Genomic DNA, 43,607 nt, shown 5'->3' with positions numbered 1-43,607 from the left:
TTCTTACTGTTTTTGGGTGTCTTAAAGGTCTTCTCTCGAAGCTTTAAAACTTGTTCTCTGAATTTTCTTTTTTAGAATTTTCAGGGTTGCATTACTGTTTATTTGTCAAGGTTCTGTGTGCTGCTTTCTCAGCCGCAACAGTTGATATCTTATCACATGTTGTTCTGTCAGTCAAGCACTTTTTTAACTTTTTTTATTTCTTTTAAATCTCTGTTCCATCGCCATTCGCGGTGGACTTTCATTATAGCACCATATTTTGTCAAATGTCAACAACTTTTTTAACCTATATTTTCCATAAGTTTTACTCGTTCTTTTCATCCGGCAAAAGTGCGAAAAAAAAGAAATCTCAATCTCTTAAGATTCTTTTCCCGCGAAGCTATAATCAAGCTCCCCTTTATATCGGTAAAGGGAACGGAGAAAGAGGGATTTGAACCCTCGCGCCGCTATAAACGACCTACACCCTTAGCAGGGGCGCCTCTTCAGCCTCTTGAGTATTTCTCCACAAAACTGAACTATCCTCTACCAATATGAAGTGCGCGTCCCATTCGGTAGCGCAAATGTTATTATACATAAGGCGTAACTGTTTGTCAATTCTTTTTGGTAAGTTTTTACCAAGTTTTTTCATATACCCGGGAACTTCTTATGCGAGAGGCTCTTTCTGAGTATATCCGGCAATTGTTTCATCTATACGTCTTTTTACTTCTTCTGCTATTTGTGTTGTTTTCATATTCTTATATTCTTCATAATACATGGGCTTCAGATAGAATATCTTTACGGTAACCCTCCTGATGCTGTTTTCATCAAAGGGGATGAAAGAATCTATCAGGGCGCAGGGTACTATGGGACATTTGGCTTTCATGGCCGCCTTAAAGCTGCCTCCCTTAAATTCAAGGGTATGGTTTCCCTGTCTGCTCCTGGTGCCTTCCGGGAAAATAATAAAGTTGCGGCCTTTTTTTACTTCTTCTGCCATTGCCTGGATTATCTTCATGGACTGTCTCAGATCTTCCCGATCAATAACGAGGGCTCCCAGCGCCTTGCGCACCTGTTTGAGAAGAATGACATTGGCGGCTTCCTTTTTCATTACAAAGGAAAAGACCTTCGGACAGGATTCCAGGAATACGAGGCCGTCAAAAAGGCCCTGATGGTTGGGAAACATAATGAACCCGTCTTTTTCAGGCAGGTTTTCCACGCCATGGGCTTCAATTGTCACGCGGCCTGCCTTATTGGCGGCGAGGGTTGTCTTTTTACACCACCTGAAGCCTTCCTCATAGCTGATGCTTTCATGGATACTGCACCACCAGATGTGGCTGAAATAATAAATGGCTTTAAAGAAAAGCCGGAAGACCATCAAGGCTATTCTACGCATATTTGATTCTCTTTTCCTTTTTATTCATTACAATATTGCTTTATGGCGGTTTCGTAAAGATTATTTCCCTGGCTGTCCATTACCACAACAACAGGAAAATCCTTTACGGAAAGCTTTCTTACCGCTTCCGTTCCCAAATTATCATAAGCGATGACCTCCGAGCTGAGGATGGATTTGGAAAGAAGGGCGCCGGCGCCTCCTACCGCTGCAAAATATACGGCGCCATTGCGGATCATGGCTTCTCTGACTTCTTCCGTACGTTTTCCTTTTCCTATCATTCCCTGCATCCCCAAATCCAGAAGGGCAGGGGTATATTTATCCATACGGCTTGCGGTGGTGGGGCCTGCGGAACCAATAGGCCGCCCTTCTCTTGCGGGCGACGGCCCCATATAGTATATTACATTTCCTCTGATATCAAACGGAAGGGCTTCCTTTTTCATAAGGGCTTCATACATTCTTTTATGGGCGGCATCCCTGGCCGTGTATATGGTCCCTGTAAGATAGACGTAATCTCCCGATTTCAGGGTGGCCGCTTCCTGTCTGGTAAAGGGCACTCTCATATGTTTTTCCATTCTGTTCTTCCTCCGGTCAAACGGCTTTCTTCTTATTATATATGATACTTTATCTGCAGATATGGTATTACTTAGATTAAGAACTACCATATAAAGGGTTCTACAGGGTTCTTACGGAATGTCTGTTCACATGACAGCAGATATTTACAGCAACGGGCAGGCCTGCAATATGTGTGGGATAGGTATTGATATTTACTCCCAGCGCGGTGGTGGTTCCTCCCAGTCCTCCGGGACCGATCCCTGATTGATTTATCCTTTCCAGAAGCTCCTCTTCCATTTCCTTTATATAGGGAATTTCGGAATGTTCATTTAAAGGCCTGGTCAATGCCTGTTTCGCCATAAGAGCGCATTTTTCAAAAGTTCCTCCGATTCCCACTCCCACAACCATGGGCGGGCACGCGTTAGGGCCGGCTTCTTTCACCGCAGTGAGCACCGCATTTTTAACCCCTTCCATTCCGTCTGCAGGCTTCAGCATGAAAACACGGCTCATGTTTTCGCTTCCGAAGCCTTTGGGCGCTACCGTAATCTTTATCTTTTCTCCCGGCACAATGGTATAGTGTATGATTCCGGGGGTGTTATCTCCGGTATTTTCACGGAGCAGAGGATCGCCTACCACGGATTTGCGGAGGTAGCCTTCCTTATATCCCCGGCGGATTCCTTCATTTACCGCATCCTCAAGCGCCCCGCCTTCGAAATGGACATCCTGGCCTATTTCCATAAAAACCACTGCCATTCCGGTATCCTGGCAAATGGGGATTGTGTCCTCTCTGGCTATGCGCAGATTCTCCTGGAGCTGTCCCAAAACCTGCTTTCCTAAAGCCGCCTGTTCTTTGGTGACCGCATGGTTCAGGGCCTGTTCCATATCTTCTGTGAGAGTATGGTTGGCTTCTATGCACATTTCCTTTATATTTTCAGTTATCTCGGATACCTGCACTGTTCTCATTTGCTTTTCATCCTTTCCCGTAACGTCACTGCTCTGATTCTCTTAATTATAGTATAGTTTCTTTTCTTTGTCACCAGCGATTTCCCCTGTTGGGGCGGGATAAACCGATGATATTTCCGGATGCCGGACAGGATGGCGCACGGACGGATGCGGAGCGAAGGATAATAGGAGCATAAGGTCACAGCGCAGACGATGAATAGCCTGACGAAAGAATGAACCTTTTTGGCTGCAGTCTGATATCTTTTTCATTTTCCCTTGTATACCGGCTTTTCCTATCATAAAATATACAGGACAGTATGTGTGGATTTCTATAAGAAAGGATGGTTATTTTATGGATAGAAATGTGCTTCTGCTAAAAGAAATGATACGCTATTATGCCAGGGATCCCAAAAGGATTCAGCATTTTATCAAGGTTCATGATTTTGCAGGCATGATAGGAAAATTGGAGGGGCTTGAGGATGATGAGCAGAATATTCTGGAAATTGCCGCTATTGTCCATGACATCGGCATTAAAGTGAGTGAAGAAAAGTATGGGGACTGCAGCGGAAAGCATCAGGAGCTGGAAGGTCCGGTTATCGCAAGAACGATGCTGGAACCCCTGGGCTTTGAGGACTCTGTTATTGACAGAGTATGTTACCTGGTTGCCCATCATCATACTTATCAGGATATTAACGGGCTTGATTATCAGATTCTTGTGGAGGCTGATTTTCTTGTGAATTTATATGAAGACAATGCATCCCGTGAAGCCGCGGAACACGCCCTGCAGCGTATCTTCCGCACAGAAAGCGGAAAAAGCATATGCAGGGACATGTTCGGGCTTACGGAAGGAACGGCGGATCAGGCCGGTACGATTTCAATCCAGTAACCGTCGGGATCCTGAATGAAATAAATTCCCATGGCTTCATTTTCAAAACAGATGCATCCCATTTCTTTATGACGGGAATGGGCTGCCTCCATATCATCTACGGTAAAGGCCAGATGGAATTCATTATCGCCTAAATCATAGGTGGCTTTTTCCCAGTCTCTCAGCCAGGTTAATTCCAGCTGGTGAGGTGTGGTTCCATCGGAAAGAAACGCAAGCGTGAAGCTTCCGTCCGGAGCCTCTTTGGTGCGCACGGGCTTCAAATCAAGGGCCTCCTCGTAGAAACGAAGCGATTTTTGAAGATCCTTTACATTAAAATTATTATGGGCAAACTTAAATTTCATAGGTACCTCCTGTGAATCGGTATTATTTACTGTTATGTGCATTTTATATGGAGTGTATGCGGAATGCAATAGTTTTTTTATGAATGACAATTCAGAGAAACCGCTATATACTAGGAATATGACAGAAGAAATATTCAGGCAAAAGAAAAAGGAGATTGTTCCATGAAAGCACTTCTTGTATTAATCATTATTTTGTTACTCTTATTCTTACTTTATATGGTATTAATTATGCCTCGGTTCCGTAAGCCGGATTGTAAGGCTCTTCTACATCATTATTATGCGCACAGGGGACTTCATGATCTATCTGCGGGAATACCGGAAAACTCCATGAAGGCCTTTCAGAGAGCTATCGACAAAGGCTTCGGCATGGAAATGGATGTCCAGCTTTCCAGTGACGGATATCCTGTGGTTTTCCACGATTCCACACTGACACGGATGTGCGGGGTTGATAAACGGGTAAACGAGCTGACATTAAGGGAACTGAAGGAGCTGACACTGGCGGATACCCAGGAACAGATTCCTACCTTTCAGGAATTTCTCGATCTCGTAAGGGGACAGGTTCCTCTGATTATTGAGATTAAAATGGATAAAAGGGATGACCGGATTCCGGAAGCTGTGAACCGTCTGCTAAAGGACTATAAGGGAGTTTACTGCATTGAATCCTTCCACCCTTCGGCTCTTATCTGGTATAAGAAAAACCGGCCGGATGTATTCCGCGGACAGCTGTGTACCAATTTTAACAAAGAGAATAAAAACTGCAGCCTTCCTTTTTTTCTGTTGGGAAAAATGCTTTCCAACATTGCTGCAAGGCCGGATTTCATAGCCTACAACTGGGTTTACCGGAATGATTTGTCCAGAAAAATATGCTGTAATTTTTATCATGCCCTGTCTGTGGGATGGACAATCCGTTCCCAGGAGGAAATGGATATGTGTCGGAAAGATTTTAAACTGTTTATTTTTGAGAACTTTATACCGAAGGGGGATGCCTGATGGATAAACGCCATTTTATCTTTGATATCGACGGGACCTTAATAAATACGGAAAAGGCTATCATAAAGGGGCTTCAGGAGCTTCTTTTGGAGGTTAAGGGAGTTCCTTATGAACCGGAGCAGCTCTATTTCTGCCTGGGGATCCCCGGCCCCATTACTCTTAAGCAGCTGGGGGTGGAAGGCGATCTCACTGCAGTCCTCAAAAAGTGGGATGCCTATTATTGCAAGCATGGCGGGGATGTTACCATTTACCCGGATATTCCTGAGGTTCTGAAGAAACTGAAGGAAAATGGGATTTCACTCGGAGTAATAACCTCTAAAAACCAGGAAGAATACGATTATGATATGATACGGCTGGGGCTCGCGGATTATTTTTCGATTACGGTTACTGCCACGGACACCTCAGAGCATAAGCCTGACCCGGCGCCCATGCTTTTTTATCTGGAGAAAGCGGGGATTCTTCCTGAGCAGGCTGTGTATATCGGGGACAGTATTTATGATATGAAATGTGCGGAGGGCGCGGGTGTTCCGCGGGCGCTGGCGTTGTGGGGATGCAAAAATCCGGAGGAAATCACTGCGGATTACAGGCTTTCCCGGCCGATTGACATTCTGGGGCTTGTTTAAATATCCCTGAGATTAATGAAAAGAACTTATCATACATTTGCAAAAAAGGAACGCCGGTAAGCGGCGTTCCTTTTTGTTGTATAAAAGCTTTAGGGTAAAGGGAGGGTATTTTATCCGTTTATAACGGCTTTCATCTATATAAAACCGGCCATACCGGCAGAATCAGGAAATAAAACATGATCCGGGCAATAAATCTCAGCCCTCTATAGGAATGATGGTCTTCTCTTCTTCGATTTTCTTAGGCTGCGGCTTGTCAATCATGATCCGAAGAATACCATCCCTGAATGCCGCATGGATTTCGTTCTCTGTAATCTCTTCTCCTAAATAGAAGGTTCTCTTCATGGTTCCGTAATATCTTTCTTTCCTTACATATTTGGTTCTCTCATCCGCATTTTCCACAGGCTCTTTCCTGTCGGCGGTAATGGTGAGGTAGCCGTCCTTTAATTCTGCCTTTACATCTTCCTTTGTAAAACCGGGAACCTCAATCTCCAGAAGGTACTGGCCATCCTTTTCACGGATGTCAGTCTTCATCAGCTGGGTCTGGGGCGCATAGCCTCTGTTGAAAAACGGGTCATCAAACATATCTCCGAAAAAGTCGTTGAAAAAATTATTTCTGATTAACATAGTTCATTCCTCCTGATTTTATATTGAATTCTTCCGGCTTAACTGCCGTTCCTTTGTTGTTCTATAACATTTATAACACTAGTTGTTAGCACTGTCAAGAGGTGAGTGCTAATTAATTTATAAAAAAAGTGTGAACTTAATTTTAACCGGGAATCAGGAGTACGAAAGTGTTCTTTTAACGCAATAAAATATTTATAGTATAGAAATATAGTAAATTATATGCTATAGTATTTATTGTTAAGTGTGTCAAAATTGGTAAAACACCGGAAAGGAAACTTCATCATGTTAAAAACAATTGATTTCCTGGATCAGAATATTCTTTGCCGTCATGTTTCAGATTTGGCAATCCATCCTTATTACCATCGGCACAACGGGTGCGAAATATACCTTTTCCTGAATGGAAAGGTCAACTATTATATTGAAGAACACTGCTATCCTCTGGTAAGGGGAGATATTCTTGTAATACAGCCGGAGGAGTACCATCGGGTGGAGCTGGTGGATAAAAAGCATTATGAACGGATTACCATAAATCTGGAGCAATTCTTTTTTCAGTCGCTTTCCAGCCATGAAACGGATCTGACCACTTGCTTTTTCAACAGGCCGGCCGGCCAAAACAATCTGTCTTTTCTTAATGAACAGCAAATCGGGGAGTTTATCATGCTCTTCAACCATCTGAAGGAAGCGAACAGCAGTCCGGAATATGGGCATGATCTGCTTTCCTTATCTTATCTTTTTCAAATTCTTGTAATGGTAAATCAGGCCTTCCGGGCGGGCGGAAACCAGGGCTGCCGCAGTATCATGCCGCCGCTGATCAGGGATATCATGCTTTATATCGATGGACATCTTCTGGACAGCTTTACGCTGGAGGATCTTTCCAGGCAGTTTTTCCACAATCCTTCCTATATAAGCAGGCGTTTCAAAATGGTTACGGGACTGACTATTCAGCAGTATCTGCTCAATAAAAGAATCGGGCTTGCCCAGAAATATCTGAAGGAAGGCAGGTTTCTGACGGATGTATGCTGGATGTCCGGCTTCAATAATTACTCTCATTTCGCACGGACTTTTTCCCAGCAGGTGGGTGTTTCACCCAAAAAGTATCAGAACTATATTATGTCCCTGCCGGAAAACGCAGATTTTCAGGAATCTCTTTCCGTATGTGAATCAGAATAGGCCCGGGATAATATATCCGCGGGCCTGTTGTTATTAATATCCGTATACTTCTGTAAAATAAGCTGTACGTTCTTCAATTATTGTTTTTATACCGGCGTCCTCACTGGCTTTCATAAAGGCATCGTAGTTGGCGTCAAATTCCGATTCCGGACAGGTTATGCACTGTACCATGTATTCGCTGCGGACAAGGGCCAAATCCGTCTGAAGATCGGGTGTGGAGGGCGAGGTATAGAAGGTGGCGGGAATGCAGGTCCCTGCCATGGAGTTCTCATAGTTTTCTATCACGTGATCTTCATAGCCGGGGGCTTCTTTGGATGTGCATGCATTAAAGTCATCCACGGTTTCAAAATATCCCTGATTTCCCACCAGGAAAATATCTGTCCGTATCCAGTCTTTGTCTGCGCTGTTGTATGCGGCATCCTTGACTACCGGTATTCCGGCATCATCAAAGTCATAGTGTTCCCCTTCAAAACCATGATAGAGTACAAAACCGCCTTCCTGGGTGCACTGCCAGTCAAGATAGGTCATGCAGGCTTCCACGATTTCGGCATCAGCTGTTTTGGGACAGAAGGCGATCAGTCCTCCTTCGGAATAGGTCGCGCTGTACTGTACCCCATCGTTTACGTTCTTCAATGCGGGGATGGAGATAATATCCGCATCCGGATCATTTTCCTGCAGTGTTTTCAGAAGGGATCCTCTGAGCACATCCACGCTGTAGTTTACATTGGATTCAAAACCGCCCATGGAGCCGGTAACAATATCGCTGTTAAAGGTATCCGTAGTCATGGTGTAGTATTCTTTATCCATGAGCCCTTCGTTATAAAACTTATTGATATACCGGAAGTATTCACGCATTCCGGGGTCGTAATAATAGTCAAAGCCATGGGCTATGTCAATTTCCTTGGGATCTCCTGCCAATTGGGAAAAGGCAAGGGACATACAGTTTCTGGGGTTATCGCCGTTATTCACTCCCCAGAAGGACATTCCCACCACGCCGTTTTTGCCGTCCGGGTTGTTCCTCACCATCTGTGTGATCACATCGTAGAACTCATCCGCAGTGGTAGGAATCTCCAGTCCCAGATCGTCCAGCCAGTCTTTGCGCAGAAAAATATTGGAATTAGCCGTTGTGGCGCGTTTGGCTACTATGCCGTACAGGTTTCCTTCTGTATTTCTGCCGATATCGATAACGCTGTCGCCCAGGTATGCCTTCATATTCTGAGCCTGTCCTTCCCCGTCGATGAATTCCGACAAATCCCAGATACCGCCCTGGTTAAAGTAATCCTCGGCATAGGAATAGGTATAAGTTATGGTTATGTCAGGCGCTGTGCCGGAGGACATGAGTGTCTGCATCTTGGTTACTTCATCTGAACGGGGAACGGAAACGAATTCCACATGGATGCCCACTTTTCCCATCTGTTCATTCACATATTCCACCCATTTGTTATTCAGTATCGTGCTGCCTTCCGGGGCATTGCTCCTGTCAAAGAGCTCCACTGATATGGTAACATCATCAAACATCTTGGAGCCATAGGTTGTCTGGTACCCCTCCGCTGTTCCTTCCTCTCCTGCTGCCGCCTGGGTTCCGGATGCATCACCGGAAGAAGATGCCGCATACGGTGATGTCTGGCCTCCTGCCGGGCTGCTGCCGCAGCCTGCAAGCATGCTGGCCGTCAGGGCCAGGGCCATGAATGTAAGACTTCCTTTTTTCTTTTTCATACCTTTCCTTCCTTTCTGTTTTACTAGTTATAAGAATAATTTATTTTCTTTGTCTGATTCAGGATGCCGTAATCATCCTTTGACGGAGCCGAGCATTACCCCTTTGACAAAATATTTCTGCAGCCATGGATATACAAGCAATATGGGAATTGTTGAAACGGCGACACAGGCCATTTTCAGGGACTGGGTCATCACCTGGGTGCCGATGCCTTCCACATTGCCTCCGCCCGCATTGTTCAGCTCGTCCGCAAAAAGAAGGCTGCGCAGCCTCAGCTGCAGGGTGAATTTATCCGGGGACTGGATATAAATCAAAGCGTCAAAGTAGCTATTCCAGTATTGGACGGCATAAAACAGGCCGATAGTCGCGATAATGGGAACCGAAAGCGGAAGAACGATTTTCAGCAGCACTCCCATGTCGGAGGCTCCGTCTATTTTGGCGGCTTCTTCCAGGCTTTCCGGAAGCTGCCGGAAAAAGGTCCTCATTACAATAAAATTAAATACGTTGATTGCCTGCGGAATGTACAGGGAGGACAGAGAATCATACATTCCCAGATTTTTTACCACCAGGAAGGTGGGAATGATGCCGCCGCTGAAATACATGGTAAAAAGAATCAGTCCTGAAAGCAGCTTTTTGCCGGGAAGGTTCTTTCTTGACAGGGCATATGCCGCAAAGATTGTGAGCACAAGCCCGATAGCCGTACCCATGAGTGTGACGAAGATGGTTACCCTCATGGCAATCCATATCTGTGCTCTTCCCAGTATCTGTTTATAGGCATCCAGGGTGAATTCTATAGGATAAAAAGTCACATCTCCGGAGAGCACCGCATTGTAGCCGCTCAGGGAATATGCCAGTACGTTCAGAAACGGATAAAGGCAAATGAATACCAGAGCAGTCAAAAGAAAATAAAGCACGGCCATTCCCATCGTAAATTTATGTTTTTTCCCTGTTTTTGTTCCGGGATTTTTCATTTTCTTTTCCCCTTTCTATATAATGCCTTCTTCCCCAATCGCCTTGGCAAACCGGTCCGCGGCAAGGAGTATCAGGATATTGACCACCGACTGAAACAGGCCTATGGCGGTGGAATCACTGTACTTGGCATTTTCGATACCGATCCGGTATACATAGGTACTGATAACCTCTGAAACAGCCATGACCTTGTCATTTCCCAGAAGCAGAGGGGCGTCCAGGCCAATGGTCATCATTTTGGAGACTTGAAGGATGAGCATGGTAACCACCACCGATTTGATGGACGGAAGGGTTACATAAATCAATCTCTGGAGCTTGCTGGCGCCGTCCAGATAGGCCGCTTCATATAAGGATTCATCCACGCCGGTCAGGGCTGCCAGGTAAATGATCGTCCCCCAGCCGATCTCTTTCCAAACGCTGCAGATGACATACGTCACAATCCACCATTTCTCATCACTCAGAAAGGGGATGCTGGAAATACCCAGGGAATTCAGTACGAGATTAATCGTCCCGTCTCTTTGAGTAAACATATTGGCGGCTATTCCCGCGACTACCACCCAGGAGATAAAATGGGGTAAATACAGAATAGACTGTATCATCTTCTTAAAACGCAGATGGATGACCTCATTGAGCATCAGTGCCACAAAGATCGTCAGGGGAAAATTAACGGCCAGGGTAAGCAGGTTCAGCACAAGGGTATTTTTTACGGAATGCCAGAAATTTTTGCTGGCAAATATTTTTTCAAACACTTTAAATCCAACCCAGGGGCTTTCCAGCATTCCCTTGAAGACGTTATAATCTTTAAATGCGATTGTCACGCCATACATCGGGATGTATTTGAATATGATGTAGTACGCCACAACAGGGAGCAGCATGAGATAAATCCATTTCAGATTCCACATCAATTTTAAAGTTTTTGCTGCTTTTTCCCTCCTGTCAGCAGAATTTTTAACCATTCCCTTTCCTCCTTTTCGGTATTTTGATGTGCATATAGCATACTTAGCTTTATTATTTTGGAATATTCTGTACACATTTAATAAAACAAATTATATATTCCGCAAAGTTCATTTTCTACACTTCAAACGACCTGTTTTTTGCGTGTTTTTACCTTTTGCCCCATATATATTTCCGGCGCCGGAAAGAAGGGACATCCGGACAGAGGGGACAGCCGGAGTCTTTTTCGCGGCCGGCCGGTCAGGAAGACAATTGTTTTTGGTTACTGTGCAGCCTTAGTACCGCTGCGTGATTATCCGAGCGGGAGCGTCCCCTCTAAGGAACCTTGCAGGGTGCTGCCCCACAGGGGAGGGCAAGGTCAGGCGGGCTGGGAAAAGGAGGGCGGCAAGGGCGGCGGGGTTGGCACAGACGGAGGCTGAAGGCTGAACTGTAACTGTTTTTGGAAAAAATAAGCGGATTTGCTGGACAGATCCCCCGGAATACGAGTAAAATAGAACGCAGTAAAATATATTTCTTATGCGACAGGAGATTTAACATGAGTAAAGTGATTTTAACGGGCGACCGCCCTACCGGAAGGCTTCATGTGGGCCATTATGTAGGTTCGCTGAAACGCAGGGTGGAGCTGCAGAATTCCGGTGAATACGATAAAATTTTTATTATGATTGCAGATGCCCAGGCTCTGACTGATAATGCGGACAATCCGGAGAAGGTGCGTCAGAATATCATAGAGGTGGCGCTGGATTATCTGGCATGCGGGCTGGATCCGGAAAAATCCACGCTGTTTATCCAGTCACAGATTCCGGAGCTGTGTGAGCTTTCGTTCTATTATATGAATCTGGTGACGGTTTCCAGGCTGCAGCGTAATCCTACGGTGAAGTCGGAAATCCAGATGCGTAACTTTGAGACAAGCATACCTGTGGGCTTCTTTACCTATCCAATCAGCCAGGCGGCGGATATTACGGCTTTTAATGCCACTACCGTTCCCGTGGGCGAGGATCAGGCTCCCATGATTGAGCAGACGAAGGAGATTGTCCACAAATTCAACTCCATTTATGGGGAAACGCTTACGGATCCTAATATCCTTCTTCCGGATAATAAGGTTTGCATGCGTCTGCCGGGTATTGACGGCAAGGCTAAAATGAGCAAATCCTTAAATAACTGTATTTATTTGTCGGATACGGAGGAAGAGGTCCGTCAGAAAATTATGTCCATGTTTACCGATCCGGGCCATCTCCGGGTTCAGGATCCGGGAAAGGTGGAAGGGAATCCGGTATTTATTTATCTGGAGGCATTTTCCAATGAGGATCAGTTTGCCCGTTATCTTCCTGAGTACCAGAATATTCAGGAGATGGAGGATCATTATGCCAGAGGCGGCCTTGGGGATGTAAAGGTTAAAAAATTCCTGAATAATGTCATGCAGGAAGAACTGGAACCTATCCGGAAACGGAGAAAAGAATTTGAAAAGGATATCCCTGAAATTTATAATATTCTGAAAAAAGGCAGTGATGTGGCGGAAGCGGAAGCCGCTAATACGTTATCTAATGTAAAAAGGGCTATGAAAATCAATTATTTTGAGGACAATGCTTTGATTCAGGAGCAGGCGGAACGTTTTGCTGCCGAAAGGGAATAATACCGGTCATCAAAACGCAGGTTCCAAATTATAAATGACAATAGAAAAGAATATACGCCTCCGGGCGTACAAAAGAGAGGGAATCCCGTACGCAGGTTTCCCTCTCTTTCTATTGAATATATTGAATACTTATTTCTGTTCCTTATAATCCCAAACGTTCCAGTTCGTTGTCCAAACGAAGGATTTCCGCTTCAGACAGTTCCCATGCAAACGCGGCACAGTTCTCATCTGCATGGGCTTCACTTCTTACCCCAACCAGAGCCGTTCCCACGAAATCTTTTTGTGTACTCCAGTTTAATGCCACCTGGGATACAGGACACTTATGTTCCCCTGCTATTTCATCCATGGTCTTTAAAAGCTCCTGGATTTTGGAGAATTTGGGTTCCCTGAAATAGTCATAGAAGGTGAGGCGCAGATCTCCGGGTTCAAAATCCGGCGTGTCCCTGAATTTACCGGAAAGGATTCCCGCTCCCATGGAACCATAGGTCATGGAATCAATTCCCCGGGAAGCGCCCCAGCTCATCAGCTGTTCATACTGTCTTTCCACCATGGAAAAGGGGGGCTGCTGTACATCAACAGTAAGATATTTTTCCGCTTCTTCAATCTGTTCCTGCGTAAAATTGGATACTCCCACATAACGGATTTTACCCATGCGTTTTAGATCTGCCAGGGCGGACATGGTCTCGCAGATGGGAGTGTTTACGTCCGGCCAGTGTACGAAATAGAAATCAATGTAGTCGGTATCCAGATTCATGAGAGAGCTTTCCACCTCCCTCATGGCATTTTTATAGGTAGCCTCTTTGCGGAAATCTCCCTTAAACACATCCGGCACCAGTCCGAATTTGGTGGAAAGGAGGATTTTATCCCTGGGTATGGTACGGATGGCCTCCCCCACTATTTTTTCTGCGGTTCCGTTCCCATAGCATGGGGCCGTGTCAATCAGGTTGACTCCCAAATCCACCATTCTGCGGATTGCGCGTATGGAACCCTCCCGATCCACCGGACCGTAATTTTTTCCTCCGATCGCCCAGGTTCCCACGGCAAGACAGGATACCTTTACATCTGCGTTTTTGAAATGCTTATACCTCATAGTGAACTCCTTTCTGTTCTTTTCTGATTTATTTTCTTATCCTTTTGCTTTTTTCCATGTTTTCCATCCCTGTACTTATATTTCCTCAAACAGCTGCTCTCCTTCAAAATACCGGTCAATGGAATAAAGCGCACCGCCCAAATCTGCCGCGCGGTCAAAGTCCAGGCCGGAAAAAACGATGGAAAGCCCCTGGGGAATATGGAAAAAAGGAGACTGCTTCACCAGCTCCTGCAGACACTTCAGGAAAAAATCTCCCGCAAGCGTATAAATTCCCTGAATGACAATTATATGAGGATCATACAGCAGCATGATATTGCGGATTAATATTCCATAATAATCAATGGACTTTTCCACGGCCTTTCTCGCACATGCATCTCCTTTTGCGGCAAGGCGAAGAATCTTTTCATAGTCACAGCTGCCGCTTCTGTCAGCCGCAGGTTCTTTTTCCCGCGGAAAAGCTTCTTCCAGTTCCTGCATATAGCCGCACAGGGCATCCGGGGAAACGGCTGTTTCAAAGCAGCCCTTATTTCCGCAGGCACAGACCTTTTCCTCGGTCTCTCGCACTGTAATATGTCCCAGTTCCCCGATAAAGCCGTTGGCCCCCTGCATCAGGACTCCGTTTTCCAGGACGCAGCCGCCGGTAGAGGTTCCGGTGGATATGGTCACCACACGGCAGGAGGCATATTCCGGATGCTCCGAAAGCTCTGCGTAGCCGGCGAAGCGGCTTCCATTATTGATGGTAATTCCGGCAAACCCGGGAAGGCGGGCCTGCAGATCCTCCTTTACCGGCAGATCTCTTCCCCATGCCTGGTTATGAATGGGAAAACGGAGGATTCCCCTGGGGGCATCCACAATTCCTTCAAAGCCTATGGCTATCCCGCAGATTTCCTTTTCTTCCAGCTTTCCTGCTTCACAGGCCGCAAGGACCAGGGCAGAGATATCGTCCATGCATAACTCATAGCTGCTGCCGTCCGTATAGGGAAGGCTTCTTTTGTCAAGTACCTTACATGTCAGGTCAAGAAGTGCACACTTTATTCTTTCACTCCCGGCTGTTATGGAAATCACATAGCGATGGGCGCCGTTCAGGGCAAACAGCTCGGGCTTCTTGCCGCCCTCCTCCGTGGAATTCCCTTTCCCCATGCTTTTTACCAGCCTTCTTGCCTGGAGCTCGGCAAGTATCTTGGTTATGGTGGGTACGCTCAGATGGGCCTGCTCGGCCAGCTCTCCCGCCGTCATGACCTCCCGGCTCCGCAGAAGCGCCAGAATCAGCCTCTGGTTATGATACTTGATATTTTTGGGTTTGCGGCTTGTAAGCATGCGCTAATCTCCTTTTTTATGTCTGTTAAAGGCTGTAGATTCCCTGTTCATGGGCATTGTCGAAGTGCAGTCCCAGATATCTGGCCGCTTCCCTCAAAACAGGAAGATAATTTCCATAGCATACACCCAGATGGTGAATGTAGGGGCCGAACATCAATTTTTCTTCCCACCGCTGCCAGTTATCAGTCTCCATCCACACATAGGTGCCCGTGGTTTCCGGCCCGTCTGTGGTAGAGGCTTCTCCTGCAAAAAGATAGTACTCTCCATTCAGTTCATCAAATCTGCATACGGTCAGCTGTCCCGCCTTCAGTTCAAAGCTTTCCTGGCCTTCCACCAGGGCGGCTTTGCTTTCCTCCTTTTTCAGGGAATAAGGGAAAGGGCCGCAGTGCCACAGCAGCTCGGCATTGTCATTTTCCGGATGGCGGATGGTCAGATCCGCAAGGAACTCCACATCCTCATACAGGCTGCAGGCACGGAGTATCGCCATGGTAACCGCACCGTTCACGTCCGTTTCACAGGCAAGGGGCAGGCCCTCATCCGCCATTTCCCCCAATACCAGGCAGGGGCAGATATCCGCCAGGGCGGGAAAAGCGGACCAGCATTCGAAAGCTCCCACGGAGCAGTTATTTTCCTCCATCAGCTGCTGTACCGCCATTTTGACTGCCGCCGCCTTTCGCAGATCTTCTTCTTTTGTCTGAGCACAGTCCATACGCTGGCTGATATTTTCACAATAGCTTTGGAAAACCATGCTGTTTTCTTCCAGGATTGTCTTCATTCTCCCCACTACTGCGGATGGTGAGATGGGAACACATACCATGCCGAACCGGCTGAGCAGATCCGCTTCGTTTGCCATCACGCTCATGAAAGGAACCGGCCTGTCTCCGATCTTGGCAATGCGGAGGCCCTTCACAGCCTTTACCACTGCCGCCGTCCTGAGGAAATTTTCATAACCGGAGGCAAAGCGGGGGCTTTCCGTCTCACAGTTGAATATGTAGCTGTAGGTCACTCCATATCTTCGCATCACCTTGGTGGCTGCGAACATACCGCACTGGGTGTCCCTGCCTCTGGCCTCAAAGGTGTTGGGCCTTTCATCCCTGGCTCCCCATACCAGCACGGGCACCCGGAAGGCTGCCGCCACTGCCGCTGCCGCCTGTTCCTCCCCAAAATCGCAGAAGGGCAGGAACAGGGCATCAATTCCCGCTTTTTTTAATTTATCCACCACAGCGGGCACTTTATCCGCTTCATATAAAATTCCCTGCTCCACAATATCGTCCACGTCCACGATTTCCACCAGCTCCGGTTTTACCCGGCGGATAACGGCCATAAATTTGTTTTTCTGTCTCACGGCTTCTTCCATGCTCAGAAAGCTTCTTTTTACAGGTACTACTCCCAATATTAATTTTTGTGTATACATCCCCATCTTCCCTTCTTAACATAATCCCCGTTTATAATACTGTATCCGTTCTTCAATTTCCCGATAATCAATCCTGCCTGTTTCCATGAACTCACGCACAGTTTCCCAATCCGGTATCCCTGCCCTTCCTCCGATTCTCGTACATTTGACCGCCGATACGGCGCTGGCAAGACGGGCGGTTTCCTTTGTTGTATATCCCTGCAGGAGCCCCGCAATGAATGCTCCGTGAAAAACATCACCGGCCCCCACCGTATCGACCACCTCCACCTGATAGGCGGGAAGTGTGAAAAACCCTTCCTCTCCCACGCCCAGGCAGCCTTTGCTTCCCTGGGTGAATACCACGATATTCGGCCCCTTTTCTCTGAGGCTGCGGCAGTTCGCTTCATAATCTTCATTCCCGAACAGGGCTTTGTAGTAGAATTCCGACCCGATCATAACATCTATCAGGCCGAACGCCTCTTCATCGCCGGGAGAATAATTATCCGCATCCATCACTATGGAGGCCCCGGCGCTTTTCGCCCGCTTTATGGCTTCCAATGTGGTTTCATTTATCTGGGAAATATAAAAATATGTGGTATTCTTCAAATAGTCGTCGGGCAGCTCCTCCACCTGCATAAAACGGACCGGCGCTTCACCGGGATAATACAGGATACTGCGTCCCATGCTTTTTTTATCACTGACAACCACGTCGAAAAGTGTGGTTTCCTTTTCTCTTTTTACTAAATGGCAGGTATCGATTCCATGTGCTTCAAAGTCTCTTCTGCAGAACTCCCCATAGGAATCGTCTCCCACGGTTCCTATAAATGCCCCTTTGGCATGCAGTCTCGCCGCCGCTATCATTCCCGTAGCCACCTTGCCGCCGCCCTGCCAGCTGCTCTCCAGGACCCGCTCTCCTCCGTCTGGCGTGGGAAAATTTTCCACATTGATATTCAAGTCTACGCAGGGTGATTCCAGGCCCACTATGTCAAAATGCATATTCCGTCACCACCTTTACAGGGCATAGCCGTTGGGATTCAGAAGCCTCAGCTTTCCTGCCACAAAGGCCCTGATATCCTTCGCCGCCTCTTCCTGAAGCCGGAAAAAGGATCCTTTTTGTTCTGTTTTATCGGCTCTGGCGGCGATGGCCGTATAAAAAGCCCGGTCATATTCGGTAGCAATATTGAACTTGCTCAGGCCGAGATTTACACTTTCCTTAAGCTGGTCATCGGGTATATCGGAACAGCCGTGAAGGACCAGAGGCACTTTTACCGCGCTGCGGATCGCCCGGATCCGGTCAAAATCCAGCCGGGGTTCTCTGATATAGACTCCATGGGCGTTTCCCACGGCGATAGCAAGGGAGCCGCATCCTGTCCTCTCTGTGAAATCAACGGCATCCTCTATGGAAGTATAATTTTTTTCATTGACAATATCATCCAGGCTGGAACCGCTTCCCACGTGTCCGAGCTCCGCTTCCACGTCCACACCGAACACCTCGGCCACTCTCACCACCGCCCGGGTGAGCTCCACATTTTCTTCATAGGGCAGTACTGAACCATCCACCATGACGGAAGGAAAACCATCCCTGATCCCTCCCACAGCAATTTCATACGAAGGGGAATGATCCAGATGGACCGCCACGGGAACCCGGGCCTTCTTTGCCATATCCACCGCAAAGTCCGCGACATACTTTAACGCAATATGTTCCGCAAAGCCGGGATAAAATTGAATGATAATGGGAAGCCGTTCTTCCTCGGCGGCTTCAATAGCCCATTTAACTGTTTCATAATTAAAGACATTAATTGCCGGAACCCCGTATTTATGCCCCCATGCATGCTCCAGGATTTCCTTTACGCTTACGATTGCCATTTTCCCTCCATTCTGCTGTACTGACAGCCTCTTCCGGGCGGAATGCCCGGTGAATCCTTCTCTTTCCATCCTCATTATAGATACTTTATTTCAGTTTGTAAACTTTATTAATAAACTAAATTTATATTCTGTTTTTGGTACTTTTTACTATATCTGTTTTCTTAAAGGGAATACAAAAAACCGGAGAAGGCCTGCTGCCGGAAAACAGCAGATCCTTTCTCCGGTTTTCTTTATTTTTCCTTACAAATGCAAGAGATGTGTATACTCATCCTCTTTTATACAGGTAACCGGAAGGCCGTTGCAGGATGCCTCTTCCACAGCCTCCGCTCCATAGAGAATTATCTCCTTTACAGGCATTCCCGTGGTTATTCTCAGACACCCGTTTCTCAGCTCTGCGGTGAAATGTCCCTTATACCCATCGTCATAAAAGGTACAGGAAAGCCTGTCTTTCAAATTCATGCAGACAGTCAGGTCTTTATAAGGCTCTTCCAGACCGCGGCAGTCATCAGAAGCAAGCATGGGGACTATGGTATTGGGCCTGATATATACGGGAATCTGATCCAGCGCCGGCTGCAGAGAAATCCACCTTCCTCCTTCGTTCAGGCGGCCGGTGAAGAAATCCGCCCACGTCCCCTCCGGAAGATATACGGAAAACTCGTCCTGGTCAAAAACCGGAGCCACCAGAAGGCTGTCTCCCAGCATATATTCATGGCCTATATTCCGCACATTGCGATCCTCCTGGAATTCCAGAAGAAGGGGTCTCATCATGGGTACGGATTCCAAAGAGGCCTGCCATGCTGCGGAATACAGATACGGCGCCAGTCTGTGGCGGAGCTGATTGTAATAAGAAAAAATATTCCTGGTTTCCGGTGCAAAATTCCAGGGTTCCCTGGGTGTTTTCCCATGGCACCTGCTCAGAGGGGAAAAGAAACCGAATTGTGTGGAACGGATATATTCTTCCTCTTCAGGTACGCATTCATAGCCTTCATGATCCGTATTATAAAAGCCGCCCATATCAAAGCCCCAATAGGCAACGCCGCTCAAAGCAATACTGAGCCCTCCCTGCAGGATGCAGGCATGGTTGTTCAGATGGGTGGAGGAATCCCCGGCCCAGGCTGCCGGAATGGTATGGCTTCCCGCATAACCGCTTCTTCCCCAGAGCATGGGACGTTCTCCCAGGGGTTCCTTTACCTCCTTCATCGCCTCATATATGGTCTTCGCATACAGATAGGTCAGTTTATTGTGTCCCTGTAAGCCGTTTGAGCCGTCATAATAAACCGCATTTTCCGGAACCGCTTCGGAAAAATCCGTTTTTACCGCGCCGATTCCCATTCCAATCACTTCTTTTACCCTGGGAACATACCATTCCCTGAAACCGGGATTGGTAAAATCAAAGCATCCTACCTTGCGATCTGCAGCCGCGGTTGCATAGAAGGTCAGAGGATTCCCGTTCCCGTCCTTCACCAGCCATCCGTTCTCCCCGGCCAGGCGGAAGTATTCGGATTCTTCTCCGATATAAGGATATATCCACAGGCACAGGTGGATCCGGTTTTCCAGAAGAAACGTTATCATGCCTTCCGGATCCGGAAAACGCTTCCTGTCCCATACCCATGCGCCGCTGTCCTCCGATGCCTGCCACGCATCCAGGTTAATCACATCTATGGCAATCTCTTCTTCTTTTGCCCTCTTTACTACCTGTACCACTTCCTCCTGATCCTTGTAGACACATTTGGACATCCACAGCCCAAAGGCCCACCTGGGTATCATGGGTATGCTGCCGGTCATGTTTACATAATCCGCCAGGAGATCCTTATAATCCCTGTCGGCAAACAGGATATAATCCAGGGAACTGTCATCCACCTCCATGCCGTAGGTAACATTGGAGCCGCACCCCATGTCAAAAGTCATTCTGGTATAGCTGTTCACCAGAACGGAATACCCTCTGCTGCTCATAAAATAGGGATGGTTCTTATAGGAATCCTCCGTGTTGGTGCTCAGGGCATCTTTCTGCCAGCAGTGGATTTTCTGCCCTCTTTTATTGAATTCGGTGAACTTTTCCCCGAAGCCGTAAAAGGCCTCATCGGAATACATGTACATGCTCTCCCGGACACGGATCACCTTTCCTTCTTCGTCACAGTCAAAGCCGATGGGAAGATACTTGCACATATTGTCCACATTGGAGTCTCTGATCTGTTCCTTCGTAAGCAGTCTGCCGTCCAGATATGTGCTTACCTCCCAGGGTAGTTTTTTTATCCGGATTTCCATGCGCAGAGTACGGACGGACAGGTACTCTTCCGTCTCTTCCAGCTGATAGGGAACTGTCTGTTCCATGGAAAAAACCTCATTGGCAGCCGCTGGTTCCTTTCCATAAGGATACATCTGGAAACGGTATGCCGCTGCACTTACAGGGCGGATGATCACCTTTGCGGTTTTATTCCGGTATGTACCCGCTTCCACCTCCACCCTGTCTCCCCGGTCGGTATAGCCGAGGACACCTGTGAGGAAATCAAAATTATGGGTGAATATCGTTTTCAGATACCCCAGCTGCGGGTTATAGCTCACTTCTACTTTCTTATTCATCAGATAACCTCCCGAAATAGTTATAGTTGGTTCCGGTATTCCTCCGGAGTACAGCCGCACAGTTTCTTAAAAGACTGAATAAAATGGGACGTGTTATTATAGCCTACCTGTGCGGCGACATCATTGATTTTCATGGTTTTATCCTTCAGCAGCTCCCTGGCCTTCTTAATACGAAGCTCGATGACATATCGGGAAAACGTCTGTCCCACGGCGCTTTTGAACAGACGGCTGAGGTAAGACGAATTCATAAAATACTTTTTTTCCGCCAGCTCCTGCAGGGAAAGATCATACTGGTAATTCTGTTCCACGTAATGAAGGATATCCCGTATGATGGCATTTCCCCCGTTTTTCAGGGAATTTTGCTCCTGATCGCAGATTTCACGGATAATATCCATCAAATATTCTTCCAGCTCTTCCGGATGCTTGAAAACATATAGATCATATCTGCGTGAAAACATGATTTCCACCTTGCAGTCCATCGCCTCATTTTCATTGTATAAAGAACGATAATACCGGTTCACGCTGCGCAGAATGTTCAATATCATGTCGTAATAGGCATTCACGTCTCCGCTATCCAGCATTTCCCGCTTATTCAGCAGGCCGTGCACCAGCTCGGCCGCCTTTGCGGCATCGGAAAGCTGGAGGGCGCCGGCAAGGGCATTGTCATCCCGGGGAAGGAAATAATTGTTTCCGCCATGGGGAAGCTGGTACTCAAATATCTTATTCCAGCCTTTCATCAGACGGATATTCATGGCGTACAGGCACTCTTTATATGCATCATAAATATTCGCCGTTCCATAAAAAAGGCGGCTCATCCCTGCAACCACTCCCGTCTCAAGCTGCACATGGCAGTAATTCAGGATTCCCTCCAGATCACGGAACAGCGCGCTTCCTTCCGAATCCTCCTCTGTCCTGACCGCCGCCACATATTCATCATTCATCTGACAGAAAAAGGTACCGGCAAGCCGGCTGTCCAGCTTCTGGGCACAGATTTTGTCCAGGAGCCCTGCATCCCGGGTGTTCATTGTCCGCTCCAGCTGTATAACGAATACCCGGCAGGGTGTTTCTTCGGACATCGCCGCAGCCTGCGGCATATGGATCTGCATCAGTTCTTTTTTCGTGAGAACCTGTTTGGACGAGGTATAGCCGTTGGGAAGCTTCTTCAGCCTTTCCAGCACGCCGGCCTCCACCTCCCGGCGGAAGTTTTCCTGTTTTTCCTCCAGCTGACGGAGAACGCGCAGAAGCAGCTCCCTTTTGACCGGCTTGATAATATATTGCTTTACCTCGTATTCGATAGCCTTCCTGGCATAATCAAATTCTTCATAACCGGATACAATAACCACCTGTATATAAGGCATGTTCACATGGATATATTCCGCCAGCTCCAGGCCGTTCATCCTTGGCATGATAATGTCTGTCAGCACCACATCCACATCCGTATTCTGTTCCAGAAAATCCACCGCTTCCCTGCCGTTTTCCACAGCGGCAGCCAGCTCCGCCTCCATATCGCATTCCCTGATGATTTTTATCAGCCTCTGCCTGGCATAATATTCATCCTCGGCAATCAGTATTTTCATATTGTTTCTCCCGCCCGGCCGGTCTCAGACTCCTCATCGCGCAGCGCCTTTATCCTCAGGACAGCCCGGGTCCACCGGCCATATTCGCTATACAGGGTGATTCCGTATTCCTTGCCATAATAACCGGACACACGGGCATTTACATTAATAATACCGATCCCGTCCCCGCCGAAATCCTTTCCGGAATTCATGTTTACCCTGTATTCAAACAGCTTTTGGTTCATTTCCTCCAGCTGCTTTTTGTTAATCCCTATTCCGTTGTCCGAAACCGTAAGAAGCATGTCTCCCTCTTCTGTAAGCGCTGCGCTGATTGTTATCTGCCCTCCTTCCGGCTTATCAAACAGTCCATGGGATATACTGTTCTCCACCAGAGGCTGCAGAATGAATTTCATGACTTTCATGGAATAAATTTCTTCCGGAATTTCATAAATCATCTCAAACTGGTCAGGGAAACGGTATTTTTGAATCTGTACATAGTCCTTTACATGGCCGATTTCCTCCCGGAGCGTAACGATGGAGTCACCCTTCAGATTGTAGCGGAATATGTTGGAAATGCTGTCCGTAATTTCCACAATATTTTCCATATTTTCTATTTCCGCAATAGCGCTTATGGTATTCAGCGTATTATATAGAAAATGCGGGTTGATCTGATAGGTCAGCATTTTGATCTGCGCTTCCTTCTGCTCAATTTCATAGAGAAGGGTTTTCCTGGCATATTCATTGATACGTTCTGCCATGCTGTTATAATTTTGTATCACGTTCCGGATCTCATTATTTCCCAACAGCCACTCATCCTCCCTGGATAAATACACCTTCTGAAGGGAAGTGCCTTTATTATGCCGGATCACTTCATCCATTTTAGCCAGGGGTTCCATTATCTGTTTAATCCTGTAGTAATAGATCATAAAGACTACCGCCGTTGTGACCAGAAGCACGGTAATATCCCTGATTTTATGCTCCGTTATGGAACGGAGGGCCTCTTTCTCAGCGATGTAGCGCACCACCGTCCAGCCCGAGCTTTCGCTGCGGATAGCGGTCATCAGATAATCCAGCCCGTCGATCCGAAGAATATCCTGTTCATGGCCGTCATTTACCATCTGCTTTGCTTTTTCCTGCACCTCTGTAAGCTGTTCCCCGTATAATCCGCCTTTCCTGTTGTTGTAAATCTGCATGTCCTCAAAAAACAGCAAGGTGCCAGCGGGGTTATCCGTGGAATTGAGGAGGCGGTCAAGCTCCGAATAGCCGATATCCAGTGTCACATAGGCCAGAGGGGAGGTTCCGTTATAGCTGTACAGCACTTTGACAGCCGTTACCACCTTATAATCCACCTGACCGATGCTCCAGATCTCCGGATCCGTATAAAAAATGCTGCGGCCCAGCTTCCCGCTGTCAACAATCCCCCATATATAATCCTTATAATCCTGAAAAACGGAGCTGATATTGCTGTATACATCTCCGTTTGCCGAAAAGATACAGCAGCGTTTGATATATTTACTGTTGGAAACCACATGATTGATGGTTCCCTCCACATAAGTGGTATTCTGGAAACGGGTCACCTCATCATATTGGCTTTTGCTGTGGTTGATAATATTGCACATCCTCTGATCCTGATAGTGCAGGTTGAACAGGCTTCCCACATCCAGGATAATGGAGTCCACGGAATAGGCCAGCTGCTTGCTGCTTTCCGTAAGATGATTGATGTCAGCCTGCCGCAGTTCACTGATATTCTGGTTATAGATCATAAGGCTCACGCCCATGATGATGACGATAAAGATCAGGAATATGGTGAGTACCTCCAGACGGACGGATTTTCTTCTCCGTCCCTTCACCCATTTTTCGTAAATCCCATGTTTTCCAGCCATATCTGCTCCTTCCTGCAATTTCCCCGGACGGCAGGCCTTTCATCCAATTCTGTAAATCTGCTGTCTCAGGTTTTTACCGCCCCCTGGGTAAGCCCTGCGACAATGTATTTCTGGGCACAAATATAGGCAATGATTACCGGAAGCATTGCAACCAGATAAGAGGCGAAGGCCAGATTGTAATCAAAGGTATATTGTGATTTAAAGTTATACTGGAACAGGGGCAGGGTCCACATACCCGGCTGCTGGTTCAGAATCAGCAGGGGCATCTGGAAATCGTTCCATACCCACAGGGCATTCATGACAAAGATGGTCGCTACCATAGGCTTTATTAACGGAAGGACTACCCTCCAATAAGCGGAAAAGGTGGTACAGCCGTCAATAGAGGCCGCTTCCTCCAGATCCCGGGGAACGCTTTTCACATAATTGGCAAGGAGGAAGACTCCCTGGGAGGAAGCGAGGGAGAGGCACATACAGATCAGCCCTGTCTGGTTTAAAAGCTTCATTTTGGTCAGATACTGCACCAGCGGAACCATGATAACCTGAAAAGGCACAAAAATCCCCAGGAGCAGATAAAAATAGACCGTTTTAAAATATTTGTTTTCTTCCATTTTGCGGGCGATTGCATAAGCGCACATGGGGATGAAAACAAGAATCAGCACGACGGATATGATTGTTATTTTGGCAGAATTCCACACATATGTCCAATACCCGCTTTTCTCAAATACACTGATAAAATTCCCCAGGTAAAAGGAGGAAGGGAGGGAGAAGAAATCGGCGGCGGATTCCTGCTGTGTCTTAAGAGAGGTTATTATCGTGATATACATGGGAAACAAGATAATAACCGCGCCGATGAGCAGGACAAGCCCTGTAACTACTTTCGCAATTCTGGATGATATTGATTTTCCCATACTAATCACCTACCTGTTTATTCTTAGTCATTTTTAAGGTAACGGCAGCCACAATGGCCACAATAACAAACAAGATCATGGACTCGGCTACGGATTGGCTGTAGGCGTTCCCTTTCATCGCCTGGTTGTAAATCAAAATACCTACCGCCTGTGTGGCGCCTCCCGGCCCTCCGTTGGTCATTGCCATAATATAATCGAAAATGGTCAGCCCGGCCTTCACCTGGGTGATAATAACCATATTCAGCACCGGTATCAGAAAGGGGAAGGTTATGCTTTTGAATTTATCCCACCGGTTGGCTCCGTCAATGGTCGCCGCCTCATAAAGCTCCGATGGAACACTCTGGAGCCCTGCCAGGAAGAGGACAATGGGAATGGAGCAGCCCTGCCACAGGTTTACGATCAGAATGCCGAACATGGCGGTCGTTTTATTTCCCAGAAGGCTGTTGGAAAGCCATCCTATATTCAGCGCCTTGCCGATGACGGGCAGGGCTCTGTAGAACAGCTCATTCCATATCAGTCCTACCGTAACCATGGAAAGCACGGCAGGAAGGAAATAAATGGATCGGAATATTGTGGATGTCTTCGTGAGGTTATTCAGGCATATTGCCACCAGCAGGGAAATGACAATCAGGATCAGCACGAACAGGAAGGTGTATACAAAGTTAAACTTCAGGGCAGCCTGGAATTTACGGTCCATCAGCGCTTTTATGTAATTTCCGATGCCGATGATTTTATACGACGCACTGATGCCGTTCCAGTCGGTAAAGCTGTAATAAATGCCGATAGCCATCGTAACGGTAAAAAAAACAGTATACATCACCACAGACGGCAAAGTAAACAGGAACAGCGTTCTGGTTCTTTCGGATATTTTCTTTTTTTTCTTATCCATAGCTCTCTTCTCCTTACCTGAAAACGGACAGGATATGCGCACCCTGCCCGTTTTTCTTGGACAAAAGCCGGCCCACAGAGCGTGGGCAGCCTTTGTTTACTGCCTGTCCCCTGACAGACTATTGCAAGTTACTGCGCTTCTGCCTCTCTTGCGGTTTTCCAGTCTTCATCCAGCTGGGAAAGGAAATCAGGAACGGAGGTTCCCATGAATACATTCTGGATTTCAGAACGCTTGGTATCTTCAAATCCGGTAGGAGGTACCGCCAGATCCAGGACGCCCGCCTTGTCAATCAGATCAAGTACAAGCTTATCCTGGGGAATATCTGCCGTCACGCCTGTGATTGCGGAAGGAGAATGATCCATATCCGAATACATCTGTCCTGCTTCCGTGGAGAAAAGATAGGCCATAAATTTATCCACCGCTTCTGACTTTGCAGGATCCGCGGCTGCCTTTGCGCTGACGCAGATCGCGCAGTCAACGCCTACCGGCTGCTTCATGTCTCCGCTGTCGTTGGGCATGGGGAACATTTCCACATTGGCGTCGGGATTGGCGGCCTGGATAGAGGGAAGAGCCCAGCTGCCCTGGATAAACATGTAGGCTGCTCCGGTTGCAAAATCGTTAATCGCCTGATCATAGCCGAGGGACAGCGTATCCCCCTGGGAATACTTTTCGGTCAACAGAACCATTTTTTCCATAGAGTCATTGGCGATTGCATCTGCCGCATAAGACTGGCTGCCATCGTCCAGACCGGTGTAAAAATCAGTATATCCGCCTCTGTCTTTCCCGCCGATATTGTCCCAAAGCTGGGAAACGGTCCAGGAATCCTTATTGGGAAGGAGGAAGGGAACTTCGCCTTTTTCCACGATTTTATCACACAGCGCGATCAGCTCGTCCCAGGTCTGGGGAACGGAAAAGCCGGCTTCGGTGAATTTATCAACATTATAGTAAACACCCATAAAGTTCAGGGAAATAGGCAGACAATAAATGCCTCCGTCTTCCATTTTCAAATCCTCGATATAAGACTGTACGATATTTCCCGTATAATCTTTTCCCGATAAGTCAGCCAGAAGGCCTTCATTTGCAAACTGTACAAACTGTGCGTCTGTGGGCCAGTGCATAAGGATGTCCGGCAGTGTGTCACTGCTGGCTCTGGTCATGAGCACGCCGCTTCCGTCAGGGGTGGTATTCAGCGTTACCTTGATATCCGGGTTTTGTTCGCTGAACTTATCAATCACTGCCTGGAAGGTATCTGCAGCCTCCCTCTTCTGGTTTACAAATTCAATTTCCACAGCACCGGATGAAGCCCCTGTATCCGCAGCCTCCTTACTTTCGGAAGCCTGTGCCGCCGGTGTTTCCGCTGCAGCCCCTGTGCTGTCCGTGGCAGCCTGTTTTCCGCAGCCCATCATTCCTGCTGCGAGCATGGAAATTGCCAGCAATACTGAAACAGCTTTTTTCTTCATACCTGATTTCCTCCTTTTATTAACAGATTTTTTCTGTAGGTACATAGTAACATTTTATAGCATGCTGCCTATATAAGATTTATTTCCTAATCAATATTACTGTTTTTACTTTTTTCAGAAAATATTTGTTATATACTTTGTATATATTTTAATATGTTGTACAGATTTCTATATACAGATAGTAATATATTTGATATATCTCCAAAACGTCATATGGTAGCATGATATAGAGAATTTTATGTAACTGTGAAGGTACTGAACATTTACAAATTTATTTTTAATCGGGGAGGTTTGCATATGAATTTAGGTTGTATTTATCACAGAAGCCAGGATAATATGTGCTACGCTAAAAATGAATCGGAGCTGGTGATACAAATCCAGACCGGAAAGGAGGTGGATCGGGTTTTCCTGAATTATGAGGATCCCATGGAATCGGAAGAATTCGGCGGGCCCTGGACGTGGAAGGGGCATCCTGAGGAGATGCTGCAGGTAAGGGAACTGGAAAACCATAAATGGTGGACTATATCGGTTTTTCCTCCTTATAAACGCTGCGGTTATTTCTTTGAGCTCAGGAGCGGGAATGAAACCTGTTATTATCTGGAGGATGGAGTCCGAACAGACGGTTCCTTTATGACAGGGAATGTAAGGCTGCAGTATTTTTCTTTTCCCTGGATGAATCCTGCGGATATCAACATAACGCCGGATTGGGTGAAGGATACCATATGGTATCAGATCTTTCCGGAACGCTTCTGTAATAAAAAGGCTTCTCTGCCCAAAAAGAATATTCTGCCCTGGGCAAAGGGGAGCGTGACAAATGATGAGTTTTATGGCGGGGATATCCCGGGAATCACATCGAAAATCGGTTATCTGGCAGACCTGGGCATTACGGGCATCTATCTGACCCCTGTTTTTGAAGCTTCCACCACCCATAAATACGATACCACGGACTATCGGAGGATCGATCCTGCTTTCGGAACGGAGGAGGATTTCCGTGAATTAGTGGATACGGCCCATAAAGCGGGTATACGAATCATGCTGGACGGCGTATTCAATCATTGCGGCTATTATTTCCCCTATTGGCAGGACGTTCTGGAAAAAGGCCCGGAATCCGCTTACTGGAATTGGTTTATGGTAAATAAATGGCCCTTTGACCAAACGGATCCCTGGACCTACGACAAAAAGTATTATTCCTTCCATTTCACGGCTTTTATGCCAAAGCTGAATACCAATAATGATGAGGTTGCGGAATATCTGACGGAAACCTGCGAATATTGGATAAAGGAATTCGGTATTGACGGTCTGCGGCTGGATGTGGCCCATGAGATTTCCCATAAATTCTGCAGGACATTGCGGTCGCGTCTGAAGGCCCTGCGCCCGGACTTTTATATCCTGGGTGAAATCTGGCAGGATTCCATGCGATGGCTGAGGGGGGATGAGTTTGATTCTGTCATGAATTATCCCTTTCACAATGCCGTCATGGATTTCTTCCGGGACAAAGAAGCGGACAGCAGGAATTTCCAGTACCGGCTCAACAAATGCTACAGTATGTACATGGAGCAGACCAATCAGGTTCTTTTCAACCTTCTGGATTCCCATGATACGGCCCGCCTGAGGACCAAGCTTCCGGATGAGGATTCCTTTTTCCAGGCCCTGTGTATCCTTTATACCATGCCCGGAAGCCCCTGTATCTTTTATGGAACCGAGATTGCCATGGAGGGAGGGCCGGATCCGGACTGCCGCAGGTGCATGCCCTGGGATGCCATCGAAAGCGGGGCTTATCAGGAAACCTGCGACATGGTGAAGGCACTCATCCGACTGCGCAGGCAGGAACCGCTCTGCCGCTGTCCCGGTCTTGTTTTCTCCGATCCGGAACCGAATTCGCGGGTAATCACTTACCGCAGGCAGGAGGATAACCGGTCACTTACCGTATGCATTAACGCAGGCAGCACCTGCACAGAAGTACCGGAGGGCTGTGTTCTTTTGTCACGCAGGCTGGAAAGCAGGCAGCTCTTGCCCGGCGGCTTTGCCGTTATCAAATAAAAAATATTCTGCAGAGTAAAAAAGTTCCGGACAGGCCTATAAGCAGCCTGTCCGGAACTTTTTTGAGCGATTATGTACTGCCGTCAGATCTCGATTAATTCATACTGATCACTGCCCAGCCCGATTTTTACTCCATGCTCGATACAGGAATGCCAATTGGTATCCGGTGCGGAATCAATGAAATGATCATGATGCACATGAGGCATACGATCCAGCTGGCTTCCGTCGATAACAGGCTGCTTATTTACAGCATCCGCGCATGCCACATCCAGGGCAACGGGATCGAAGGAAGCAAACATTCCCACATCGGGTACGATAGGAATATCATTTTCAGAATGGCAGTCACAGTTAGGGGAAACATCCACCACCAGGCTGATATGGAAATGAGGACGGCCGGAAACCACCGCCTTGCTGTATTCGGCAATTTTGCGGTTCAGGATATCATTGCTTTCATCCCCGGGAGTGCATACCGCATCTTTGGGACACACACCGATACAACGTCCGCAGCCCACACATTTCTTGTGATCAATGGACGCTTTTCCATTGGTAATGGAAGGCGCGTCATGGGCGCAGATTTTAATACAGCGTCCGCAGCCGATACAGTTCTCCTGCTCCACATAGGGCTTTCCTGCATTGTGCATTTCCATCTTACCGGCACGGGAACCGCAGCCCATACCGATGTTTTTCAGCGCTCCGCCGAAACCGGTGGCTTCATGACCCTTGAAATGGCTGAGTGTGATGAAAACATCCGCATCCATAATAGCGCGTCCTATTTTCGCCTCTTTTACATATTCGCCGCCTTCTACCGGTACCAGTTCTTCATCCGTACCCTTTAATCCATCGGCAATGATTACATGACAGCCTGTGGAAAAGGGAGAAAAGCCATTCTGGTATGCCGCGTCAATATGATCCAGGGCATTTTTCCTTCCTCCCACATAAAGCGTATTGCAGTCCGTAAGGAACGGTTTTCCCCCCAGTTCCTTAATAACCTTAACCACTACGGCGGCATAATTGGGCCTTAAAAAGGCCAGATTCCCCGGCTCACCGAAGTGCATTTTGATGGCGGCATATTTATCGGTAAAATCGATATTGCCAATACCTGCCGTTTTGATGAGACGCTCCAGCTTCTGAGGAAGATTCTCAGAAAAGGAAGTCTTCATTGTTGTGAAATAAACCTTTGATTTTTCCATGTCTTTTCCCTCCATTAATTATTATCCTAATGCTACGTCTAAAATCATCATAATAAGGAAACCTCCCATAACCCCCAGGGTGCCCACATTGGAATGCTCCCCCAGATGAGCCTCAGGAATGAGCTCCTCCACTACCACATACATCATGGCGCCGGCCGCAAAACTGAGAAGCCAGGGCATAAGCGGCTGGATTCCTCCGGCAATCAGAACCACCAGAATACCGAAAATCGGTTCCACAATTCCGGAAAGGCTGCCGTAAACAAACGCTTTCCAGGAAGGCATCCCTTCCTGCTTTAAAGGCAGGGATATCGCCGCCCCTTCCGGAAAGTTCTGGATACCGATTCCCAGGGCAAGAGCGAACGCTGCCGCCGCACCGGCCTCAGCCCCCATGTTCTGCGTCGCCATGGCAAACGCCAGTCCCACAGCCATTCCTTCCGGAATATTATGGAGAGTGACCGCCATAACCAGCAGAGTCGTTCTTTTCCAGGAGGACGAAATACCCTCCGGTTCATCCGAACCCGCGTGGAGATGGGGAAGCAGCTGATCCATCAGCAAAAGAAATAAAATACCGAGGACAAATCCTCCCGCCGCAGGTATCCACCCCACGCCTCCTGCCGCCTCCGCTTCGTCAATGGCAGGAATGAGAAGGGACCATACGGAAGCGGCAATCATGACACCCGCCGCGAATCCCAGGAAAACCCTCTGTATTTTCATATTTATTTTGCCGCGGAATAAAAATACCATGGCGGCGCCTAATGTGGTCATCAGAAATGTAAAACCGGTCCCGCCGGACGCCCATATTAATGCCTGTTTCATGCATTACCTCCTTTCAAAATAAAATCTGTGCTCTGTCCGTTATCCATATTATCAGCCCGTAACGGACCCGCTATACCTCCGGCTGTCCGAAAAAGCTTTCCCGGTACATGCCTTATCCACCGCTCCCTGCTTTCAGCCGGCGTTTTAGATGCGGGGCTGATATAATTCACCTTTTTTATCCTTTTCTTCCAGAAATTCCAGAACAGCAAAAAGACTGTCACATTTCCGGTAAAGCATTTTCTCTATTTCCGGATCGGGCTTCACCAGATCCGGCACCATAACAGGCAGCATCCCTGCCGCATATGCGGATCGTATTCCGTTGGGAGAATCCTCTATGGCTGCCGCATTGCCCGGTTCCACATCAAGCAGCTGACAGGCCTTCAGGTAAATATCGGGCTGGGGCTTGCTGTGCTCCACCATGTCCCCGCCGATAACCGCCTGGAAAAATCCGGTAAAACCGGCCTGCTGCAGATGGCTTTCCACCGTTTTATGGCTTGTGGAGGAAGCCAGTGCCACCTTTAACCCTTTTTCCTGCAGCCAGGCAAGAAGCTCTCCCGCGCCTTTCATAACAGGAAGGCCGTCCTTTGCCATCTTCCGCTGAAAAACGGCGGCTGTCTGTTCTCTGAAATAATCATAGGGAAAATCCTGTCCATAGGTTTCTTTGAGAAAAATACGGCAGTCCGTGCGGTTCAGGCCGATACAGCCATATACTCCCTTATCGATATCCGGAAGCCCCAGCCGCTCTGCCACTTCGATCCAGCTTTCCACACTGAGCCTCTCCGTATCGAACAGAATGCCGTCCATATCAAAAACAATCGCTTCGATCATGCCGGCCCTCCCTTATATAAAAGGCTGCCAAGACGGGCAAATTGTTCCAGGGTAAAGGTTTCCCCGCGTATCGTGGCAGGCAGTCCCATTTTTTCCAGTGCATCCGTGACCTCCTCCTTCGAAAGATTCAGGCCGGACGCATTGCTCAGTCCGTTCACAAGCGTTTTTCTGCGCTGATTGAAGGACGCGCGGATCAGTCTGAACATAAATTCTTCATCCGCTGTTTCCACCGGGGGCTTTTCATATCTGTTAAGACGAATGACGGTGCTTCCCACATTGGGTCTGGGCATGAAGCAGGACGGCGGGACATGGGTGACAATTTCCGGCCTGGAGTAATACTGTACCGCAAGGGAAAGGGCGCCGTAATCCTTGGTTCCCGGCCCCACCTGCATCCTCTCCGCAACCTCGGTCTGCACCATGATGGTGATGCTTTCCAGAGGGACATGGCTTTCAAACAGCTGCATGATTATGGGGGTCGTAATATAATAGGGAAGATTCGCCACCACCTTAACCGGCTTTCCGCCGTTCTTTTCCCTTACAAGCTCTTCCACATCCAGCTTCAGGATATCTGCGTTGATAACCGTAACATTGGTATAAGCCGACAGGGTATCCTTCAGTATGGGAATCAAAGCCTTGTCGATTTCCACAGCTATCACTTCCCCGGCCTGCTCTGCCAGATACTGGGTCATAGTGCCGATTCCGGGCCCTATTTCCAGCACACAGTCCTCTTCTCCTATTTCCGCGGCCTCCACTATGGTTTCCAGCACTCCGGGTTCTATCAGGAAATTCTGACCGAATTTTTTCTGAAAATTAAAATTGTATTTATGCAGTACTTCAATTGTTCCTGTGGGCGTACCTAATCTTGGCATATAAATCCTCCGTAGATTCTAGTCGATTCCATAAAAGCGTTTCGCATTCCGAAAGGTTGTTTCCGTCACTTCGTCTTCGGATATCCCTTTCAGAGCGGCAATCTGCGCAGCTACAAGGGGAAGGTTCAGGGAACTGTTGCGCGTTCCTCTGTGAGGCTCCGGCGCCAGGTAAGGGCAGTCCGTTTCCAGAAGCAGCCTGTCCATGGGAACGTATTCCACCGTTTCCTTCACCTTTCTGGCATTTTTAAAAGTGACCACTCCGCCTATTCCAATCATATATCCCAAATCCAGGAACTGTCTTGCGGTCTCCTTTGCATAGGAAAAACAGTGAATGACGGCGGGACTGTCCTTTCCATATTCTTCACGCATCATATCCAGGGTATCCTTTGCCGCATCCCTGGAATGAATGATAACCGGCCTGCCGATTTCTTTTGCCAGGGCCATCTGACGGCTGAATGCCTCTTTCTGTATATCCCGGGCAGGCTCGTCCCAATAGTAATCCAGGCCGATTTCTCCCACAGCGACTGCTTTGGGATTGGAAAACCGGCTGCGGATCCACTCAAGGCCCGCATCATCCAGCGTATGAGCATGCTCGGGATGGATTCCCACGGCAGCATACAAAAACGGATATTCTTTCGTAAGCTCAAGGCCTCTTTCATTGGAATCGAAGCTGGCTCCCGCGTTCACCACGTAACTGATCCCTTTTTCCGGAAAGCTTCCCAAAAGCTGTTCCCGATCTTCATCAAAGGCTTTATCATCGTAATGGGCATGACTGTCAAAAATCATTATAACACCTCTTACCCCTTTCTATCAGCAAATCTGTGAAAACAATAGGGATCATATCATATTTTTTACTATTCTTAAAGGTTGATAAAAATTTCTTAAAATTTTTTTAAAAAACTATTGCAAAATGAAAATTAATATAATATAATGAATCCTGCGTTGCAAAAGAAAATTTAAGCGCCTTTAGCTCAGTTGGTAGAGCACCTGACTCTTAATCAGGGTGTCCAGGGTTCGAGCCCCTGAAGGCGCACTTTGAAAGTACCGATTTTGAAGACATCCAGAGCTTCGGGGTTGGTGCTTTTTTTTTGTGATTTTTCTATTTTTATCCGTTTCCATTTACGTCAGTTCTGTCTTCTCTCTTTTCCTCCTGTTTTTTGATTGCTGTAATACTTTTTCATATATGCTATAATAGCGGTATCAGGTAATATTATTTAAATGGGAGGTATTTTTATATGAAAAGAGCAAGAAAAATATTTGTTCTCATGCTGTCGTGCATTATGCTTTGCGGAATAACGCAGCCAATTCAGGCGGCGTCTCCCGCTTCCCTTGTTACTGTGCGTACCGATTTCAGCGATACATCCGTTCCGTATGCCGTACCGGTTCTTCAGTATGCCGGAACAGGCGACACAGTTATTCCGGATGTGGTGCTTCCTGAAGGATCTGCTTATAAGGTTTCGCTCACACATGATGGAAACAGGAATTTTATTGTTAAGTTTTACAATGGAGACAAGTCAAATCTTCTTGCCAATACGATTGGTGTTTTTGCAGGAACATCCCTTTTGGAAAGAGGAAGCACAGCGGCACGGACCGGTATTTTTGAAATAATCGCCAGCGGCAACTGGACTCTTACTGTGTCAACTATTACGAATATTTCAACAAAATCTTTATCGGGTACAGGCTATAAGGTCTCCGGGCTTTTCATTCTGCCCGGCACGAACACCACTGTTACCATGAACTATACCGGAAAAAGCAATTTTATAGTATATGCCCATTATTCCAATGGAAAAAGCCAGCTGTTAGCAAATACGATTGGTGATTATTCAGGACAGAAAGTATTGCGTAATCCGGAAAATACCACATGCTATTTAGAGGTCAAATCGAGCGGGGCATGGACGGTTGATTTAGGTTACGGAGATGCAGTCTCTGTGGTGCCTGATATAAATTAAGTCCGGCATAATCGTCAGATCAAGAGAGCGCATTACGAAAATTCCTTTTTTTAAACAAAAAACCGGTCCAGGGCCATAAAAAGCCTCTGAACCGGTTTTCTTTATTATACTTTTCTGACGGGATGCCGGATTATCGTCTTTAATTTCTCCGGGGCGGTTTTTCTGGGATCATTAAAATAGATTTCATGATGCCTTCTTTTTTTATTTATATCGGTTATATATCCTTCCTTTTCCAGAAACTCCTTCATCTGCAGTATGGTGCCGGGCTCGTCATCGTAAGAGCCAAGGTGCATGATCTGGGCGCAAAGACCTTCCTCCATTGTTTCCATACGGGCGCGGGAAAGATCCAGCTCCGGATTCTTTTTATGCAGCTTTTCTTTGGCCTGTTCCAGGATCCCTTCATTGACAAAGGAAGGGAGGCCGATCATGGAGGTCCAGCAGAACCGGGTCTTATCCGTGATATGGATCCCGTCGAAGCCTTCTCCGTTTTCCATCCACCACAGCCCTTCCAGAGGGGGAACCACATAATCGAAATAGCCTACCGGCTGGGTTCCGTCCATTTTGCTCATTTTTATGGTATAGGACAGTCCGTACAGAATCGCCAGCGCGTCCTTATATTCCTGAGTGGTATTGGGATTTCCTTTCCCGTCCACGCAAAGATAAGTCATGGGAGGGACTTCCACGATCACCGGCTGGGTTTTCTGTAAATAAATGTTTTTAAATTCCTTCTTAAAATCAAATTTCTGTTCTGCCATCATTTATCCTTTCTGTTCCTGCATCGGAATATCCATTTCCCTTACGGGAATCATGAGTTCCGTAACATAGTTAGAGGGGTTTCCGCGGAATATAAGTCCCGGTCCCTTTCTGTAAATCTCTCTTGAGGGGGATACGGGCTGAAGATTCCTTTCATAGGCTGCATCCAGAAGCGCCTTATATGCAAATCCCAGCTCATCATAGCCGCCTTTATGGATCGTACTTATGGTTCTGCAGCCCGGCAGCTTACGGCAGCTGATTCCTGACGCCTGAACCATACCCTTTACCGGAACGCACAGCTCCACATCCGCATCTTCCCTGTATTCCTCATCGTAATACAGGCTGAAGGGACAGCCGAAGGACTTATTTCCCGCCGCTTTATAAAGGCTGCCTATATACTTGCCCACATCGGAATAGGCTCCGCGGAAACGGGTGGATACCACTATCATTTCCTCTATTTCCTTTATCACGATGTCGTATTCCTGCCTGATAATCCCTGCGGCAGATCCTCCCGGCAGGGCTTCTTCCAGCTTCTTCAAAAGCGCCTTTTCTCCGGCAATCCGTTCCAGTATCTGCGCCTGCTTTTCTTTCAGGAAATAGGACAAATCCTCTTCTCCCCCATAATTGGAAATAACATCCCTGATCTCCATAATGGAGAAATCCAGTCCGCGAAGCAGGGCTATCAGCCTCGCCCTTTCATAATCCTGATCGTTATACAGCCTGTAGCCGTTCTTATCCCGCTCCGATGGGCACAAAATCCCCTGTTCCTCATAATAACGAAGCGCTTTTATGGTCAGACTGGTTATTTTGGAAAACTCTCCTATTTTGTACACCGGCGGCTCCTCCTTTCCTGTTAAAAGAAGTATAAGCCCTCCCCTGCGGGGAAGGGTCAAGCTTTTTTTTGTAACAGCCCGGACAGGTCTGAACCCTTACCTTTTATCCTTTGTTTTCTGTTTTTCACGATACATATTCCGGTCTGCTTCCTTATACAGGGCATCCACATCTCTTTTTTCGGTTCCGATCAGGGCAAAGCCGCAGGACAGCCGGATGGGTATTTCATGATAGTCGTTGTAGGCCGATACCATTTCCTCCAGAAGCCCCCTGTATTCCTTTTCCTGCAGTTTTTTATCCTTCAGGATTACCGTAAATTCATCCCCGCCGATACGAAAACATTCTCCCCTGCCGGCAAATGCTTTCTTTATGCTGTCTCCGGCTCCTATAATCATTTCATCCCCCATGCTGTGTCCATAGGTATCATTTACCCGCTTCAGCCCATCCAAATCAATCATGGCCATTCCCGCCAATTCAGACTCTTCCTCTCCGGCTCTCAGGATTTCCAGGGCTTTTTCGAAAGCCGCCCTGTTATTGCACCCCGTCATGATATCCACATAGGCCAGGGATCTGTATACCTTGAGCTTTGCCCGTTCCTCTCCTGAAAGGATGAGCTTTCTGAAGGATATGACTATCAGAATCAATGCGTACGCCAGCAGCCCAAGCCGCATAATTACGCTGTAATCCTTCCTGTTACTATAAAAATCAGCTAAGGATAAAAATGCCGTTGCCATAAAAATAAAAAGGGCAATAAGGATTTCCCTCGCATAAAACGACCGGTTTCTCCGACACTCCTTACCCAGACAGTAAATAGTGAAGATAATGGATGCAGCTATCAGAATATGAGTGATCGGAAGCATTTTATAGAATTCCACTCCCGCAGCCATATATAAAAATACCTGGATAAAAAAATTAAAGCTGAACAAAAGCTTTAAGACAGACAATCCCCTGTATTTCTTTTCACAAATACTCTCCACAAAGAAAAACATGGGGATAGGAAAGACCATAAAGCATAAAAAAGAGACGATAAAAACAACCTCGGAGCTGCCTGTCAGCAGCTGCATGACCGGTGAATCCGAAAGCACCCACAGCGAGGACAGCAGTACAAACATTCCGGCGGAAAGAAACATGGAGTATTCTGTATATCCGCTCCTGATCCGCAGAACAAGTCCGCCGGCCAGCAATCCCATTGAAAATACCACCATAAGCACGCCGAAAAGGATAATTCCCCAGCTCTCCCTGAAAAATTCCATCAGGACCGCACCCTGGCTTCCCAGCCTTATTTCGGAGAGCATTATTTTTTTACCCACGGTGCTTTCGATTTGTATTGCAGCCGTTTCCGTACCGTCCTGGATTCCCAACGGAACAAAGCACTGGATCGATGGAAGAAGACTGCCCCGCAGCGGACTGCTGCCGCCATATTGATAGACGCATTTCTCCCCAACCCGGACCGTCACCTTCTGCTGCCTGTTCCTGAAACTAAGAACCACCGGCTCCTCCCCGGAGTCTGGCAGTTTATGGTAAAATATCATCTCATCCGCTTCCGCAGTAAAAGGCAATTCCTCTACGTATTTTACCTGCCCGTTTTCCTCATAATACCACCCCCGGCTGAAATCCTCCGTATTTCCGAAATCAACTGCAGTATTCTCCAATCCGGATTGATTTCCCACGACAAAAAAGACGGCCGCGGCAACCACAACCATCAATCCAATCAAAATATTTATCCGCTTACGTACCCGCTTTCCCAACTGTTCCTGCATCCGAACCCTTATCCCTTTCCCAAAAGAAAACCCAATTTTCTTTATCGTATTTCATAAGCCCCTCCCTGTCAATGAATACCGGTTGATAGTGCCAATAAAAATTCTGATTGGGCAACACTTATTTAATAGCGTGGATAAAAAACAACGTTGCCACCTCTGGCCTGCGTTACCCTCTCGCCTGCGTACCCTGCCTGTGTGTGCCCCGCTGTCCCTGGTGTCCTTGGCGCCTTCCCTTTACGGCCACAGCACAGCAAGGATTCCTGTAAGGGGCGTTATAAGCACGCCGGTCCTTAGGCTGCGTATTTTGCAGCCTTAGTACCGCTGCGTGATTATCCGAGCGGAAGCGTCCCCTGCAAGGAACCTTGCTGTGCTGTGGCCGTAAAGAGAAGGCGCCAAGGACACCAGGGACAGCGGGGCACACACAGGCAGGGTACACAGGCGAGAGGGTACCGCAGGCCAGAGGCGGCAACGATGTTTTTTATCTCCCCCCACTATGTAGCTCTTGCGTTCCCCACTTCACTATGCTAAAATAAAGTTCCAGAGGGTTTCCTATGAATAAATTACTTATGGAACAGTTTGAGGACTGTCCTGTAATCGCTGCTGTAAAAGATGAAGAGGGGCTTAAGGCCTGTATTGATTCCGAAATAGGAATCGTATTTGTCCTCTTCGGAGACATCTGCAGCATTTCAGGAATTGTGAAGAGGCTGAAGGATGCGGGGAAAACGGTAATCGTACACCTGGATTTGATATCCGGGCTGTCCGGAAAGGAAATCGCCGTTACCTTTATCCGCAATACCACGGATGCCGACGGTATTATATCCACAAAACCGGCTCTCATCCGACAGGCTAAGGAATGTAATCTCTTTACCGTGATGCGTTTTTTTGCCATTGATTCCATGGCCTTCGATAATATCCGCAGGCAGTCGGAATCCGTACATCCGGATATCATAGAAGTTCTGCCGGGGCTTATGCCCAAGGTGATACGGCGTATCTGCACGGAAAGCAGAATCCCGGTCATTGCCGGCGGGCTGATAACGGATCGGGAAGATATCATGGCAGCCCTGAATGCAGGCGCCATATCCATTTCAACAACAAACCGGCAGGTCTGGTTTATGTGACCGCTTACGGTTTCCTTATATAACCGAATATTGTATTTGCAGGAGAAAAAGAGACAGCAAAAAGGACGTACCGGCAGGTATGTGTTTTTTGGCTGTCTTTTTCTTATAATATATGATTTTGTTACCTGGCTTACGCCGCCTGTGCGGCAGAATGGAGGAAAATATGCTGGATGTAATTGTAATCGGCGCGGGTGTTACAGGCTGTGCCACGGCAAGGGAGCTGTCCCGGTATGATTTGAAGGCGGCGGTTCTGGAAAGGGAGGAGGATGTGTGCTGCGGAACCTCCAAGGCAAACAGCGCCATTATCCATGCCGGTTATGACGCCGAACCGGGGACTTTAAAGGCCCGCATGAATGTGCAGGGCAACCGGATGATGGATGCGCTTTCCAAAGAGCTGGACTTTCCGTTTAAAAGAAATGGTTCCCTTGTCCTGTGCTTCGATGAGGATAATCTTCCCGGTCTGGAGGAGCTGCGGGAAAGGGCCGAAGCAAACGGAGTCCCTGATGTACGCATCGTTGCCGGAGATGAAATAAAGGCTCTGGAGCCCAATCTGTCACCTGATGTAAAGGCCGTGCTCTATGCTCCCACAGGCGGTATCGTCTGTCCTTTTAAAATGACGATTGCCCTGGCGGAAAATTCTTATGTGAACGGCGTGGATTTCCATTTCAACACAGAGGTTACCGACATTACCAGGACGGCTGAGGGTTATCTGGTCCATACCGCAAAGGGTGACTTTGCCGCCCGCTGCGTTGTCAATGCGGCAGGCGTATACGCGGATCAGTTCAACAATATGGTCAGCGCCCATAAGCTGCATATCACTCCCCGTAAAGGCGAATATATCCTGATGGATAAAAAGGCTGGGGATTTCGTGACCCATACCATCTTCCAGCAGCCCACACGGCTGGGCAAAGGTATACTGGTCACTCCTACCGTACACGGAAATCTCCTGGCTGGCCCCACTGCGGAAGACATCACCGATAAGGAAGAGGTGTGCACAACCGGGGAAGGTCTTGCCCAGGTTGTGGATAAAGCCCGGCTGAGCGCGGAAAAAATCCCTCTCAATATGGCAATCACTTCTTTTGCAGGCCTTCGCGCCTGTGAGGAAAAGGGGGATTTTGTCCTGGGCGAAGCGGAGGATGCGGAGGACTTTTATAACGCGGCAGGCATCGATTCTCCCGGACTTTCCAGCGCTCCGGCCATCGGGCTTTTCCTGGCGGAGCAGATCGCAGGGAAGCTGAATGCCGTTAAGAAAACCGGATTTATTTCCGAACGGAAGGATATCCCCTGTGTCGCGGAAAGCACACCGGAAGAAATCGCCGCTCTCATCGCCTCCGATCCGGCTTACGGCAATGTGATCTGCCGCTGTGAAATGGTTACGGAGGGCGAGATAGTAAATGCTGTCCGCAGGCCTTTGGGGGCGAAATCCCTGGATGGCGTAAAGCGCCGCACCCGCGCAGGAATGGGACGCTGCCAGTCCGGCTTTTGTTCTCCCAGGGTGATGGAAATCCTGTCCAGAGAGCTGCAGGTATCTCCCATGAAACTGACTAAGGCGGGAGGGGAGTCTTATCTTCTCACCGGCACCACCAAGGAATTTATATAAAGCATGGAATATGCGGAAAGGTTTACTATGGCTGATTATGATTTGATTATTATCGGGGGAGGGCCGGCGGGCCTGGCTGCCGCAGTCTCCGCCCGTAAAAACGGCATTGATAAAATCCTGGTTCTGGAACGGGATAACGAGCTGGGCGGCATTCTGAACCAGTGTATCCACAACGGCTTCGGCCTCCATACCTTTCAGGAGGAGCTGACGGGGCCGGAATATGCAGCCCGTTTTATTACTCAGGTTAAGGAATTGGGAATTCCCTGCAAGCTGCACACCATGGTTCTGGATATCTCTCCTGCTTCCGATGACGCTTCGGAAAAAACAGTGACGGCGATGAACCGGAAGGACGGCCTGATGACGCTTACTGCCAAAGCCGTCATCCTCGCCATGGGCTGCCGGGAAAGGCCGAGAGGGGCGCTGAATATCCCTGGCTACCGTCCTGCGGGCATTTATTCCGCCGGAACGGCCCAGCGCCTTGTCAATATGGACGGATTTATGCCGGGAAAGGAAATCGTCATCCTGGGTTCCGGTGACATCGGCCTTATCATGGCCCGGCGTATGACCCTGGAAGGGGCGAAGGTCAAGGTGGTTGCGGAGCTGATGCCCTATTCCGGCGGCCTGCAGAGAAATATTGTGCAGTGTCTGGATGATTTCGGCATTCCCCTGAAGCTCAGTACTACTGTGGTGGATATCCACGGAAAGGAAAGAGTAGAGGGCGTGACCCTGGCTAAGGTTGATGAAAAACGGAAACCCATTCCGGGTACAGAGGAATATATCCCCTGTGACACGCTTCTGCTTTCCGTGGGACTGATCCCGGAAAACGAACTGTCCGGAAAGCTGGGAGTAGATATGTGCCCCGTCACCTCCGGCCCCGACGTGAATGAAAGTCTGGAAACCAGTATACCCGGCGTTTTTGCCTGCGGAAACGTGCTTCATGTCCATGATCTGGTGGACTATGTTTCCCAGGAGGCGGAAAAAGCCGGCAAATATGCGGCGCTGTATATCAAAGGAGAGATCCGCAATCCCTCCGGAGAGGAAACAGTACGGCTGCTTGCCAAAAACGGCGTGCGCTATACGGTTCCCCAGAACCTGCATCCTTCCCAGATGGAAGACACGCTCACCGTGCGGTTCCGTGTAGGCGATATTTATAAGAACTGTTATATCGGCATATATCTGGATGACCGGCAGATAGCCCGCATCCGGAAAAACAAGCTGGCGCCCGGAGAAATGGAACAGGTCATTCTCAAAAAGAAGGATGTTCTGTCCCAGATGGGACATTCCCAACCGGGGCTTAAAACCATTACGATCCAGGTAGAAAGAGGTGAAGCAAATGGAACAGCGTGAACTCATCTGTATTAACTGCCCTTTAGGCTGTGCCCTTACCGTCACGTTGGAAGACAAGGATGTGGTTAAGGTTACCGGCAATACCTGTCCCCGGGGAGAGGCCTACGCCAGAAAGGAATGCACCAATCCCACCCGTATCGTAACCTCCACTGTCAGGGTAAAAGGCGGCCATCTGCCTGTTGTTTCCGTAAAAACATCCTCCGACATCCCCAAGGGCAAAATAGGGGAATGCGTGAAGGCTCTCAGGGATATCTGCGTGGAAGCGCCTGTACATATCGGCGATATCATTTTGGAAAATGCCGCGGATACGGGCGTAAATATCATTGCCACCAAGGATGTGCTCTGATATAGTAGGTTTACGGTAACTGTAAACTTTAATAGAGGAAAGGATTTGTGATGATAACCGATTTGAATGGCCGCAATGCCGAAATACTGAAAAAGAAAAAGCTGTGGCTGCTGGACATGGACGGCACCATTTATAATGAAAATGAAATCTTTGAAGGAACCCTGGATTTTCTTCAGCAAATCCGTGATAACGGGGGAAGGTATATTTTCATTACCAATAATTCCTCCAAATCCGTAACGGATTATGTGCAGAAGGTAACGGGCATGGGCATTCAGGCGGGTTTCGAAGATTTCTACACCTCCAGCCAGGCTACCGCCATGTATATCAGGGAAAATTATCCCGGCCAGACGGTATATTGCATGGGAACCCGGTCTTTGGTAACGGAGCTTCGGGAAAGCGGGCTTTCTGTGGTTACAGAGCCGGATGAGAGCGCTTCTGTCGTACTCATCGGTTTTGA

39 protein-coding genes and 2 tRNA genes (1 of these 41 only partly in view) are annotated in these 43,607 nt (G+C 47.8%); 13 read left to right on the top strand and 28 right to left on the bottom strand.

Annotation, left to right across the window (positions count from 1 at the left end; translation table 11 throughout):
* Positions 1–412 precede the first annotated feature (412 nt).
* The 4 genes from BLA28_RS08325 to BLA28_RS08310 all read right to left on the bottom strand — a co-directional run bounded on the left by BLA28_RS08325 (position 413) and on the right by BLA28_RS08310 (position 2,881).
* Positions 413–501: transfer RNA gene (locus tag BLA28_RS08325), tRNA-Ser, on the bottom strand.
* 139 nt (positions 502–640) lie between these two features.
* Complete coding sequence (locus BLA28_RS08320; protein WP_069159170.1) at positions 641–1,366, bottom strand: lysophospholipid acyltransferase family protein; 726 nt, start codon at positions 1,364–1,366, stop codon at positions 641–643.
* A gap of 20 nt (positions 1,367–1,386) precedes the next feature.
* Positions 1,387–1,938 carry a Fe-S-containing hydro-lyase gene (locus BLA28_RS08315; protein ID WP_069159171.1) on the bottom strand — a complete coding sequence of 184 codons (552 nt, stop codon included), beginning with the start codon at positions 1,936–1,938 and terminating at the stop codon, positions 1,387–1,389.
* Positions 1,939–2,038: 100 nt separating this feature from the next.
* A complete protein-coding gene (locus BLA28_RS08310) occupies positions 2,039–2,881 on the bottom strand; it encodes a fumarate hydratase (RefSeq protein ID WP_044966162.1) in 843 nt (280 codons plus the stop codon).
* Positions 2,882–3,212: 331 nt separating this feature from the next.
* On the opposite strand from BLA28_RS08310, the gene BLA28_RS08305 reads away from it, so the two are divergent.
* On the top strand, positions 3,213–3,746 hold the full coding sequence (locus BLA28_RS08305; RefSeq protein WP_009256246.1) for an HD domain-containing protein: 534 nt from the start codon (positions 3,213–3,215) through the stop codon (positions 3,744–3,746).
* Here BLA28_RS08305 and BLA28_RS08300 read toward each other — a convergent pair.
* Positions 3,719–4,087, bottom strand: a complete 369-nt coding sequence (locus BLA28_RS08300; protein ID WP_044966154.1) for a VOC family protein — start codon at positions 4,085–4,087, stop codon at positions 3,719–3,721. The two genes, BLA28_RS08305 and BLA28_RS08300, sit on opposite strands and share 28 nt — an antisense overlap.
* A 162-nt stretch (positions 4,088–4,249) precedes the next feature.
* Between BLA28_RS08300 and BLA28_RS08295 the strand changes: the two genes are divergently transcribed.
* Together BLA28_RS08295 and BLA28_RS08290 are read left to right on the top strand one after the other, a co-directional pair.
* A complete protein-coding gene (locus tag BLA28_RS08295) occupies positions 4,250–5,077 on the top strand; it encodes a glycerophosphodiester phosphodiesterase family protein (RefSeq protein WP_044966152.1) in 828 nt (275 codons plus the stop codon).
* Positions 5,077–5,700, top strand: coding sequence for an HAD family hydrolase (locus BLA28_RS08290; protein ID WP_069159172.1), 624 nt, complete (start codon positions 5,077–5,079; stop codon positions 5,698–5,700). Before BLA28_RS08295 ends, BLA28_RS08290 begins: the two co-directional genes overlap by 1 nt.
* Positions 5,701–5,895: 195 nt before the next feature.
* Here the strand turns inward: BLA28_RS08290 and BLA28_RS08285 are convergent, their stop codons facing one another.
* Entirely contained in the window at positions 5,896–6,324 is a 429-nt protein-coding gene (locus BLA28_RS08285) for an Hsp20/alpha crystallin family protein (RefSeq protein WP_009256252.1), read from the bottom strand.
* A gap of 282 nt (positions 6,325–6,606) precedes the next feature.
* Between BLA28_RS08285 and BLA28_RS08280 the strand changes: the two genes are divergently transcribed.
* Entirely contained in the window at positions 6,607–7,494 is an 888-nt protein-coding gene (locus BLA28_RS08280) for an AraC family transcriptional regulator (RefSeq protein ID WP_009256253.1), read from the top strand.
* Positions 7,495–7,527: 33 nt separating this feature from the next.
* Here BLA28_RS08280 and BLA28_RS08275 read toward each other — a convergent pair whose 3' ends face one another.
* The 3 genes from BLA28_RS08275 to BLA28_RS08265 form a co-directional block, all read right to left on the bottom strand.
* The gene (locus tag BLA28_RS08275; protein WP_069159174.1) at positions 7,528–9,210 is read right to left on the bottom strand and encodes an extracellular solute-binding protein; all 1,683 of its coding nucleotides are present in this window, start codon (positions 9,208–9,210) and stop codon (positions 7,528–7,530) included.
* Positions 9,211–9,282: 72 nt separating this feature from the next.
* Positions 9,283–10,179: a carbohydrate ABC transporter permease gene (locus BLA28_RS08270; RefSeq protein ID WP_069159175.1), complete on the bottom strand. Its 897-nt coding sequence runs from the start codon at positions 10,177–10,179 to the stop codon at positions 9,283–9,285.
* Between the two features lie 15 nt (positions 10,180–10,194).
* The gene (locus BLA28_RS08265; RefSeq protein ID WP_069159176.1) at positions 10,195–11,133 is read right to left on the bottom strand and encodes an ABC transporter permease; all 939 of its coding nucleotides are present in this window, start codon (positions 11,131–11,133) and stop codon (positions 10,195–10,197) included.
* A gap of 533 nt (positions 11,134–11,666) precedes the next feature.
* Between BLA28_RS08265 and trpS the strand changes: the two genes are divergently transcribed.
* Positions 11,667–12,761 carry a tryptophan--tRNA ligase gene (gene trpS / locus BLA28_RS08255; RefSeq protein WP_016360347.1) on the top strand — a complete coding sequence of 365 codons (1,095 nt, stop codon included), beginning with the start codon at positions 11,667–11,669 and terminating at the stop codon, positions 12,759–12,761.
* 142 nt (positions 12,762–12,903) lie between these two features.
* Here the strand turns inward: trpS and BLA28_RS08250 are convergent, their stop codons facing one another.
* The 11 genes from BLA28_RS08250 to BLA28_RS08200 all read right to left on the bottom strand — a co-directional run bounded on the left by BLA28_RS08250 (position 12,904) and on the right by BLA28_RS08200 (position 27,703).
* On the bottom strand, positions 12,904–13,851 hold the full coding sequence (locus BLA28_RS08250) for an aldo/keto reductase (protein WP_069159178.1): 948 nt from the start codon (positions 13,849–13,851) through the stop codon (positions 12,904–12,906).
* Positions 13,852–13,926: 75 nt separating this feature from the next.
* Positions 13,927–15,168, bottom strand: a complete 1,242-nt coding sequence (locus BLA28_RS08245) for an ROK family protein (protein WP_069159179.1) — start codon at positions 15,166–15,168, stop codon at positions 13,927–13,929.
* Positions 15,169–15,193: 25 nt separating this feature from the next.
* Positions 15,194–16,582 (bottom strand): L-fucose/L-arabinose isomerase family protein, encoded by a 1,389-nt coding sequence (locus BLA28_RS08240; RefSeq protein ID WP_069159180.1) that lies wholly within the window; start codon positions 16,580–16,582, stop codon positions 15,194–15,196.
* A 15-nt stretch (positions 16,583–16,597) separates the two neighbouring features.
* Complete coding sequence (locus BLA28_RS08235; protein WP_009256262.1) at positions 16,598–17,557, bottom strand: carbohydrate kinase family protein; 960 nt, start codon at positions 17,555–17,557, stop codon at positions 16,598–16,600.
* Between the two features lie 15 nt (positions 17,558–17,572).
* A complete protein-coding gene (locus BLA28_RS08230) occupies positions 17,573–18,427 on the bottom strand; it encodes a class II fructose-bisphosphate aldolase (protein WP_016360346.1) in 855 nt (284 codons plus the stop codon).
* A 240-nt stretch (positions 18,428–18,667) separates the two neighbouring features.
* Entirely contained in the window at positions 18,668–21,007 is a 2,340-nt protein-coding gene (locus BLA28_RS08225; RefSeq protein WP_069159181.1) for a glycoside hydrolase family 31 protein, read from the bottom strand.
* Between the two features lie 20 nt (positions 21,008–21,027).
* On the bottom strand, positions 21,028–22,584 hold the full coding sequence (locus BLA28_RS08220) for a helix-turn-helix domain-containing protein (RefSeq protein WP_069159182.1): 1,557 nt from the start codon (positions 22,582–22,584) through the stop codon (positions 21,028–21,030).
* On the bottom strand, positions 22,581–24,446 hold the full coding sequence (locus BLA28_RS08215; RefSeq protein WP_069159183.1) for a sensor histidine kinase: 1,866 nt from the start codon (positions 24,444–24,446) through the stop codon (positions 22,581–22,583). Before BLA28_RS08215 ends, BLA28_RS08220 begins: the two co-directional genes overlap by 4 nt.
* A 65-nt stretch (positions 24,447–24,511) precedes the next feature.
* On the bottom strand, positions 24,512–25,354 hold the full coding sequence (locus BLA28_RS08210; RefSeq protein WP_069151360.1) for a carbohydrate ABC transporter permease: 843 nt from the start codon (positions 25,352–25,354) through the stop codon (positions 24,512–24,514).
* Position 25,355: 1 nt separating this feature from the next.
* Positions 25,356–26,243, bottom strand: a complete 888-nt coding sequence (locus BLA28_RS08205; protein WP_016360345.1) for a carbohydrate ABC transporter permease — start codon at positions 26,241–26,243, stop codon at positions 25,356–25,358.
* Positions 26,244–26,371: 128 nt separating this feature from the next.
* Complete coding sequence (locus tag BLA28_RS08200; RefSeq protein WP_069159184.1) at positions 26,372–27,703, bottom strand: ABC transporter substrate-binding protein; 1,332 nt, start codon at positions 27,701–27,703, stop codon at positions 26,372–26,374.
* A 297-nt stretch (positions 27,704–28,000) separates the two neighbouring features.
* Between BLA28_RS08200 and BLA28_RS08195 the strand changes: the two genes are divergently transcribed.
* Positions 28,001–29,743, top strand: a complete 1,743-nt coding sequence (locus tag BLA28_RS08195) for a glycoside hydrolase family 13 protein (RefSeq protein WP_069159185.1) — start codon at positions 28,001–28,003, stop codon at positions 29,741–29,743.
* Positions 29,744–29,826: 83 nt separating this feature from the next.
* Here the strand turns inward: BLA28_RS08195 and BLA28_RS08190 are convergent, their stop codons facing one another.
* From BLA28_RS08190 to BLA28_RS08170, 5 genes are all read right to left on the bottom strand, one after another.
* Positions 29,827–30,933, bottom strand: a complete 1,107-nt coding sequence (locus BLA28_RS08190; protein WP_009256272.1) for a DUF362 domain-containing protein — start codon at positions 30,931–30,933, stop codon at positions 29,827–29,829.
* Positions 30,934–30,954: 21 nt separating this feature from the next.
* On the bottom strand, positions 30,955–31,749 hold the full coding sequence (locus tag BLA28_RS08185) for a ZIP family metal transporter (RefSeq protein WP_069159186.1): 795 nt from the start codon (positions 31,747–31,749) through the stop codon (positions 30,955–30,957).
* Between the two features lie 144 nt (positions 31,750–31,893).
* Positions 31,894–32,577 carry an HAD family hydrolase gene (locus BLA28_RS08180; protein ID WP_069151363.1) on the bottom strand — a complete coding sequence of 228 codons (684 nt, stop codon included), beginning with the start codon at positions 32,575–32,577 and terminating at the stop codon, positions 31,894–31,896.
* Positions 32,574–33,446 (bottom strand): 16S rRNA (adenine(1518)-N(6)/adenine(1519)-N(6))-dimethyltransferase RsmA, encoded by an 873-nt coding sequence (gene rsmA, locus BLA28_RS08175; protein ID WP_069159187.1) that lies wholly within the window; start codon positions 33,444–33,446, stop codon positions 32,574–32,576. Before rsmA ends, BLA28_RS08180 begins: the two co-directional genes overlap by 4 nt.
* Before the next feature lie 18 nt (positions 33,447–33,464).
* Positions 33,465–34,232 (bottom strand): TatD family hydrolase, encoded by a 768-nt coding sequence (locus tag BLA28_RS08170; RefSeq protein ID WP_044963259.1) that lies wholly within the window; start codon positions 34,230–34,232, stop codon positions 33,465–33,467.
* Between the two features lie 174 nt (positions 34,233–34,406).
* On the opposite strand from BLA28_RS08170, the gene BLA28_RS08165 reads away from it, so the two are divergent.
* Both BLA28_RS08165 and BLA28_RS08160 read left to right on the top strand, forming a co-directional pair.
* Positions 34,407–34,479: transfer RNA gene (locus tag BLA28_RS08165), tRNA-Lys, on the top strand.
* 202 nt (positions 34,480–34,681) lie between these two features.
* Positions 34,682–35,395 carry a hypothetical protein gene (locus BLA28_RS08160; RefSeq protein ID WP_009256277.1) on the top strand — a complete coding sequence of 238 codons (714 nt, stop codon included), beginning with the start codon at positions 34,682–34,684 and terminating at the stop codon, positions 35,393–35,395.
* A 104-nt stretch (positions 35,396–35,499) separates the two neighbouring features.
* Here the strand turns inward: BLA28_RS08160 and BLA28_RS08155 are convergent, their stop codons facing one another.
* The 3 genes from BLA28_RS08155 to BLA28_RS08145 all read right to left on the bottom strand — a co-directional run bounded on the left by BLA28_RS08155 (position 35,500) and on the right by BLA28_RS08145 (position 38,739).
* Complete coding sequence (locus tag BLA28_RS08155) at positions 35,500–36,150, bottom strand: GyrI-like domain-containing protein (protein ID WP_044963268.1); 651 nt, start codon at positions 36,148–36,150, stop codon at positions 35,500–35,502.
* 3 nt (positions 36,151–36,153) lie between these two features.
* Positions 36,154–36,981: a MerR family transcriptional regulator gene (locus tag BLA28_RS08150; protein ID WP_009256279.1), complete on the bottom strand. Its 828-nt coding sequence runs from the start codon at positions 36,979–36,981 to the stop codon at positions 36,154–36,156.
* A gap of 96 nt (positions 36,982–37,077) precedes the next feature.
* Positions 37,078–38,739 (bottom strand): diguanylate cyclase, encoded by a 1,662-nt coding sequence (locus tag BLA28_RS08145; RefSeq protein WP_069159188.1) that lies wholly within the window; start codon positions 38,737–38,739, stop codon positions 37,078–37,080.
* Positions 38,740–39,290: 551 nt separating this feature from the next.
* Between BLA28_RS08145 and BLA28_RS08140 the strand changes: the two genes are divergently transcribed.
* From BLA28_RS08140 to BLA28_RS08120, 5 genes are all read left to right on the top strand, one after another.
* Positions 39,291–39,857, top strand: coding sequence for a glycerol-3-phosphate responsive antiterminator (locus BLA28_RS08140; protein WP_009256281.1), 567 nt, complete (start codon positions 39,291–39,293; stop codon positions 39,855–39,857).
* A gap of 163 nt (positions 39,858–40,020) precedes the next feature.
* Positions 40,021–41,457 (top strand): NAD(P)/FAD-dependent oxidoreductase, encoded by a 1,437-nt coding sequence (locus BLA28_RS08135; RefSeq protein ID WP_071699003.1) that lies wholly within the window; start codon positions 40,021–40,023, stop codon positions 41,455–41,457.
* Between the two features lie 27 nt (positions 41,458–41,484).
* Positions 41,485–42,804, top strand: coding sequence for an NAD(P)/FAD-dependent oxidoreductase (locus BLA28_RS08130; RefSeq protein ID WP_069159189.1), 1,320 nt, complete (start codon positions 41,485–41,487; stop codon positions 42,802–42,804).
* A complete protein-coding gene (locus BLA28_RS08125) occupies positions 42,791–43,150 on the top strand; it encodes a DUF1667 domain-containing protein (RefSeq protein WP_044963252.1) in 360 nt (119 codons plus the stop codon). Before BLA28_RS08130 ends, BLA28_RS08125 begins: the two co-directional genes overlap by 14 nt.
* 50 nt (positions 43,151–43,200) lie before the next feature.
* Positions 43,201–43,607, top strand: partial view of an HAD-IIA family hydrolase gene (locus BLA28_RS08120; RefSeq protein WP_171905575.1) — the 5' end (the start) only. 412 nt of this gene lie beyond the right edge of the window; the window shows 407 of its 819 coding nt (coding positions 1–407); it begins with the start codon at positions 43,201–43,203; its stop codon lies beyond the right edge, outside the window.

The organism is Eisenbergiella tayi, assembly GCF_001881565.1.
GTDB classification, from domain to species: Bacteria; Bacillota; Clostridia; order Lachnospirales; family Lachnospiraceae; genus Eisenbergiella; species Eisenbergiella tayi.
This window is presented reverse-complemented; position numbering and strand designations above follow the sequence as displayed.

Coding starts and splice junctions, on each gene's coding strand:
- BLA28_RS08320 (WP_069159170.1), bottom strand. CDS start 1,366: ATGCGTAGAATAGCCTTGATGGTCTTCCGGCTTTTCTTTAAAGCCATT.
- BLA28_RS08315 (WP_069159171.1), bottom strand. CDS start 1,938: ATGGAAAAACATATGAGAGTGCCCTTTACCAGACAGGAAGCGGCCACC.
- BLA28_RS08310 (WP_044966162.1), bottom strand. CDS start 2,881: ATGAGAACAGTGCAGGTATCCGAGATAACTGAAAATATAAAGGAAATG.
- BLA28_RS08305 (WP_009256246.1), top strand. CDS start 3,213: ATGGATAGAAATGTGCTTCTGCTAAAAGAAATGATACGCTATTATGCC.
- BLA28_RS08300 (WP_044966154.1), bottom strand. CDS start 4,087: ATGAAATTTAAGTTTGCCCATAATAATTTTAATGTAAAGGATCTTCAA.
- BLA28_RS08295 (WP_044966152.1), top strand. CDS start 4,250: ATGAAAGCACTTCTTGTATTAATCATTATTTTGTTACTCTTATTCTTA.
- BLA28_RS08290 (WP_069159172.1), top strand. CDS start 5,077: ATGGATAAACGCCATTTTATCTTTGATATCGACGGGACCTTAATAAAT.
- BLA28_RS08285 (WP_009256252.1), bottom strand. CDS start 6,324: ATGTTAATCAGAAATAATTTTTTCAACGACTTTTTCGGAGATATGTTT.
- BLA28_RS08280 (WP_009256253.1), top strand. CDS start 6,607: ATGTTAAAAACAATTGATTTCCTGGATCAGAATATTCTTTGCCGTCAT.
- BLA28_RS08275 (WP_069159174.1), bottom strand. CDS start 9,210: ATGAAAAAGAAAAAAGGAAGTCTTACATTCATGGCCCTGGCCCTGACG.
- BLA28_RS08270 (WP_069159175.1), bottom strand. CDS start 10,179: ATGAAAAATCCCGGAACAAAAACAGGGAAAAAACATAAATTTACGATG.
- BLA28_RS08265 (WP_069159176.1), bottom strand. CDS start 11,133: ATGGTTAAAAATTCTGCTGACAGGAGGGAAAAAGCAGCAAAAACTTTA.
- trpS (WP_016360347.1), top strand. CDS start 11,667: ATGAGTAAAGTGATTTTAACGGGCGACCGCCCTACCGGAAGGCTTCAT.
- BLA28_RS08250 (WP_069159178.1), bottom strand. CDS start 13,851: ATGAGGTATAAGCATTTCAAAAACGCAGATGTAAAGGTATCCTGTCTT.
- BLA28_RS08245 (WP_069159179.1), bottom strand. CDS start 15,168: ATGCTTACAAGCCGCAAACCCAAAAATATCAAGTATCATAACCAGAGG.
- BLA28_RS08240 (WP_069159180.1), bottom strand. CDS start 16,582: ATGTATACACAAAAATTAATATTGGGAGTAGTACCTGTAAAAAGAAGC.
- BLA28_RS08235 (WP_009256262.1), bottom strand. CDS start 17,557: ATGCATTTTGACATAGTGGGCCTGGAATCACCCTGCGTAGACTTGAAT.
- BLA28_RS08230 (WP_016360346.1), bottom strand. CDS start 18,427: ATGGCAATCGTAAGCGTAAAGGAAATCCTGGAGCATGCATGGGGGCAT.
- BLA28_RS08225 (WP_069159181.1), bottom strand. CDS start 21,007: ATGAATAAGAAAGTAGAAGTGAGCTATAACCCGCAGCTGGGGTATCTG.
- BLA28_RS08220 (WP_069159182.1), bottom strand. CDS start 22,584: ATGAAAATACTGATTGCCGAGGATGAATATTATGCCAGGCAGAGGCTG.
- BLA28_RS08215 (WP_069159183.1), bottom strand. CDS start 24,446: ATGGCTGGAAAACATGGGATTTACGAAAAATGGGTGAAGGGACGGAGA.
- BLA28_RS08210 (WP_069151360.1), bottom strand. CDS start 25,354: ATGGGAAAATCAATATCATCCAGAATTGCGAAAGTAGTTACAGGGCTT.
- BLA28_RS08205 (WP_016360345.1), bottom strand. CDS start 26,243: ATGGATAAGAAAAAAAAGAAAATATCCGAAAGAACCAGAACGCTGTTC.
- BLA28_RS08200 (WP_069159184.1), bottom strand. CDS start 27,703: ATGAAGAAAAAAGCTGTTTCAGTATTGCTGGCAATTTCCATGCTCGCA.
- BLA28_RS08195 (WP_069159185.1), top strand. CDS start 28,001: ATGAATTTAGGTTGTATTTATCACAGAAGCCAGGATAATATGTGCTAC.
- BLA28_RS08190 (WP_009256272.1), bottom strand. CDS start 30,933: ATGGAAAAATCAAAGGTTTATTTCACAACAATGAAGACTTCCTTTTCT.
- BLA28_RS08185 (WP_069159186.1), bottom strand. CDS start 31,749: ATGAAACAGGCATTAATATGGGCGTCCGGCGGGACCGGTTTTACATTT.
- BLA28_RS08180 (WP_069151363.1), bottom strand. CDS start 32,577: ATGATCGAAGCGATTGTTTTTGATATGGACGGCATTCTGTTCGATACG.
- rsmA (WP_069159187.1), bottom strand. CDS start 33,446: ATGCCAAGATTAGGTACGCCCACAGGAACAATTGAAGTACTGCATAAA.
- BLA28_RS08170 (WP_044963259.1), bottom strand. CDS start 34,232: ATGATTTTTGACAGTCATGCCCATTACGATGATAAAGCCTTTGATGAA.
- BLA28_RS08160 (WP_009256277.1), top strand. CDS start 34,682: ATGAAAAGAGCAAGAAAAATATTTGTTCTCATGCTGTCGTGCATTATG.
- BLA28_RS08155 (WP_044963268.1), bottom strand. CDS start 36,150: ATGGCAGAACAGAAATTTGATTTTAAGAAGGAATTTAAAAACATTTAT.
- BLA28_RS08145 (WP_069159188.1), bottom strand. CDS start 38,739: ATGCAGGAACAGTTGGGAAAGCGGGTACGTAAGCGGATAAATATTTTG.
- BLA28_RS08140 (WP_009256281.1), top strand. CDS start 39,291: ATGAATAAATTACTTATGGAACAGTTTGAGGACTGTCCTGTAATCGCT.
- BLA28_RS08135 (WP_071699003.1), top strand. CDS start 40,021: ATGCTGGATGTAATTGTAATCGGCGCGGGTGTTACAGGCTGTGCCACG.
- BLA28_RS08130 (WP_069159189.1), top strand. CDS start 41,485: ATGGCTGATTATGATTTGATTATTATCGGGGGAGGGCCGGCGGGCCTG.
- BLA28_RS08125 (WP_044963252.1), top strand. CDS start 42,791: ATGGAACAGCGTGAACTCATCTGTATTAACTGCCCTTTAGGCTGTGCC.